The organism is Streptomyces sp. NPDC023157 (assembly GCF_055560575.1).
Map to the genome: position 1 here is coordinate 1 of NZ_JBVHIL010000010.1, position 56623 is coordinate 56623.

Annotated in this window: 46 protein-coding genes and 1 pseudogene (1 of these 47 cut by a window edge); 20 read left to right on the plus strand and 27 right to left on the minus strand. The window is 73.9% G+C overall.

What is annotated here, in order from left to right:
- Window positions 1–446: 446 nt before the first annotated feature.
- Together ACZ3ZE_RS30770 and ptsP are read left to right on the plus strand one after the other, a co-directional pair.
- Window positions 447–896 carry a PTS sugar transporter subunit IIA gene (locus tag ACZ3ZE_RS30770; RefSeq protein WP_361180215.1) on the plus strand — a complete coding sequence of 150 codons (450 nt, stop codon included), beginning with the start codon at window positions 447–449 and terminating at the stop codon, window positions 894–896.
- 82 nt (window positions 897–978) lie between these two features.
- On the plus strand, window positions 979–2649 hold the full coding sequence (gene ptsP, locus ACZ3ZE_RS30775) for a phosphoenolpyruvate--protein phosphotransferase (RefSeq protein ID WP_361180218.1): 1671 nt from the start codon (window positions 979–981) through the stop codon (window positions 2647–2649).
- A gap of 72 nt (window positions 2650–2721) precedes the next feature.
- On the opposite strand, the gene ACZ3ZE_RS30780 is transcribed toward ptsP, so the two are convergent.
- Together ACZ3ZE_RS30780 and ACZ3ZE_RS30785 are read right to left on the minus strand one after the other, a co-directional pair.
- On the minus strand, window positions 2722–3612 hold the full coding sequence (locus ACZ3ZE_RS30780) for a hypothetical protein (RefSeq protein WP_361631027.1): 891 nt from the start codon (window positions 3610–3612) through the stop codon (window positions 2722–2724).
- A 22-nt stretch (window positions 3613–3634) separates the two neighbouring features.
- Window positions 3635–4915, minus strand: a complete 1281-nt coding sequence (locus ACZ3ZE_RS30785) for an MFS transporter (protein WP_361180224.1) — start codon at window positions 4913–4915, stop codon at window positions 3635–3637.
- 47 nt (window positions 4916–4962) lie between these two features.
- On the opposite strand from ACZ3ZE_RS30785, the gene ACZ3ZE_RS30790 reads away from it, so the two are divergent.
- The gene (locus tag ACZ3ZE_RS30790; RefSeq protein ID WP_467261525.1) at window positions 4963–6282 is read left to right on the plus strand and encodes an aminotransferase class I/II-fold pyridoxal phosphate-dependent enzyme; all 1320 of its coding nucleotides are present in this window, start codon (window positions 4963–4965) and stop codon (window positions 6280–6282) included.
- A 59-nt stretch (window positions 6283–6341) separates the two neighbouring features.
- On the opposite strand, the gene ACZ3ZE_RS30795 is transcribed toward ACZ3ZE_RS30790, so the two are convergent.
- Window positions 6342–8315 carry an acetoacetate--CoA ligase gene (locus tag ACZ3ZE_RS30795; protein WP_361180228.1) on the minus strand — a complete coding sequence of 658 codons (1974 nt, stop codon included), beginning with the start codon at window positions 8313–8315 and terminating at the stop codon, window positions 6342–6344.
- A gap of 215 nt (window positions 8316–8530) precedes the next feature.
- Between ACZ3ZE_RS30795 and ACZ3ZE_RS30800 the strand changes: the two genes are divergently transcribed.
- Window positions 8531–10885, plus strand: coding sequence for a glycoside hydrolase family 31 protein (locus tag ACZ3ZE_RS30800; protein WP_467261527.1), 2355 nt, complete (start codon window positions 8531–8533; stop codon window positions 10883–10885).
- Window positions 10886–10991: 106 nt separating this feature from the next.
- Here the strand turns inward: ACZ3ZE_RS30800 and ACZ3ZE_RS30805 are convergent, their stop codons facing one another.
- On the minus strand, window positions 10992–11504 hold the full coding sequence (locus ACZ3ZE_RS30805; protein ID WP_467261529.1) for an NUDIX domain-containing protein: 513 nt from the start codon (window positions 11502–11504) through the stop codon (window positions 10992–10994).
- A gap of 67 nt (window positions 11505–11571) precedes the next feature.
- On the opposite strand from ACZ3ZE_RS30805, the gene ACZ3ZE_RS30810 reads away from it, so the two are divergent.
- From ACZ3ZE_RS30810 to ACZ3ZE_RS30820, 3 genes and pseudogenes are all read left to right on the plus strand, one after another.
- Window positions 11572–12381 (plus strand): M15 family metallopeptidase, encoded by an 810-nt coding sequence (locus tag ACZ3ZE_RS30810; protein ID WP_361170212.1) that lies wholly within the window; start codon window positions 11572–11574, stop codon window positions 12379–12381.
- A gap of 93 nt (window positions 12382–12474) precedes the next feature.
- Window positions 12475–12936: pseudogene (locus ACZ3ZE_RS30815) on the plus strand (Zn-ribbon domain-containing OB-fold protein); the annotation flags it as partial.
- Window positions 12937–13019: 83 nt separating this feature from the next.
- Window positions 13020–14207, plus strand: a complete 1188-nt coding sequence (locus tag ACZ3ZE_RS30820) for a lipid-transfer protein (protein WP_361169137.1) — start codon at window positions 13020–13022, stop codon at window positions 14205–14207.
- Window positions 14208–14238: 31 nt separating this feature from the next.
- Here ACZ3ZE_RS30820 and ACZ3ZE_RS30825 read toward each other — a convergent pair whose 3' ends face one another.
- Genes ACZ3ZE_RS30825 through ACZ3ZE_RS30840 form a run of 4 tightly spaced genes read right to left on the minus strand, consistent with a single transcriptional unit; the run spans window position 14239 to window position 18385 of the window.
- The gene (locus tag ACZ3ZE_RS30825) at window positions 14239–14844 is read right to left on the minus strand and encodes a GTP-binding protein (protein WP_361169140.1); all 606 of its coding nucleotides are present in this window, start codon (window positions 14842–14844) and stop codon (window positions 14239–14241) included.
- Complete coding sequence (locus tag ACZ3ZE_RS30830; RefSeq protein ID WP_361169143.1) at window positions 14825–15232, minus strand: DUF742 domain-containing protein; 408 nt, start codon at window positions 15230–15232, stop codon at window positions 14825–14827. Before ACZ3ZE_RS30830 ends, ACZ3ZE_RS30825 begins: the two co-directional genes overlap by 20 nt.
- A 16-nt stretch (window positions 15233–15248) precedes the next feature.
- On the minus strand, window positions 15249–15689 hold the full coding sequence (locus ACZ3ZE_RS30835) for a roadblock/LC7 domain-containing protein (RefSeq protein ID WP_361169146.1): 441 nt from the start codon (window positions 15687–15689) through the stop codon (window positions 15249–15251).
- Window positions 15686–18385 carry a sensor histidine kinase gene (locus ACZ3ZE_RS30840; protein ID WP_467261531.1) on the minus strand — a complete coding sequence of 900 codons (2700 nt, stop codon included), beginning with the start codon at window positions 18383–18385 and terminating at the stop codon, window positions 15686–15688. Before ACZ3ZE_RS30840 ends, ACZ3ZE_RS30835 begins: the two co-directional genes overlap by 4 nt.
- 523 nt (window positions 18386–18908) lie before the next feature.
- Here ACZ3ZE_RS30840 and ACZ3ZE_RS30845 point away from each other — a divergent pair.
- Window positions 18909–19259 carry a hypothetical protein gene (locus ACZ3ZE_RS30845; protein ID WP_361169152.1) on the plus strand — a complete coding sequence of 117 codons (351 nt, stop codon included), beginning with the start codon at window positions 18909–18911 and terminating at the stop codon, window positions 19257–19259.
- Between the two features lie 81 nt (window positions 19260–19340).
- Here the strand turns inward: ACZ3ZE_RS30845 and ACZ3ZE_RS30850 are convergent, their stop codons facing one another.
- The 5 genes from ACZ3ZE_RS30850 to ACZ3ZE_RS30870 form a co-directional block, all read right to left on the minus strand.
- A complete protein-coding gene (locus tag ACZ3ZE_RS30850; protein WP_467261533.1) occupies window positions 19341–24095 on the minus strand; it encodes a hypothetical protein in 4755 nt (1584 codons plus the stop codon).
- A gap of 84 nt (window positions 24096–24179) precedes the next feature.
- The gene (locus tag ACZ3ZE_RS30855) at window positions 24180–25076 is read right to left on the minus strand and encodes a hypothetical protein (protein ID WP_361626631.1); all 897 of its coding nucleotides are present in this window, start codon (window positions 25074–25076) and stop codon (window positions 24180–24182) included.
- Complete coding sequence (locus tag ACZ3ZE_RS30860) at window positions 25073–25663, minus strand: hypothetical protein (RefSeq protein ID WP_361626628.1); 591 nt, start codon at window positions 25661–25663, stop codon at window positions 25073–25075. Before ACZ3ZE_RS30860 ends, ACZ3ZE_RS30855 begins: the two co-directional genes overlap by 4 nt.
- Window positions 25660–27186, minus strand: coding sequence for a hypothetical protein (locus ACZ3ZE_RS30865; RefSeq protein ID WP_361626625.1), 1527 nt, complete (start codon window positions 27184–27186; stop codon window positions 25660–25662). Before ACZ3ZE_RS30865 ends, ACZ3ZE_RS30860 begins: the two co-directional genes overlap by 4 nt.
- An 86-nt stretch (window positions 27187–27272) precedes the next feature.
- A complete protein-coding gene (locus ACZ3ZE_RS30870; RefSeq protein WP_361169167.1) occupies window positions 27273–27968 on the minus strand; it encodes a GntR family transcriptional regulator in 696 nt (231 codons plus the stop codon).
- Between the two features lie 207 nt (window positions 27969–28175).
- Between ACZ3ZE_RS30870 and ACZ3ZE_RS30875 the strand changes: the two genes are divergently transcribed.
- From ACZ3ZE_RS30875 to ACZ3ZE_RS30890, 4 genes are all read left to right on the plus strand, one after another.
- On the plus strand, window positions 28176–29456 hold the full coding sequence (locus ACZ3ZE_RS30875; RefSeq protein ID WP_361169170.1) for an MFS transporter: 1281 nt from the start codon (window positions 28176–28178) through the stop codon (window positions 29454–29456).
- A 116-nt stretch (window positions 29457–29572) separates the two neighbouring features.
- Window positions 29573–30337 carry a LamB/YcsF family protein gene (locus tag ACZ3ZE_RS30880; RefSeq protein ID WP_361169174.1) on the plus strand — a complete coding sequence of 255 codons (765 nt, stop codon included), beginning with the start codon at window positions 29573–29575 and terminating at the stop codon, window positions 30335–30337.
- The gene (locus ACZ3ZE_RS30885; protein ID WP_361169177.1) at window positions 30334–30960 is read left to right on the plus strand and encodes a 5-oxoprolinase subunit B family protein; all 627 of its coding nucleotides are present in this window, start codon (window positions 30334–30336) and stop codon (window positions 30958–30960) included. Before ACZ3ZE_RS30880 ends, ACZ3ZE_RS30885 begins: the two co-directional genes overlap by 4 nt.
- Window positions 30957–31820: a 5-oxoprolinase subunit C family protein gene (locus ACZ3ZE_RS30890; RefSeq protein ID WP_361169180.1), complete on the plus strand. Its 864-nt coding sequence runs from the start codon at window positions 30957–30959 to the stop codon at window positions 31818–31820. Before ACZ3ZE_RS30885 ends, ACZ3ZE_RS30890 begins: the two co-directional genes overlap by 4 nt.
- Before the next feature lie 9 nt (window positions 31821–31829).
- Here ACZ3ZE_RS30890 and ACZ3ZE_RS30895 read toward each other — a convergent pair whose 3' ends face one another.
- The 6 genes from ACZ3ZE_RS30895 to ACZ3ZE_RS30920 form a co-directional block, all read right to left on the minus strand.
- Entirely contained in the window at window positions 31830–35423 is a 3594-nt protein-coding gene (locus tag ACZ3ZE_RS30895; RefSeq protein ID WP_361169183.1) for a hydantoinase B/oxoprolinase family protein, read from the minus strand.
- Between the two features lie 4 nt (window positions 35424–35427).
- On the minus strand, window positions 35428–36390 hold the full coding sequence (locus ACZ3ZE_RS30900) for an SGNH/GDSL hydrolase family protein (RefSeq protein WP_467261535.1): 963 nt from the start codon (window positions 36388–36390) through the stop codon (window positions 35428–35430).
- Window positions 36387–37541: a glycosyltransferase gene (locus ACZ3ZE_RS30905; RefSeq protein WP_467261537.1), complete on the minus strand. Its 1155-nt coding sequence runs from the start codon at window positions 37539–37541 to the stop codon at window positions 36387–36389. The genes ACZ3ZE_RS30900 and ACZ3ZE_RS30905 overlap by 4 nt, the downstream gene beginning before the upstream one ends.
- Window positions 37538–38668 (minus strand): glycosyltransferase family 4 protein, encoded by a 1131-nt coding sequence (locus ACZ3ZE_RS30910; RefSeq protein ID WP_467261539.1) that lies wholly within the window; start codon window positions 38666–38668, stop codon window positions 37538–37540. The genes ACZ3ZE_RS30905 and ACZ3ZE_RS30910 overlap by 4 nt, the downstream gene beginning before the upstream one ends.
- Before the next feature lie 137 nt (window positions 38669–38805).
- On the minus strand, window positions 38806–40227 hold the full coding sequence (locus ACZ3ZE_RS30915; protein WP_361169195.1) for a HEAT repeat domain-containing protein: 1422 nt from the start codon (window positions 40225–40227) through the stop codon (window positions 38806–38808).
- Between the two features lie 242 nt (window positions 40228–40469).
- Window positions 40470–40868, minus strand: coding sequence for an ankyrin repeat domain-containing protein (locus tag ACZ3ZE_RS30920; RefSeq protein WP_467261541.1), 399 nt, complete (start codon window positions 40866–40868; stop codon window positions 40470–40472).
- Window positions 40869–41162: 294 nt separating this feature from the next.
- Here ACZ3ZE_RS30920 and ACZ3ZE_RS30925 point away from each other — a divergent pair, with 294 nt between their 5' ends.
- Window positions 41163–41357, plus strand: coding sequence for a hypothetical protein (locus tag ACZ3ZE_RS30925; RefSeq protein ID WP_046907412.1), 195 nt, complete (start codon window positions 41163–41165; stop codon window positions 41355–41357).
- 37 nt (window positions 41358–41394) lie between these two features.
- Entirely contained in the window at window positions 41395–43032 is a 1638-nt protein-coding gene (locus tag ACZ3ZE_RS30930) for a hypothetical protein (RefSeq protein ID WP_467261543.1), read from the plus strand.
- Window positions 43033–43209: 177 nt separating this feature from the next.
- Here ACZ3ZE_RS30930 and ACZ3ZE_RS30935 read toward each other — a convergent pair whose 3' ends face one another.
- On the minus strand, window positions 43210–44709 hold the full coding sequence (locus ACZ3ZE_RS30935; RefSeq protein WP_361169204.1) for an SCO1417 family PLP biosynthesis transcription factor: 1500 nt from the start codon (window positions 44707–44709) through the stop codon (window positions 43210–43212).
- A gap of 114 nt (window positions 44710–44823) precedes the next feature.
- Between ACZ3ZE_RS30935 and yczE the strand changes: the two genes are divergently transcribed.
- The 4 genes from yczE (at window position 44824) to ACZ3ZE_RS30955 (ending at window position 48453) form a co-directional block, all read left to right on the plus strand.
- Window positions 44824–45576 carry a membrane protein YczE gene (yczE, locus tag ACZ3ZE_RS30940; protein WP_467261545.1) on the plus strand — a complete coding sequence of 251 codons (753 nt, stop codon included), beginning with the start codon at window positions 44824–44826 and terminating at the stop codon, window positions 45574–45576.
- Between the two features lie 17 nt (window positions 45577–45593).
- A complete protein-coding gene (locus tag ACZ3ZE_RS30945) occupies window positions 45594–46358 on the plus strand; it encodes a glycerophosphodiester phosphodiesterase family protein (protein ID WP_361169207.1) in 765 nt (254 codons plus the stop codon).
- Window positions 46359–46407: 49 nt separating this feature from the next.
- Window positions 46408–47823: an MFS transporter gene (locus ACZ3ZE_RS30950; protein WP_363292639.1), complete on the plus strand. Its 1416-nt coding sequence runs from the start codon at window positions 46408–46410 to the stop codon at window positions 47821–47823.
- A gap of 255 nt (window positions 47824–48078) precedes the next feature.
- Entirely contained in the window at window positions 48079–48453 is a 375-nt protein-coding gene (locus tag ACZ3ZE_RS30955; protein ID WP_015032218.1) for an RNA polymerase-binding protein RbpA, read from the plus strand.
- 138 nt (window positions 48454–48591) lie between these two features.
- Here the strand turns inward: ACZ3ZE_RS30955 and fxsA are convergent, their stop codons facing one another.
- The 4 genes from fxsA to ACZ3ZE_RS30975 all read right to left on the minus strand — a co-directional run bounded on the left by fxsA (window position 48592) and on the right by ACZ3ZE_RS30975 (window position 52533).
- Window positions 48592–49185, minus strand: coding sequence for an FxsA family membrane protein (gene fxsA, locus ACZ3ZE_RS30960; protein WP_467261547.1), 594 nt, complete (start codon window positions 49183–49185; stop codon window positions 48592–48594).
- A gap of 47 nt (window positions 49186–49232) precedes the next feature.
- Entirely contained in the window at window positions 49233–50012 is a 780-nt protein-coding gene (locus ACZ3ZE_RS30965) for a polyprenol monophosphomannose synthase (protein ID WP_361169216.1), read from the minus strand.
- A 402-nt stretch (window positions 50013–50414) separates the two neighbouring features.
- A complete protein-coding gene (locus ACZ3ZE_RS30970) occupies window positions 50415–52025 on the minus strand; it encodes an amidohydrolase (protein ID WP_361169219.1) in 1611 nt (536 codons plus the stop codon).
- 67 nt (window positions 52026–52092) lie between these two features.
- A complete protein-coding gene (locus ACZ3ZE_RS30975; protein ID WP_351667247.1) occupies window positions 52093–52533 on the minus strand; it encodes an Lrp/AsnC family transcriptional regulator in 441 nt (146 codons plus the stop codon).
- A gap of 223 nt (window positions 52534–52756) precedes the next feature.
- On the opposite strand from ACZ3ZE_RS30975, the gene ACZ3ZE_RS30980 reads away from it, so the two are divergent.
- A complete protein-coding gene (locus ACZ3ZE_RS30980) occupies window positions 52757–53125 on the plus strand; it encodes a hypothetical protein (RefSeq protein ID WP_467261549.1) in 369 nt (122 codons plus the stop codon).
- Between the two features lie 3 nt (window positions 53126–53128).
- Here ACZ3ZE_RS30980 and ACZ3ZE_RS30985 read toward each other — a convergent pair whose 3' ends face one another.
- Window positions 53129–54229, minus strand: coding sequence for a phosphotransferase family protein (locus tag ACZ3ZE_RS30985; protein ID WP_361169225.1), 1101 nt, complete (start codon window positions 54227–54229; stop codon window positions 53129–53131).
- A gap of 16 nt (window positions 54230–54245) precedes the next feature.
- Complete coding sequence (locus ACZ3ZE_RS30990) at window positions 54246–55367, minus strand: Rv3169 family protein (RefSeq protein ID WP_361169228.1); 1122 nt, start codon at window positions 55365–55367, stop codon at window positions 54246–54248.
- A 307-nt stretch (window positions 55368–55674) separates the two neighbouring features.
- Here ACZ3ZE_RS30990 and ACZ3ZE_RS30995 point away from each other — a divergent pair, with 307 nt between their 5' ends.
- Window positions 55675–55872 (plus strand): hypothetical protein, encoded by a 198-nt coding sequence (locus ACZ3ZE_RS30995; RefSeq protein WP_467261551.1) that lies wholly within the window; start codon window positions 55675–55677, stop codon window positions 55870–55872.
- Here the strand turns inward: ACZ3ZE_RS30995 and ACZ3ZE_RS31000 are convergent.
- A protein-coding gene (locus ACZ3ZE_RS31000; RefSeq protein ID WP_467261553.1) for an acyl-CoA dehydrogenase family protein crosses the window boundary here: on the minus strand, window positions 55835–56623 show its 3' portion. 384 nt of this gene lie beyond the right edge of the window; only the last 789 of its 1173 coding nucleotides appear in the window; its start codon lies beyond the right edge, outside the window; it ends in the stop codon at window positions 55835–55837. The two genes, ACZ3ZE_RS30995 and ACZ3ZE_RS31000, sit on opposite strands and share 38 nt — an antisense overlap.

Here is a 56623-nt window from a genome sequence, read left to right on the forward strand (position 1 = left end):
ACCCTCTCGGGCTTTCCTCCGGGCGCTTCCTTCGTTCTTGCGTTTCCGACTCTATCAGATCTTTCCGATCCGATTTCCTCGGTGCTTTCCGGTCCGAATTTCGCTTTCGCTTTTCGGCCCTTCCGGCGGGGTCAAACACTACCAGGCTTTTTCGCTCCCCCCGACCACTCCGTCTGCGAGCACGCAGAGGTGTAGACCACTGGGGTTAGGATCTGACTTGATAGGTGCTGCCGACCCACGACTCAAAGCCGCGTTGGGGTCAAGCAGGAGTACGACAGTACATCCCACCGCCACTAGAGGCAAATCGTTTCCGGGTAGTCCTAGGTCCACCAACTGGTACGTCTCGTGCGGAACTAGGACTTCTCATGACTTAGGCTTCTGAACAGTACGCCGTCCAGGACAGGTAGTGACGGCGCCACACAATCTCCGCCCCTGGGAGGCTTCCCATGACATCCGTGTCGTCGCCACTCGCTGGACGCGCCATCGGACTCGCCGCAGTACCCGACCCCGTCTTCTCCGGCGCGATGGTCGGTCCCGGCACCGCCATCGACCCCGTGCGTGAGCCCTCCGCGGCCGTCTCGCCCGTCGACGGTGTCGTCGTCTCGCTCCACCCCCATGCGTTCGTCGTCGTCGACGAGCAGGGTCACGGGGTGCTCACGCACCTCGGGATCGACACCGTCCAGCTCAACGGCGAGGGCTTCGAGCTCCTCGTGAACAAGGGCGACACGGTGACCCGCGGACAGGAAGTCGTCCGCTGGGACCCGGCCGCGGTCGAGGCCGCCGGCAAGTCCCCCATCTGTCCCATCGTGGCCCTGGAGGCCACCGCGGACTCCCTCTCCTCTCTCGTCGAAGACGGCGAAGTGAAGGCCGGCGACGCGCTCTTCGGCTGGAACTGACCGCCGGCTCGTCCCTGTGACGAGTCCGCGTACGACATTCAACGCGGCGGCCCTGGCCGCCGCTCTATCGGAGACGGGTGAGATGGAGACAACGCTGCGAGGCGTCGGTGTCAGCCACGGAGTGGCGATCGGCGAGGTCCGGCACATGGGCACGGCGGTTCTCGAGCCGCCGGCCAAGCAGATCCCGGCCGAGGAGGCGGAGCGCGAACAGGGGCGCGCCCGTCAGGCCGTGGAGGCTGTTGCTGCCGACCTGATTGCGCGCGGCAATCTGGCGGGCGGCGAGGCGCAGGCCGTGCTCGAGGCCCAGGCGATGATCGCCCAGGACCCGGAGCTCATCGCCGACGTCGACCGCCGGATCGTGGTGGGCAGCACGGCCGAGCGCGGCATCTACGACGCGTTCTCGCACTACCGGGAGCTCCTCGCGGGTGCCGGTGAGTACATGGCCGGCCGGGTGGCCGACCTGGACGACGTGCGGAACCGGATCGTGGCGCGCCTGCTCGGTGTGCCGATGCCCGGTGTGCCGGACAGCGACGAGCCGTACGTGTTGATCGCGCGGGATCTTGCCCCCGCCGACACCGCGCTGCTCGACCCGGCTCTGGTGCTCGGTTTCGTGACCGAGGAGGGCGGGCCTACCAGCCACAGCGCGATCCTCGCGCGGGCGCTCGGTGTGCCGGCCGTGGTCGCGCTGCCGGGTGCGGGTGAGCTGGCCGAGGGCACGGTCGTCGCGGTGGACGGTTCCACCGGTGAGATCTTCGTGGAGCCGAGCGAGGAGAAGAAGGCGGAGCTGACGAAGGCCGCCGAGGCGCGCAAGGCCGCGCTCTCCGCCTCCAGTGGTCCTGGTGCCACGTCGGACGGGCACAAGGTGCCGCTGCTCGCGAACGTGGGCGGTCCGGCTGACGTACCCGCGGCGGTCGACGCCGGTGCCGAGGGTGTCGGTCTGTTCCGTACGGAGTTCCTCTTCCTCGACGACAGCAAGCACGCGCCGTCGGAGGAGAAGCAGATCGAGGCGTACCGCAAGGTGCTCGAGGCGTTCCCCGAGGGCCGTGTGGTCGTGCGGGTGCTGGACGCCGGCGCGGACAAGCCGCTGGAGTTCCTGACTCCGGCGGACGAGCCGAACCCGGCTCTGGGTGTGCGGGGTCTGCGGACGCTGCTGGACCACCCGGAGGTGCTGCGGACCCAGCTGACGGCGCTGGCGAAGGCCGTCGAGGGTCTGCCGGTGTACCTCGAGGTCATGGCGCCGATGGTGGCCGACCGTACGGATGCGAAGGCGTTCGCCGACGCGTGCCGTGAGGCGGGGCTGCGGGCGAAGTTCGGCGCGATGGTGGAGATCCCGTCCGCCGCGCTGCGGGCTCGCTCGATCCTGCAGGAGGTCGAGTTCCTGTCGCTGGGCACGAACGACCTCGCGCAGTACACCTTCGCCGCCGACCGTCAGGTCGGTGCGGTGTCCCGGCTGCAGGACCCGTGGCAGCCGGCGCTGCTCGACCTGGTGGCGCTGTCCGCCGAGGCGGCCAAGGCCGAGGGCAAGAGCTGTGGTGTCTGTGGTGAGGCGGCGTCGGATCCGCTGCTGGCCTGTGTGCTGACGGGGCTCGGTGTGACCTCCCTGTCGATGGGTGCGGCGTCGATTCCGTATGTGCGGGCGACGCTGGCGAAGTACACGCTCGCGCAGTGCGAGCGCGCGGCGGCCGCGGCGCGTGCCGCGGACACCGCGCACGACGCGCGGATGGCCGCGCAGGCGGTGCTGTCCGGGGAGTGATCCCCGGCCTGCCGACGTAGGTCGTCGAAGGGGCTTCCCGTCACTCAGGTGTCGGGGAGCCCCTTTGGCGTGTCAGTGGGGATGGGTGTCGTCGTCGAGGGTGAGGGGGAATCCGGCGCGGTAGTCGACGTCGGGTTCCGGGGAGATGGGCTCCCCCGTGCGAGCGTCGGTGCAGTAGGCGTCGAAGACCTCGGCCTCGGTGAGGGGGTGGAGGCGGCCTTGGTGGAGGCGCCAGCCGTGGAGGCGGGCGGGGGCGTCGGGGGCGTGGGTGCGCAGGACGACTCCGCCGGGGGTGCCGAGGGCGATGCCGGTGGCGAGGACGGTGACGAACTCGGCGCCTTCGGAGCTGTCGAGGCGGGCGGGGCCTGTGGTGTCGCGGGTGGTGTGGAGGACGGCGAGGAGCTGTTCCTCTCCCGCGGGGATGCTGCAGACGAGGTGGTGGGTGCCGGGTCCCGCCGTGTCGAGGAGGTGTACGAGGAGGCGGGAGGCGCGCTCGAAGGAGGCGTGGCCGATGTCCTTGCCGCAGTCGGCGCAGGTGCCGGCGTCGGTGAGGAGCATCGTCGCGTACTCCCAGGTGGCTCGGCGCACGGCCGTGTCGACGAGGACGGGGACGAGTGTGGCGAGGGGCTGGCCCGTGTAGGTGAGGCGGGCGCCGGTCGCGGCGCGTTCGGCGGTGTAGCGGCTGCGGCTGGTGGGGTGGTCGGGGTCGAGGCCGGTGTCGGCGCAGTAGTCGGCGAACTCCTCGGGGTCGAAGAGGGCGAGGGTGGTGAGTCCGCCTTCGGCGGCGAGGGTGCGCAGGAGGTCCTCGACGTGGGCGAGGTAGCGGGTGTGGTCGTCGAAGGCGAAGGTCTCGTACTGGCGCATGGTGGTGAAGTCCTCCTCGTCGGCGAGGAGGGCGACGGTGCTGGGTACCTCGCTGCGCAGGGCGCGGCGCAGGGTCTCCGTGGTGCGGTGGTGGGTCATGTCTCCCCCTGAGCTCTGTCGATCAGTGCTCACTCACCGTAACCGTGGGCACTGACAGTGACGGTTGGGCCGGGGGTGTGACGCGGTCGCGGATCACGCGGTGCTGGGCGGCGCCGGCTCCGACCAGGGCGATTCCGAGGAGGGGCCAGGCGAGGGGGCCGGCCGACATGACGCCCGTGACGAGCAGGGGGCCGGCGAAGCGCTGGGTGGATTGTGCGAGTCCGTGGACGCCGAGGTAGGCGCCCTGGGCCTCGGCGGGGGCGAGGGCGACGGAGAGTTCCCAGGAGGCGGTCGCGTGGATGATCTCGGCGAAGGTGAGGGCGATGACGGCGACGGCCAGGGCCGTGATGGCGAGGGTGCGTCCGCCGGCCGCGGAGGCGGCGAGGGCGAGGGTGCCGACGACGAAGAGCCCGGACAGGGGGACGAGGAGGCTTCGGGCCGCCTGGGCGGTCGCGCCGAATCGGGAGAGGGGCACCTGGAAGAGGACGACGAGGACGGTGTTGAGGACCAGGAGCAGCGGGGCGAGGCCCACGGGGGCGGCGGTGGCGTGGACGATCCAGAGGGGTACGGCGACCTGGAGGATCGTGTCGTCGAGGAAGAGGGCGGCCTCGGTGGCGGTGTAGGCGAGGAAGGTGCGGTCGCGCCAGGGGCTGGTGGGTCGGTCCTTGGGGGTGTCGTCCGAGGTGGCGACGGTGCGGGAGGGGGCGGGGGGTTCGGTGCAGCGCAGGGTGAGGGCGGCGATCACCAGGTAGGTGAGGACGTTGCCGACGAGGAGGACTCCGTAGGCGCGCGGGCTGCCGGTGGCGAGGGCGGCGGCGGCGCCGAGGCCGCCGATGGACCAGCCGATGTTGACGGTGGTGCGTTGGATGGCCTGGTAGCGGACGCGGTCGGGTCCCGCGATGCGGGCCGCGTAGAGCTTGATGAGGACGCTGCCGGCGCGGTCGGGGAGGGCGCCGAGGGCGGAGTAGAGGGTGAGGAGGAGGAAGTTGTCGGTGGTGAGGAGGGCGAGCAGGGCCACGCCGCGCATGAGTTGGGCGCCGACGATGACGTGGACGAGGGGGAAGCGGTCGGCGAGGCGGCCCGCGAGGGGGGCGCCGGCGATGCCGACGCCGCCGGCGACGGTCATGAGGAGGCCGACCTGGCCGAGGCCGAGGCCGGAGACGTAGGTGAAGTAGAGCGCGGTGCAGCCTGCCCAGAGGCCTGTTCCGGTCTTGTCGATGACGCTGACCAGGAGCATGCGGCGGCCGTCGCGGCCTCCGGGTACGCGGTCGAGCGCGGCGCGGTGCCAGGTCGTGCGGTTCACTCGGTTCCCCCTTGACGCGAGTTATGTACTGATACATAGTTATGTACGTGGCAGCACAATATTCGATCCAGGGGACGACAGCCAAGGGCATTGCCGCGTCCGTCGAGCGCGGGGTGACCGAGGGCGAGCTCGCGCCGGGTGACGCGCTGCCTCCCGTACGGCGGCTGGCCGACGAGCTGGGCGTCAGTCCGGGGACGGTCGCGACGGCGTACAAGGAGCTGCGGCAGCGCGGCCTCGTGGTCACCCGCGGCCGTGGCGGCACGGTGGTCGCCGAGGCCCCCTCCGTCGCGTCCCGGCGTCCGCCGCGGGTACCGGAGGGCCTGGTGGACCTGGCCGGCGGCCACCCCGACCCCGCGTTCCTGCCGGTGCTCAGACCCCCCGCCGAGGTACGGCCGGTGTACGGCTCGCACCGCGCGGCGCCCCGGCTCGCGGCCCTGGAGGAGCTGACCCGGGCGTGGTTCGCCCGGGACGGCGTACCGGCGGAGCGGGTGACCTTCGCGCACGGGGCTCTCGACTGCGTGGCCCGGCTGCTCTCCACGGAGCTGCGGCCCGGGGACGCCGTGGCGGTGGAGGACCCCGGGTTCCACCATCTCCTCGACCTGGTACCGGCCCTGGGGCTGCGGATGGTGCCGGTCGCCGTGGACCCTGCCGGGATGGCACCCGACGCCCTGCGGGCCGCGCTGCGCGCCGGGGTGCGGGCCGTGCTGTGCAGCCCACGCGGCCAGTCCCCCACCGGGGCGTGCTTCACGCCGGAGCGGCGGGACGAACTCGTGGCACTGCTACGGGAGTTCCCCGAGGTGCTGGTGGTCGAGGACGACCACAACGCGGAGATCTCGGGCGCCTCCGCGGTCTCCCTGGCGGCGGCCGGCCTGGAGCGCTGGGCGCAGGTGCGGACGGTCTCCAAGCACCTGGGCATCGACCTGCGGTGGGCCGGAGTGGCCGGCGATCCGGTGACGCTCGCCCGGCACGACGGGCGGATGCTGATGACGTCCGGCTGGGTCAGCCATGTCCTTCAGGAGACGGTCGCCGGGCTGCTCACCGACCCCGGGGTCACCCGGCTCGTCGCGGCTGGCGAAGCCGCGTACACGGAGCGGCGGCGGGCCCTGATCGGCGCCCTCGACGCGTACGGTATCCGCTCGACCGGGCCCAGCGGGCTGAGCGTGTGGGTGCCGGTGCGGGACGAATCGGCGGTGGTGAACGGGCTGCGGACGCAGGGCTGGTGGGTGGCCGCCGGTGCCCGTTTCCGGATCACGGCGCCCACCGGCGTGCGGATCACGACGGCGACACTGCTCCCGGCCGACGCGCGGCGGCTCGCCGCGGACTTCGCCGCGGTGCTCGGCGACGCGCAGGCCACGTACGGGGGATGAACGAGGAGCGGGCGAAGGGCCCCGCGCGGGTGCGCGGGGCCCTTCGCCCGTCCTGCTCGCTACTTGCCGGTGCGGGTGCGGGACAGCTCCTCGTAGAAGCGCAGCAGGTCGAGGTTGTCGACCGAGCCGGCGTTGACGGCCCGTTCCATCGGGGTGCCCTGGAGGAGGCGCTTGACGGGGACCTCGATCCGCTTGCCGGTCAGGGTGTGCGGGACACCGGGGACCTCGATGATCTCGTCGGGGACGTGACGCGGGGAGAGTTCGGTGCGGATCGTGCTCTTGATGCGGCCGATCAGCTCCTCGTCGAGCGTGGCGCCCTCGGCGAGGTGGACGAAGAGCGGCATCCAGTAGCCGCCGTCCGGCTCCTCCAGGCCGATGACGAGGGACTCCCGGATCTCCGGGAGGCGCTCGACGGCCTCATAGATATCGGCGCTCCCCATCCGGACGCCCTGGCGGTTCAGGGTGGAGTCGGAGCGGCCGTGGATGACGACCGAGCCGTGGTCGGTGATCGTGATCCAGTCGCCGTGGCGCCACACCCCGGGGAACATCTCGAAGTAGCTGTCGCGGTAGCGGCTGCCGTCGGGGTCGTTCCAGAAGTGGATCGGCATCGACGGCATGGGGTTGGCGACGACCAGTTCGCCGACCTCGCCGATGAGCGGCTTGCCCGAGGGGTCCCAGGACTGCAGGTCGGTGCCGAGGCCGGCGGCCTGGAGCTCGCCGATGTGGACCGGGAGGGTGGGCACGGCGCCCGCGAAGCAGGAACAGACGTCCGTGCCGCCGCTGACGGAGGCGATCCACAAGTCCTCGCGGACCTCGTCGTGGAGCCAGCGGAAGCCGTCCGGGGGCAGCGGGGAGCCCGTGGTGGCCACGCACTTCACACGGGACAGGTCGAAGTCGCGGCCCGGGTGGACGTCGGCCTTCGCGCAGGCCATCACGTACGCGGCGGAGGTGCCGTACAGGGTGGCGCCGGTGCGCTCGGCGACGCGCCACTGGGCGCCCGTGTCGGGGTAGCCGGGGCTGCCGTCGTACAGGACGACGGTGGTGCCCGTGAGGAGGCCGGAGACGAGGAAGTTCCACATCATCCAGCCGGTGGAGGTGTACCAGAAGAACACATCGTCCGGGCCGAGGTCGCAGTGCAGCCCCAGCTGCTTGACGTGCTCGACGAGGATGCCGCCCTGGGACTGCACGATCGCCTTGGGCAGGCCGGTGGTGCCCGAGGAGTACAGCACCCACAGGGGGTGGGCGAACGGGACCTGCTCGAACTCGGGCTCGGTGTCGGCGGCGGTGAGCTCGGCCCAGGCCAGGGCGCCTTCGGGGGCGGGGGTGCCGAGCAGCGGGATGTGGACGACCGCGCGGAGCGAGGGCAGTTCGGCGCGCAGCTCGCGCACGGTGTCGCGGCGGTCGTGTTCCTTGCCGCCGTAGCGGTAGCCGTCGACGGTGAACAGGACGACGGGCTCGACCTGCTGGAAGCGGTCCAGGACGCTGCGGGCGCCGAAGTCGGGGGCGCAGGAGGTCCAGACGGCGCCGACGGCGGCGGTCGCGAGCAGCGCGACGACGGACTCGGGGATGTTGGGCAGGTAGCCGCTGACCCGGTCGCCGGGGCGGACGCCGAGCCCGCGCAGTTCGGCGGCGAGCGAGCCGACCTGGCGGCGGAGTTCGGCCCAGGTCACCGGCGTGGGGTCATGTGTCTCGTCCACATGGAGCAGCGCGGTGTCGTGGGGGCGCTCCTCGGCGGCGCGCAGCGCGTGCTCGGCATAGTTGAGGGTGGCGCCGGGGAACCAGTCGGCGCCGGGCATGTCACGGCTGCCGAGGACCCGCTCGTACGGGGTCGAGAAGCGGAGGTCGAACCACTCGGCGACGGCGGCCCAGAAGGTCTCCAGCTCGTCGACGGACCAGCGGTGCAGGGCCGGGTAGCCGCCCTCGGCGGGCGCGCCGTGGCGCTCCGCGGCCCAGGCTTGGAAGCGGGTGACGGCGGCCGCGGCGACGCGGTCCTCGTCAGGCTGCCAAAGCGGCTCGGTCTGCGCTGATGTCATGCTGTGGCTCCCTGGCTGTACGCGGGGTCTGCGTGTGTCCCGCGCACGTGCTGGGGTGTGCGCGTGACGCGGCTGACAGGGACGATGCCATGTGAGGGGCGATCGCACCAGGGTTCCCCGCCCATGGTCAGGCACCTGAATATGTGCTCCCACCACGGGTGAACGGCAGTTGAACGAAGCTCTCGCGCCGTGGTCCGGATGGCAGGGTGAGCGTCATGGACGGTCGTGAGCTGGTGCGCTCGGTGAAGGTGCTGGGTTCGGTGCAGGGACTGCGTGCGGCGCGGGCGGCGTGGCGGCAGCGCCGCACCGACGCGCGGGCGCTGCCGCCGAGGGGGGCGGAACGGGCCCGGGTGCCGGGTCCGATGGGTGCGGTGGAGCCGATGCCGGGCGGCGGGATCGTCCGCTTCGCCCGCTCCGAGCTGCACATCTCCGTGTCGGCGGGCGGCACCGTCTTCTGGGGCTGGGACGGGGCGGAGCCGCTCCCCTCGTACGCGCTGGCCGGTGAGCCGCCCGAGCCCGACCCGCGGGCCGTCCTGGAGCCGGACACCGAGGGCGGCTGGCGGGTGGTGTCGGAGCGGGTGACCGTGGCCGTGTCCCGGCACGGGGCGGTGGAGGTGCGCACGCCGGGCGGGGTGGTGCTGCGCCGGGACCTGCCGCCGCGCTGGTGGGAGCCGGTGGGCGGCGGTCAGGCGCGCTGGGTGCAGCGCAGCGAGGTGGCCGCGGACGCGCGGTTCTTCGGCCTCGGCGGGCGGGCGGCCGGGCCGCGCCTGCGGGACGGCTCGTACCGGCTGTGGAACACCGATCCCGGCGGCGGCTTCTCCCCCGGCGACGACCCGCTCTACATCACCATGCCGGTGCAGTTGGTGGTGGCGGACGCGGGGACGCATCTCGCCTTCCACGACAACTCCTGGGACGGACGGGTGCTGCTCGCGGAGGGCGAGGAGGGCGCCGGGTCGGGGCACGACCGTCCGGGGACGAGCGAGGTGCGGATGGACGGCGGGCCGCTGCGGTGCTGGGTGGTGGTCGGCACGCCCGCGCGCGTGCTGCACGGCTGGGCGACGCTGACCGGGGCGCCGGCGCTGCCGCCGTCCTGGGCGCTCGGGCCGCAGCACGCCCGTTGGGGCTTCGGCAGCGAGCGGGAGGTGCGGCGGGTGGTGGACGGCTACCGGGACCGGGGGCTGCCGCTGTCCGCGCTGCACCTGGACATCGACCACTACGACGGGCACCGGGTCTTCACGGTGGACCGGGAGCGGTTCCCGGACCTGCCCGGGCTCGCGAAGGAGCTGCGGGAGCGCGGGGTGCGGCTGGTGTCGATCGTGGACCCGGCGGTGAAGGCGGAGCCCGGCGACGCGGTGTACGACGGCGGGCGGGCCGCCGGGGCGTTCGTGCGGGACGACCGGGGCGAGGAGGTGCGCGGGGTGGTGTGGCCCGGCGAGTGCGCGTACCCGGACTTCACCGACCCGGGGGCGCGGGAGTGGTGGGGCGGTCTGTACGAGGAGCGGCTGCGGCAGGGCTTCTCCGGGGTGTGGCACGACATGAACGAGCCGGTGTCCTTCGCCCCCTTCGGCGACCGTACGCTCCCCCGCTCGGCCCGGCACAGCCTGGAGGGCCGGGGCGGGGACCATCGCGAGGCGCACAACGTGTACGGGCTCACCATGGCCCGCGCGGGGTACGAGGGGCTGCGGCGGCTGCGGCCCGAGGAGCGGCCCTTCCTGTTCTCGCGCTCGGGATGGGCGGGGATGCAGCGGTACGGCGGGACCTGGTCGGGCGACGTGTCGTCGGGGTGGCCGGGGCTGCGGGCCTCGCTGGCGCTGGTGCTGGGGCTCGGGCTGTGCGGGGTGCCGTACTCGGGGCCCGACGTGGGCGGTTTCGACGGGAGCCCGTCGCCGGAGCTGTTCCTGCGGTGGTACCAGCTGGGGGCGTGGCTGCCGCTCTTCCGTACCCATGCGGCGATCGACGCGGGGCGGCGCGAGCCCTGGGAGTTCGGGCCGGAGGTCCTGGAGCACGCGCGGGCGGCGCTCGCCGAACGGGAGCGGATGCGGCCGTACTTCGTGACCCTGTCCCGGCTCGCGCGGCTGACGGGCGCGCCGTACGTGCGCCCCGTCTGGTGGGGCACCCCGGAGGACCGGGCGCTGCGGGACTGCGAGGACGCGTTCCTGCTCGGCGACTCCCTGCTGGTGGCCCCGGTGCTGTCGGGGGGCACGGACCGGCGAGCCGTACGGCTGCCGCGCGGGCGCTGGTACGACACGGCGACCGGACGGGCGTACGACGGCCCGGGGCAGGTCCTGCTCGACGCGCCGCTGTCCCGGGTGCCGGTACTCGCCCGCGCGGGCGCGGTGATTCCGGTGCGGGACGAGCGCGGCGAACTGTCCCTGGAGGTGTGGGCCCCCGCCGCGGGCCGCACGGGCGGCGGCCTCGTCGTCCGCGACAACGGCGACGGCTGGGAGCCCGCGGAGGTCGACCGGTACCAGTCGCGGCTGGTGGACGGGCGGGTCGTGGTGGAGCGGGTGACGGAGCGGGGCCCGGAGGAGGCGGGGCTGCCGGTGCGGGTGCGGGGGCTGGAGGGCTGAGCGGGATGGGATCCGATATCCAATATCCGATAACCCGGATGTCGAATATCGGATGCCGGAATATGGATATCGGTTATTGGATCCAACCTGCGCCCCTCCCCCTCCCCTACGCGTACGCCCCCGCGAAGTACCTCCGCACCGCCTCCGTATGCAACGGAAAGGCGAGCTGCTCGGCGGCGTGGATCACATGGTGTCCGGACGTCTCGTCGGTCGGGGTCGAGGCCGGGAGGGTCGCGGCCGGGCGAGGCGGGAGGAGGCCGAAGACGAGGAGGTGGCCGGCCGGGGAGCTGAGGGCGTCGGCGAGACGGACGTCCGTGGCGGCGGCCTGGATGCCGGTCTCCTCGCGCAGTTCGCGGACGACGGCCTCGCGCCAGTCCTCGCCGAAGTCGACGAATCCGCCGGGCAGGGCGACCCGGCCGGCCTGGGGCTCGATGGTGCGGGTGATGACGACGAGCCCGGTGCCGTCGGGGCCGGTCACGGGGAGGAGGGCGACGGCCACGGGCAGCGGGTTGCGGTAGGCGGTGGTGCCGCAGACGGCGCAGGTGCGGGGCCAGGCGGCGTCGGCCGGGTAGCGGGCGCCGCAGCTGGAGCAGTGGGAGTGCGCGGAGGAGTCGGTCACGGGCCGACCGTATGCGATCTCCCTTTCCCGGCGCTGCCGTTACTGGTAGACGGTTGCCATGACTCGACTGACTGGACTTGCCTCCGCTTTCCGTGCCCTCGGCGTGCTGGCCGCCGCCGGTCTGCTCGCCGCCACCGCGGGTGTGCCCCCGGCCGGTGCCGTGCCGGAGCCCAAGGCGCCGCAGGAGTTCGTGGCGCTCGACCGGGTGGATCCGACGATCGTCCAGGAGATGCGCTACACCACGGAGCACGACTTCGTGGGCGAGCGGGTCGACGGCTACCGGCAGCCGGTGTGCATCCTGACCCGGCCGGCCGCGGAGGCCCTGCACCGCGCGCAGGTCCGGCTGCTCTCCCGGGGCTACACGCTGAAGGTGTACGACTGCTACCGGCCGCAGCGGGCCGTGGACCACTTCGTGCGCTGGGCGAAGGACCTGGCCGACGAGCGGATGAAGAAGGAGTTCTATCCGCTGGTCGACAAGTCGAGGCTGTTCGCGGACGGGTACATCGCCGAGAAGTCCGGGCACAGCAGGGGCTCGACGGTGGATCTGACGATCGTGCGCCTGCCGGCCGTGCCGACCCGCCCGTACGTGCCGGGTGAGCCGCAGGTGGAGTGCTTCCGGCCGCAGGCGGAGCGGTTCCCGGATAATTCGGTTGATATGGGGACGGGCTTCGACTGCTTCGACACCTTGTCGCACACCGACGACCCCAGGATCACCGGCGTCCAGCGCGCCAACCGGGATCTGCTCAGGGGCGCGCTGGCGGAGCAGGGGTTCGTGAACCTGCCGGAGGAGTGGTGGCACTACACCTTCAAGCCGGAGCCGTTCCCGGCGACGTTCTTCGACTTCCCCGTGGCGCGCCGGTCGGTGGCGGGCCACTGACGTCTTCCGTCGCCGGTCGGCACGTGCCACACTCCTGACGCACCGTCAGGTCATGGGACGGGATCGCGGTATCGGACAGCGGGAGGCCTTCACATGGCACGGACGCGCAGGCCGGTGGTGGCCGGCTGGTTCACCGACGACGCCGAGGGATCCGTCCCGGACGGGGGGTTCCGGCTGCTCGGGACCCGCTGCACGGCCTGCGCCTCGGTGTTCTTCCCCCGGGAGGACGACACCTGCCGCAACCCCGGCTGCCCCGGCGGCGGCGAGCTGACGGAGACCCCGCTCTCCCGGCGGGGCCGGATCTGGTCGTTCACCGACGGCCGCTACCGGCCGCCGGCCCCGTACGTCTCCGACCCGGAGGCGCCCTGGGAGCCGTACACCCTCGTCGCGGTGGAGCTGGCGGCCGAGGCCATGGTGGTCCTCGGCCAGGCCGCGCCGGGCGTGCGCACGGCCGATCTGGCGATCGGGGACGAGATGGAGCTCGTGCCGGGTGTCCTCAACGAGGACGACGAGCACATCTGGACCACCTGGCATTGGCGGCCGGTCACCGGGCGGTCCCCGTCTGCGGACGGGGACGAGGACCAGGCCCACGACCGGGACCAGGGCCAGGCCCAGGACCGGGACGAGGAGGGGACGGCGTGAACGACATCGCGGTGCTCGGCGCCGGAATGCACCCGTGGGGCAAGTGGGGACGCGGCTTCGTCGGCTACGGGACGGCCGCCGCACGCGCCGCGCTCGCCGACGCCGGCCTGCGGTGGCCGGACGTCGGCTCCATCGTCGGGGCCAACACCATGCGGAGCGGCTACCCGGGTCACGTGGCGGGGGCGACCTTCGCCCAGGCGCTCGGCTGGCAGGGGGCGCGGGTCACCAGCGTCTACGCGGCCTGCGCCTCGGGGGCGCAGGCCGTCAACACCGCCCGGTCGCAGATCCTCGGCGGGCTCGCGGACGTGGTCCTCGTGGTGGGCGCGGACTCGGCGCCCAAGGGCTTCTTCGCCCCGGCGGGCGGGGAGCGGCCCGACGATCCGGACTGGCTGCGGTTCCGAGTGCTCGGCGCGACCAACCCGGCGTACTTCGCGCTCTACGCCCGGCGCAGGATGGCCCTGTACGGGGACACGCCCGAGGACTTCGCGCAGGTCAAGGTGAAGAACGCGGCGGCCGGCGCGCTCAATCCGCTGGCCCGCTACCGCAAGCCGGTGAGCGCGGCGGAGGTGGCCGCCTCGGCGGTGGTCGCCGATCCGCTGCGGCTGCTCGACATCTGCGCGACCTCGGACGGGGGTGCGGCGCTCGTGCTGTCGAGCATGGAGTTCGCCCGGCGGCACGGGCACCCGGATCCGGTCCGTATCCGCGCGGTGTCCACGGTCACCCCGACGTATCCGAAGGCGGTCCTGGACCTGCCCGACATCGCGACCGACTCGGCCGCCGTGGTCTCCCCCGCTCCGCACTCCTTCCGCGCGTCGATCGCCAAGGCGGCGTACGAGGAGGCGGGGATCGGTCCCGAGGACCTGTCACTGGCGGAGGTGTACGACCTGTCCACGGCCCTGGAGCTGGAGTGGTACGAGGACATCGGCCTGTGCGGGGCGGGCGAGGGCGCCAAACTGCTCCGGGACGGGGTGACGGCGCTCGGCGGGCGCGTCCCGGTCAACACGAGCGGCGGCCTCGCCTCCTTCGGAGAGGCGGTACCGGCGCAGGCCATCGCGCAGGTCTGCGAGCTGACCTGGCAGCTGCGCGGCACGGCCGGCGCCCGGCAGGTGCCGGGGGCGCGGACCGGGATCACCGCCAACCAGGGCCTGTTCGGGCACGGTTCTGCGGTGGTCGCGGTCCGCTGAGGCCTGGGGGCCCACGGAGCCCGGCCGTGTCCTAGCCGCTGACCGCCGCCCGTCCCCGGTCCGCCAGGACCAGGGCGTGTTCGACGACGGCGACCAGGACGTTCTTGACGGACTCCCGGTCGCGGGCGTCGCACATCAGCAGTTCGACCTCGGGGTCGAGGTCGAGCGCGCCGCGGACGCTCTCGGCCGGGAACCGGCGGGAGCCCTCGAAGCAGTTGACGGCGACCGTGAAGGGGATGCCGCGCCGCTCGAAGTAGTCGATGGCGGCGAAGCTGTCCTCCAGGCGCCGGGTGTCGGCGAGGACGACCGCGCCGAGGGCACCCTGCGCCAGCTCGTCCCACAGGAACCAGAAGCGGTCCTGTCCGGGGGTGCCGAAGAGGTAGAGGACCAGGTCCTCGCGCAGCGTGATCCGGCCGAAGTCCATGGCGACGGTGGTGGTCGACTTGGTCTCGACGCCGTGCAGGTCGTCGACGGGCCGGCCGGCCTCGCTGAGGATCTCCTCCGTCCGCAGCGGCCGGATCTCGCTCACCGCGCCGACCAGCGTGGTCTTGCCGACCCCGAAGCCTCCCGCGACGAGAATCTTCAGCGTGACCGGCTCGACCGGCGGCTGCTTGCGGCTAGAGCGCCCGAAGGCCATTGATCACCTCGCGAAGGATGCTCACGTCCGGCAGTTCGGCCGGCGGAACGGGGCGGGTCACATGGACGAGCTCGTCGTCGACGAGATCGCCGACGAGGACCCGTACCACCCCGACGGGGAGGTCGAGTCCGGCGGCGAGTTCGGCGATCGACTGCGGCTGCTCCGAGCAGCGTTCGACGATCTCCACATGCTCGGGGGACAGCGTCTGGTCGCGGCCGGGGTCGTCGGCGGCCGGTTCGGGCACCACCACCGCGATCAGGTCGAGGCGGTGGCGGGTCGCGGCGCTCGTCCGGCCACGGGTCATGGCGTACGGGCGGACCACGGGGCCCGCGTCGGCGTCGAACCAGTGGCCGGGCGTGTCCTCGTGGGACTGCTCTGGGTCACTCATGCCGTCCCCCTCCACCTCATCCGCCGTTGGGCAGCCCGGTACGGGGCGCCGTGGCGAGGTGCACGCCGACCCGCTTGACCATCAGGGTCATCTCGTACGCGACCTGGCCGACATCGGAGTCGGCGTCGGCGAGCACGGCGAGGCAGCTGCCGTCGCCGGCGGCGGTGACGAAGAGGAAGGCGTCCTCCAGCTCGACGACGGTCTGCCGGACCCTGCCCGCCTCGAAGTGGCGGCCGACGCCCTTGGCGAGGCTGTGGAAGCCGGAGGCGACGGCGGCGAGGTGCTCGCCGTCCTCACGGGAGAGGTCCTGCGAGGCGCCGGTGGGCAGGCCGTCGCTGGAGAGCACCAGGGCCTTGCGGATGGAGCCGACGCGCTGGACCAGTTCGTCGAGGAGCCAGTTCAGCTCCCCGTTGCCGTGGGCGGAGCTGTGGGTTGCTGCGGCGTTCGGTGCGGTCATCGACCGTCCCCCTCGGGTGTCGTTCCTGGTGCTGTCGTTTCGGCGTTGTGCCGTCGTCCGCGCTGCCAGCCGCGCTGCATGGAGGCCATGCGGCTGCGCACCTCCTCGGCGTCGCGCTCGAAGGAGTCGGTCTCGGCGGCGGAGCCCGTCGCGGCCGGCTGGTCCTCGGCGCGGCCGCCGTCCTCGCGCAGCTGGGGCGCGAGGCTGGCCTGGCGGACCCGGCGGGGCAGCCCGCCGAACGGAGCGGGCCCTTCCTGCGGTACGGGGACGAGCGTGGGCCCGGTGCCCTGCGGCGGCACGGGCGCGGGGTGCGGCACGCGGGCCAGCTCCATCGTGTCACCGTCCTCCGGGGCGCTCGGGGCGGGGTGGGCGCGGCCCGGCTCGTCCAGGCGGCGGCCGCGGTCGACGACGAGGGTCGGCTGGCGGCGGCGGGGCAGCCGCACCGGGTCGGCCGGCGGCTCGTCGTCGGCGCGGGAGCCGCCGGCGCGGCCGCCGGTCTGGTCGGGGGTCTGCTGGTGCTGGTCGCCTCGGCGGCGGTGCTCGCGGGCCCGGAACAGGCCGCCGCGCTCGCTGTCGGTGTCGAGGAGGTCGGCCGCGCCGCCGAGCAGGTCGTCGAAACCGTCGGCGCCGAGCGGGGCTTCCAGTTCGACGGGGCCGTCGAGCAGCGGGACGGCGGGTTCGAGGGCCGGGTCGGGCACCTTGGTGAGAACCGGGCGGCGGATGGGCAGCCCCGCCACGCCGTCGGCGCCGTCGCGGTCGGTGGTCTTGCGGTCGAGGCGGAAGCCGGCGCCCTGGGTCTCGGGGGCGTCGGTGAGCAGTGCGGCGGGGATGAAGACGACCGCGGTGGTCCCGCCGTACGGGGAGGGCTGGAGCGACACGCGCACGTTCTGGCGCTGGGCGAGCCGGCTGACGACGAAGAGGCCGAGCCGGTCGGTGTCGGAGAGTTCGAAGTCGGGGGTCTCGGCGAGGCGCAGGTTGGCGTCGAGGAGGGCGTCGGGGTTCATGCCGAGGCCGCGGTCGTGGATCTCCAGGGTGAAGCCGTTGGCGACCCGCTCGCCGAGCACCTGCACGGCGGTGTGCGGGGGCGAGAACACCGTGGCGTTCTCCAGGAGTTCGGCGATGAGGTGGGTGAGGTCGGCGACGGCCGGGCCGCCGACACCGAGCCGGGGCAGCCGGCGGACCTCGATGCGCTCGTAGTCCTCGACCTCGGCGACGGCGGCGCGGACGACGTCCATGAGCTGGACGGGCTTGCGCCACTGGCGAGAGGGGGCGGCGCCGGAGAGGATCACCAGGCCCTCCGCGTGGCGGCGCATGCGCGTGGTCATGTGGTCCAGCCGGAAGAGGTCGGCGAGCTCCTCGGTGTCCTCGGTGCGGCGCTCCATGGTGTCGAGGAGGGTGAGCTGGCGGTGGAGCAGGACCTGGTTGCGGCGGGCGAGGTTGACGAACACCTCGGAGACCCCGCGGCGCATGTCGGCCTGCTTGACGGCGGCCTCGACGGCGGCGCGCTGGAGGGTGTTGAGGGCCTGGCCGACCTGGCCGACCTCGTCGTCGTCGTACCGCAGGTGGGGCACCTCGGTCTCGACGTCGACGTGTTCGCCGGCGGCGAGGCGGCGCATGACGCTGGGCAGGCGCACGCCGGAGACCTCCTGGGCCTCCTTGCGCAGCCGGCGCAGGTCGCGGACGAGTTCGCGGCCGATGCGGACGGAGACGATGACGGAGACGAGCAGGGCGACGAAGCCGAGGACGCCGGCGACGCCCGCCTTGAGGAGGACGCTGTACGCGGCGGGCTGGACGCGGTCCTGGTAGCGGTCGCCGGCGGCGGTGTTCTCGGTGGCGAGGTCGTCGAGGACCGAGGTCGCCTGCTCGGACCAGGCCTGCGGGGCGACGGCGCGGGGCCGGTCGGTGGGGCCGGCGGTGATGACCGCCTCCTCCGCCTTGCGCAGCGGGGCGGTCTCGGGGCTGCGCCAGTACTTCTCGAAGCGCTCGCGCTCGCTGCCGGGCAGGACTTCGAGGTTGAACTCGTAGAGGACTTCGCGGGCCGCGACGAGGTCGGAGATCGCGCGGATCTCCTCGGCCGTGACCCGCTCGGCTATGAGGGAGGAGAGGACCAGGGCGTCCTCGCGGGACAGGGCCTCGCGGGCCCGGACGATGCCGACGAGGGCGCGGCCCTGCTTGTCCATCTCCACGTTCTCCAGGGCATGGAGGGTGAGGAGGAGGCTGTAGCAGGGGTCGACGAGCCGGTTGTAGAAGTCGAGGGCCTGGAGGCGTCCGATGTCGCGGTTCTCGACGGAGCGGCGCAGTGAGGAGAGGCCGTCGAGGGCGTCGAGGAGCGAGGCGAGGCGCTGGGCGGTGACCGGGTTCATCTCGGAGCGGACGCCGGAGTCGGCGGCGTTGCGGCGGATGAGGGTGATCTGCCGGTCGGTGGCCTCGCGTTGCTCGCGCAGCTTGGTCAGCGCGTCGGAGGCGCGGGGGTCGGCGAGGTAGACGAGGGACTCGCGGCGTTCCTTCTGGATGACACGGACGGTGTCCTCCAGCGGGTAGCCGACCTTGTCGACGATGTAGCCGACGTCGAGGAGCTGGCGGGCCTCACGGCCGGTGAGGACCGTGGAGAAACCCCACAGTCCGGTGAGGGAGACGAGCGGCACCAGGAGCAACGCCACGATCTTCCTGCGGATGGACTTCCCGCGAAAGCGCATGGCCTCCCCCACCTCGGCCTCCGCGGCCACGGAGGTCACTCACGTCGTCACGCCCGGCGTCAACACGCGGCGTCAACCTTCAGTTTCAACAAACGGCGGCGCGAGCCTACTACTGCATCACAGCCATCTCGAAGACGCGTCCGGGCGATTTTCAGCCTGTCGAGTGAGTGTTGATCATGAGATGTCCTGGTATTCGGGGAGTTGGGTTCCGGCAGTGTGGCGCAGGACACCTGACAGGACGCCACATTCCCGACCCGAACAGATGGCTGGAATTGCTCGTTCCGGTCTCCAGGTCGAAGGCCTGACGGTGGCTCGACCTTGGATCGACAGCGGCTCGACCGTGGATCGACGGCGGCTCGACCGTCACTCGACCCTGGCTCGACGGAGATCTGAGGGGCACCCCGGCGAAACCTTTACCCTCCCCCGTACGTCATTCTGTACGGGGTGGATTGTGTCCGCGTAAAGCGGCTCAAGACGGGCAACAGCCACCTTGAAGACGTCGGTGGTGGGGAGTGACAGCGCTATGGAACACGAGGCGCGGCCGGTTCGGCAGTTGTGGGTGGAGGACAAGAAGGGGCGCGGGCGCATGCCCGACCCCGTGCGGACGGCCGCCGTCCGCGCGGTGATGCTGACCTCGGTGACGCTGATTCAGGCGATGGTCGCCTTCTTCTGCTCGGTCACCGGATCCTGGCTGGCCTTCCCGGTCACGGTCACCGCGGTGATCAGCACCGTGGCGGCGACCTGGAGCGTGCTCGACGTATGGATCACGCGACAGGTGTGGCGGCAGCGCAACGGGGTCGTGTCGGAGCCGAGCAGCACGGCACGGCAACGGCGCGGCGATCAGCCGGCGGAACGGCTGTCCGAGGCGGCCTGACGGACGGCCTGACGGTCGGATGGACGGCGAGTGGCCCGGTCCCCTTTCGGGGGCCGGGCCACTCGCCGTTCGTGCGCTCGGCTACTCCGTCGCGGCGGACACCGCGGCGTCGGGCGTACGGCGGAACATGCGGGTCGCGGTGATCTCGCCGTGGATCGCCTCGCCCTCCGCGCTCGGCTGCGGCAGCCCCGGGCGCAGGTGCTCCTCCACGCTGATGTACTTCAGGCCCGCGCGCAGGTCCGCGTCGTTGCGCAGCCGGATGACCAGCGGGAACTCGGCGAGCGCGGTCGTGTCGAACAGGCCGGTCGTGTACAGCAGCTGGACGCCCAGCGCGTCCGACACGGCCCGCTGGAGCTCCAGCAGGTACGTGGCGTTGGCGCGGCCGATCGGGTTGTCGAGGAAGAGCGTGCCCGCGTGGCGGTGCTTGTCGCGGCCCCGGTCGTTGGAGCGCAGCGCGGCCATCGTGCAGTAGAGGGCGATGGCGGCGGTGAGCAGCTGGCCGCCGGAGAACACGTCTCCCATCTGGCCGACGGGGACGCGCTCGGCGCGCAGCACCGCGTCCGGCTTGAGGATCTCGACCGCGATGCCGCGCGGTTCGAGCGCCGCCTGGACCCCGCGCAGCAGCAGGGACATGCCGTCCCGGCGCAGGTCGGAGTTCTTCCGGACGGCGGCGCGGGTCGCCTCGTCGACGACCTCGCCGAGGCGCTCGGTGAGCGTGGCCTGGTCGGGCTCCTCGAAGCGGATCCGCAGGAACTCCTGCCCGGACCACTCCCCCAGCCCCTCGGGCAGGCGGGAGAGCCGCTGGGCCGAACGCAGGGTGGTCAGCGAGGACTCGACGAGGCCCCGCAGGCGGTCCACGATCGAGTCGCGGTTGCGCTCCAGCTGCTCCAGCTCGTCGGTCAGCACCCGCAGCCGGGGCGCGAACGCCTCGGCCCACTTCGCGGCGTGCTCCGGCAGCGCGGCGGCGGGCAGTTCGCGGATCTGCTGCCGGGCCGGGGTGCGCACCTGCTCGAAGCGGGTCGCGTTGGCATGCCGTACGAGGATGTCGCCGGCCTCGCGGACGGCCGCGTCGGCGGCCGACAGGTCGGCGGCGCAGCCGCGCAGCGAACGGCGGGCCTCCGCAGCCGCGTCGCGGGCCTCGGCCAGCGGGCCCGGGTACGGCTCGGGGTCCTCCTGCTCCTCCTCCGCGTGGTCGCGCAGCAGGTCACGCAGGAGCGCCGCGGTCTCGTCGAAACCGCCGGTCGCGTCCTCGGCGGCCCGGTGGGCCTGGAGCAGACCGGTGTGGGCGGAGCGGGCCGCCTCCAGGGCGTCGGTGCGGACGCCCAGTTCGGTGGTGGCGGTGCGGAGCAGGCCCTGGGCGTGCTCCGCGTCGGCCGGGATCAGCTCCTCGGGCAGCTCGGTGTGCGCCTCGCCGTCCTCAGGGGCGAGCCGCTCGGCCTCGCCGCGGAGGCGGCCCAGCCTCTCGCTCGCCTCGGTGGCGCGCGTCTCCAGCTTCTGCACCAGGGCCTCGGCGCGGGCGGCGGCGGCCTGGCGGGACGGGCCGTCGGCGCCGTCCATGGACTCCAGGAGCTGTTCGGCGCGGGTGCGGACCTTGTTGGTGAGCCGGTCGAGCTCGGCGAGGGCGGCGGACTCGTCGCTCTCGGCACGGGCCTGTTCGGCGCGCAGGTCGGCGCCGACGCCGACCTTCTCGTAGACCTGGGAGGCGGCCCGGTACGCCTCGCGGAGGGTGGGGAGCGCGACGCGGGGGGCGTCGGCGTCCGCCTCCGGCAGGTTCTCGGGGGCACCGGCGATCTCGGCGCGCTCGGCGCGCAGGGCGCGGGCGGTGCGGTGGGCGTCGTCGGCGGTGCGCTGGGCGGCGCGCCGGTCCTCGTCGGCGGCGCGGGCGCGCTCCAGGCAGGTCTGGGCGCGGGCCTCCGACTCGGCGGCGTCGTCGGCGAGTTCGCGCAGCTTGGCCTGCCAGGCGGACCGCTCGCGCAGCCGGTAGGCGAGGCCCGCGAGCGCGTCGGCGGCGCGGCGGGCCCGCTGGGCGGCCTCCTGGCGCTCGTCGCGGACCCGGGCGGCGTCGGCGGCGGCCTCGTCGGCCTCCGCGCGGACCGTACGGGCCTCGGTGAGGACGGCGACCGCGGTCTCGGCGGCGGTGCGTGCGGACGCGGCGACGGCGGCCAGCTCGGCGAGCATGCCGGGCGGGCAGTCGGCGCGCCAGGAGCCGATCCGGGCGGCCAGGGAGCGGTCGCCGGTGAGCCGGGCGGCCAGCGAACGGATCTCCTCGTCGCGGGCGGTGGCGCGGCTGCGCAGCGCCTGGCGCTCCTCGTCGGCGGCGTGCTCGTCGTGCATGGCCGGGTTCGGCGGCACGAGGAAGACGTCCGTCTCCTGACCTGACGCCTGCGCCGGTACGGGGGCGAGCAGGGCGGCGGCGGTACCGACGGCGACGGTGGAGCGGGGCAGCAGGGCGGCGCCGCTCAGGACCTCGCGGGCGCGGCCGTACGAGACGGGGTCGGTGATCACGACGCCGTCGACGAGCTCGGGGCGGGCGGCGAGGACGGCGGCGTGGTCGGCCGGGTCGACGGCCTGGGCGAGGTAGCGCCAGCCGGGCAGGGCGGGGATGCCGTGCTCGCCGAGGAACTCCACGGTGGCGAGGACGTCGGGCCCGGGCGGCAGCAGGCCGCCGTCGCCGAGGGCGCCGAGGATGCGGTTGTCGTCGGCTGCGGCGGTGCGCAGGTCGAAGAGCTGGCGTTCGGCGGAGGCGATGGACCGGTCGAGCAGGGCGCGCAGCTCGTCGGCGTACCGGTCGAAGTCGGTGACGGTGAGCGGGCCGCCGTCGGGGGCCGCGCCGAGGCCGAAGGCGGCGCCGGGGGCGGTGCCGGGCGTCGTGCCGGAGGCGGTCGCGTCGGGGGCGGGGCTGGGGGCGTCGCCCGCGCGCTGGCCGGGGAGCGGGGAGCCGGTGCTCTGGCCCGTGTTCTGGACCGTACCGGGGCCGGTGCCCTGGCCCGTGCTCGGCAGGGAGAGGAGTTCGGCCAGGCGCGGGTCGGCGGCCAGGGACTCGGCGGCGCGGCGCTCGGCGTCGTAGGCGTTCTCGGCGGCCTCGGCCGCGTCCGAGGCGCGGGCGGCGGCGAGTTCGGCGCGGGACTCGGCGGCGGCGGTCTCCCGGGCGCGCTCCGAGGCCGAGCGGGCGGCGTCACGGGCCACGTCCCAGGCGGCGACCGTGGTCTTCTCGGCGTCGCTCGCCGCGAGGGCGGCGCGCGCCGGGTCGGCGTCGGGGGCGGAGTCGTCGAGCCAGCCGGCCCGGACGGCCTCGGCGGTCTCCTGCTCGACCTCGGCGAGACGCTGGCGCAGGTGGCCCGCCTCGCTGCGGGCACGCTGGGCCTCGGTGGCGGCGGCGGTGGCGTCGCGGTGGGCGGTCTCGCCTGCCTCCTGGAGGGCGGCGGAACGCTCCTCCTCCTCGACGGCCTGCCGCTCGCCCTCCTCGGCGGCCGAGGCGAGGGCGCGGACCAGATCGGCGGCGGCCTTGGCGCGGGCGGCGAGCGCCGGGGCGGCATCGCGCTCGGCCTCGCGGATGGCGGCGGCGACACGGGTCGAGCGGTCGCTCGCGGCGCGGTGCCGGAGCACGGACTCGGCGGCCTGCCAGGCGGAGTGCAGGGTGCGGGCGTCGGTGAGCTCGCGGCGCTGGGACGCGGCACCCTTCTCGGCGGCGGTCAGGGCCAGCGAGGCGTGTCGGTAGGCGAGTTCGGCGGCGATGAGGGCGCTGCGGCCGCGGGCGTCCTCGGCCTCGGAGACGGCGTGGGCGGCGGAGGTGACCTGCTCGGCGAGCTCGGCGACCCGGCCGCGCTCCAGGGCGGCGCGGGCGGAGAGCCGGCGGGCCAGAGTGCGGGTGCGGCGTTCGGCCCCGGCGTGCACGTCGCGCGCGCGGGCACGGGTCTCGGCGGCCTCGACGATGCGGGTGAGCAGGTCGACGGAGCCGGCCGTGAAGTCCCGCTCGGCGGTGAGTTCGGCGCGGCGGCCCAACTTGTTGCCGAAGCCGCCGACGAGGTCGGCGAGGCCGTCCGTGTCGCGGGTGTCGGTGACGGCGCGGAGCAGGAGGTCGGTGAAGTCGGAGTCCTTCTTGACCGCGAAGAGGCCGGCGGCCTCGCCCTCGTCGGCGTTCATCTCCCGCTGGTAGCGGAAGAGTTCGGGGTCGAGCCCGAGGTCGCCGAGGTGCTCGTTCCAGCGGTCGTGGATCTCCTCCCAGTAGACCTCCAGGTGCGGATAGGCCTTGCCCGCCTCGGTGATCGCGTCGCGGAAGCCCTTCATGGTGCGACGGCGGCCGGAGGCGCCGGAGGCGCCCTCGACCGGCGGGCGCACGGAAGTGGCCTCGGCGACGGGGAGGTTGTCGAGGCTGAGCCCCGGACCGGGGCGGAAGGAGTACCAGGCCTCGGCGAACTTGCGCGGGTCGTTGGAGACCTGGCGGCCACGCCACTCGCTGGCCTTGCCGACGACGACCAGGTCACCCGTGAGGGTGTGCTGCCACTCCAGGGCGACGTGGCCGCAGTCGTCGGCGAGGAGGAACTTGCGCAGCACGCCGGAGCTCGCGCCGCCGAGGGTGTTGCGGTGGCCGGGGAGCATGACCGAGAAGATCAGCTTGAGGAGGACGGACTTGCCTCCGCCGTTCTCCAGGAAGAGCACGCCCGCGGGGGCGGGGCGGCGCGGCGGGCCGACCGGCTCGTCCTCGAAGAACTCCGCCTGGGTGGGAGCGGGATGCGGCACGGGCGCGCCGACTCCACGCAGGTCCAGGACGGTGTCGGCGTAGCGGGCACCTGCCGGACCGATGGAGTAGAGACGGACCCGGGACAGCTCGTACATGCGGCGGACTCTCGTGCTTCTCGTACGCGGGATGGGCGGTTACGTGCGGGGGGCGGTCACGCGTCGGCGGTCACGCGCAGGCGGTCAGGCATGGAAGGGCAGGCCGGCGTCGGCGGCGAGCTCCAGGTCGTCGCCCTCGGGCGGCGGCAGGAGGGTCGCGGATCCGTCGCTGACCGGAACGACGCCGAGTTCGAGGAGCTCGGCCATGGCGGCGCTGCCGGCCATGTCGCGGACCTGGAGCTGGTAGCGGGCGGTGGTGCGGTAGGAGCCGCCGGACTCGTCGCCGGTCCGCTGGAGGAAGCCGGAGTCGGTGAGGAAGCCGACGGCCTTGCCGACGATGCCGGTGGTGGAGCCGGCGAGGCGGCGGGCGTCCTTGGTGGCGCCGGTGGCGCTGCGGCGGGCGTAGATCCGCCAGGCGGCCTCCAGGCCGGGGGCGTCGGAGGCGGGGTCGGTGTTCTCGCCGTCCTGCTCGGCGCGCTCTTCGAGGCGGCGGCAGGCCTGGCGGACGAAGGCGTCGACGCCGTTGACGGTGAGGCGGCCGATGTAGCCGTCGTCGGCCAGGTCCTCCGGGCGGGGGAAGGCCATGGTCGCGACGGCGAGGTGCGCGAGGCCGTGCAGGAAGCGGTCGGCGGAGTCCGTGGAGGCGCGGCGGGCGTAGTCGCCCATGCGGACGGCGAAGACCGAGTCCTCGCCCGCGGTGACGGCCATCCCCGCGCGCGGGGAGACCTCCAGGACGACCAGGCCGAGGCCGGTGGCGACGGCGTCCGCGAGGCGCGCGAAGGCGGGGTTCTCGCGGTAGCGGCGCAGCAGCTCGGCGTACTCGGCGTCACGGGCGGGCAGCAGCTTGGGCTGCAGGCCGAACGAGACGAGCCGCGCCGCGTCGGCGGCGTCCGCCGGGGTGACGCCCATGGGCGCGGCGGCGCTCTGCGGGGCCTCCGGCTCGCTCCACGCGTCGGTGTGCTCGACGTGGTGTTCGCTCACGGCTGGGGCTCCTCGGTACGGCGGGGGTGCGAAGGGGCGGGACGCCCTGAGGGGACGGGGACGACGACGGGGGCGGGGACGACCACGGCGGGGGCCTGCTCCAGCGGGGCGGCCTGCTCCGATGGAGTCTGCTCGGGTGCCGGGGCGGGCGCGGGCAGAGTCAGGGGCAGGCGTACGGGGGTGACGGCGACGGGCGTGGGCGCCGGGGCAGCCCCGGTGTCGGGCCCGCCCTCAGCCACGGCCGGTGTCCCGGCGTCTGCCGCGGCCACGGGAGCGGCGTCCGGCCGGCGCTTGCGCGGCAGCGGCACGGCGCGCACGAAGGGACGGCGCACGGGCGCGGGCGCCGTCCCGGCGGGGACGGCGCGCACGCGCGGGCCGTCCGTCGGCACGTCGCCGAGGGGCCGGCCGGCGCCGGGGCGGGTCAGGGGCACGGCGGCGACGCGGGGGCCGGGGGCGCGGTCGGCGGCCGTAGTGGTGGCGCCTCCGGCGCGTGGAGTACCTGCCGGATCTGAGCCAGGGGTCCCAGCCGCCTTCGGGCCACCGTGCCCCGCGGCCTCCAGCTCCTCCGGCGTGTCGTCCGCCGTCATGTCGCCTCCGAGCGGTCCGCGGCCATGCCGACGGCGTCGAGGAGGGCCGTGCCGACGATGAGGTCGGCGCCGCCGAACTCGGGGTCGTCGAGGGTGGTGCCGTCGTCGACGGCGAACAGCAGGCGTTGCTCGCCCTGGCGGTAGGCGGTGCCGACCGGGGGGCTCGCCGCGTGCACGGCGAGGAGGGCGACCAGGTAGGGGAGGTCGGTGTCGCGGCGTCGGGCGTCGGCGAGCAGGCCGGAGAGTCGGCGCGGGGCGTCGTGCTCCAGGTCGAGGAGCTCCATGGCGCTCGCCAGCTGCTCCTCGCTGAAGCGGCTGTCGTCCGGGGTGGCGATCAGGTCCGGCTCGGGCATCTCCGCGCCGAGGTGCTGACGCTCCACGGGCGGGGTGAGGAGCAGGTCGACGAGGTCGCCGACGCGGACGGAGGAGGGGGTACGCAGGCCGGTGCCGTGGGCGAAGAAGGCGTCGGTGACCCGGGTGGCCTGCTCGACGGGGAGCGGGAGCAGCGGGGCGACCAGCTGCCCGTACAGGTCGAGGCCCGTGTAGGCGGTGGGCGCGGCGAAGGCCTGGCGGTCCTGCTCGGCGCGGAAGAGCGGGCCGGCCTCCAGGAGGCGGGACTGGAGCTGGGTGTGGCGCCGGATGCAGTCCTTGACTATGTCGACGAGCTCGGCGGCGCGGCGCTTGTGCTCCTGGTCCTCGGCCTCGTCGCGGGCCTTGCGGATGTTGGTGAGGATCGCGTTCTCGTGGCGGTAGCGGTCGGCGACGTGGTCGAGCGCTTCGGCGATCATGTCGGGCACGGCGTTGAGCCAGTCGACCGCGCGGACGTTGCGCCGGGTGGCCTCCAAGGTCCTGCGGAGGGTCTCGGCGTACTGCACGGTCCGGTAGCGGGCCTGCTCGGCGGCGAGCTGGGCGTCGGCCAGGCGGCCCCGGCTGATGAGGACCTCCAGCTTCACCTCGGCGGCGATCTGGGCACTGGTGACGTCGGTGTCGAGGGCGCCGACGAGCACGTTGACGGCCTCGTCGGTGGTGCGCAGGCAGACTCCGCCGCCGTAGCCGGGGACCTCTTCGACCAGCTTGAAGTCGTAGTCGCGGCGGGTGTAGACGCCGTCGGCGCCGAACGTGCCGTACACGGCGCGGAAGCCGCGGTCGACGCTGCCGACGTTGATCAGGTTCTCCAGGACCCAGCGGGCCACCCGCTCGTGCTCGGCGGTGGGGCGCTCGGGGGCCTGGGCGGCGACGCGGGGCAGCAGCCGGGCGACGACCTGGTCGTGGTCGGCGCCGGTGTCGAAGTCCATGTTGAGCGTGACCAGGTCGATCGCGGAGAGGGCGACCTCGGCCATCGCGTAGACCGAGTACTCGCCGGCCAGGTTCGCCTTGCGCACGTCCAGGTCGTGCAGCGGGGCCGTGCACGCGAGCGCGCGGAGCCGCCGCGCGAGCCCTTCGTCGGCGGCCGGGCCCTGCGCGGGGCGCGGCCCCGCGCTGAGCTGGGGCGGAGCGAGGTCCGTCGAGGCAGGCGAAGTCACGGTGCACAGAGTAGGTCCTCGCACTGACAACGGTCGAAACGGCGCTTATACGACCGGGTGTGCGGCCCGGTCGCGCGGGGCCGGGTTCAGGGCTCCGGGTCGTCGACCGCCTTCGCGTACACGTCGGTGATCCGGGTGCGGGAGTCGTCGAGGTAGCGGGCGAGGAGCTGTTCGGCCCGGTCTCGTTCACCGGCCCGCAGGGCGTCCAGAATCTCCCGGTTTCGCAGGAGATACGGCTCGTGGAGTCCGCGTGGGTCGTCCACGATGTGGAAGGCGAGGCGGAGTTCGGCGAGGACGCCGCGCATGAGTTCGTCGGTGCGGGCACTGCCGGCGAGGGCGACGAGTTCGCGGTGGAAGTGGATGTTGGCCGTGGAGACGCGCTTCCAGTCCCCGCTGCGGGCGGCCCGCTCGCCCTCGGCGACGGCGGCGGTGAGGCCGTCGACGGTGAACGGCGGTTCCCCCAGGGCGTGGACGACGGCGCACTCGACGAGCCGGCGGGTGCGGTAGATGTCGTCGATGTCGTCGACGGCGAGGACCCGGACGAAGACGCCCCGGTTGAGCCGGTGGACGAGCAGCCGCTCGTGGGTGAGCAGCCGGAACGCCTCGCGCAGTGTGTTGCGGGACACACCGAGGGCGCCGCCGATGCCGTCCTCGGAGAGGCGGGTGCCGGGCGGGAAGAAGCCTTCGGCGATCCGGGTGCGCAGGATGTCCGCGACCCGCTCCGCCGTGCTCGTGCGCCCCAGGAGGGCGCGGTCGTCCGCCAGGTCCCCGATCGAGTCCATCGCTTTCCGTTCCCTCCGTCGTTCGCGGCCGAGTCAATCGCAGGACCGGCTCCGGAGACAAGGACGGGAGGCTCCGACGATACGACTCTTGTCGGATCGTTGAACGATCCCTACATTGAACGACACCGCACGGTACGTCAGCACGGTCTCAGCACGGTTCTCAGCACGTCTCTCCCGCACTCTCCTCCTCCTTACTGCGAGGTGCAGATGAGCACGACCCAGACCCGGCAGCCCTCCCGGGGCGAACGCCCCGACGACACCGGCGCGTTCGCCTGGCTGCGCGCCCTCGGACCGCGCGGCAGGCGCGCGTTCGGCGGCGCCTTCGGCGGTTACGCCCTCGATTCGTACGACTTCTTCACCCTGCCCCTGTCGATGGTGGCCATCGCCGCCTCCTTCGGTCTGGACAAGGGCCAGACCGGCCTCCTCACCACGGTCACGCTCGTGGTCTCCGCCGTCGGCGGCGCGCTGGCCGGCGTCCTCGCCGACCGGATCGGCCGGGTGAAGGCGCTCCTCGTCACGGTGATCGCGTTCGCGCTCTTCACCGTCCTGTGCGGCTTCGCGCCCAACTACGAGACCCTGATGGTCTTCCGCGCCCTCCAGGGGCTCGGTTTCGGCGGCGAGTGGGCGGTCGGCGCCATCCTGGTCGCCGAGTACGCCTCTTCGCGGCACCGTGGGCGCACCCTGGGCGGCGTCCAGAGCGCGTGGGCGGCCGGCTGGGCGCTCGCCGTGATCGTCTACACGCTGGTCTTCCGGTTCGTCGACGCCGACACCGCCTGGCGCGTCATGTTCTGGACCGGTGCCCTGCCCGCCCTCCTCGTCGTCTACGTACGGCGCAACGTCGAGGACGCGCCGCAGGCGGCCGAGGCGCGCCGCGCGAACGCCGGCCGCGGTTCCTTCACCGCCGTCTTCAAGCGCCCGCTGCTCGGCACGACGTTCTTCGCCGTGCTCTTGTCGACGGGCGTCCAGGGCGGCTACTACACGCTCGCCACCTGGGTGCCGACCTTCCTGAAGACCGAACGCGGGCTCACCGTCGTCGGCACCGGCGGCTATCTCGCCTTCCTCATCTCGGGGGCCTTCACCGGCTATCTGACCGGCGGGTACCTCACGGACCGGCTCGGCAGGAAGCGGAACATCGCGCTCTTCGCGGTGCTGTCCGCGGTGGCCGTCCTCGCCTACACCCACATCCCCGACGGCGCCAACACGCTCCTCCTGGTGCTCGGTTTCCCGCTCGGCTTCTGCATGTCGGCCATCTTCAGCGGCTTCGGCTCCTTCCTCGCCGAGCTGTATCCGACCGCCGTGCGCGGCACGGGGCAGGGCTTCACGTACAACACCGGGCGCGCGGTCGGCGCCGTCTTCCCGGCCCTGGTCGGGTTCCTCGCCGAGAGCTGGGGCGTGGGCGGGGCGCTCGTCTTCGGCGCGGCTGGCTACGGCCTGGCCCTGCTGGCCCTGCTCGGCCTGCCGGAGACCCGGGGGAGGGAGCTCGCATGACCCGCGCCGCCGTCATCGACCCGCGGACCGCCCGCGCGCTGGCCCGCGGCGGGGCCTGACCGGGGAACGTGCCCCGTTCCCCCGCTCTTCTGCGCACGAAAGGAAGGAAACCCACCATGACCCCGGTCTCGATCGACCTCAACGCCGACCTCGGCGAGGGCTTCGGCCGCTGGACGCTGACCGACGACGAGGAGTTGCTCTCGGTGGTCACCAGCGCCAATGTCGCCTGCGGCTTCCATGCCGGGGACGCGGCGACGATGCGGCGCGTCTGCGAGCTGGCGGCGGCGAGAGGGGTGCGGATCGGGGCCCAGGTCTCCTACCGGGACCTGGCGGGGTTCGGCCGGCGCTCCATGGACGTGCCGGCGGCGGAGCTGGCGGCCGAGGTCGCGTACCAGATCGGCGCCCTGGAGGTGTTCGCGCGGGCGGCCGGCTCCCGCGTGGCGTACGTCAAGCCGCACGGGGCGCTCTACAACCGGGTCGTCCGTGACGAGGAGCAGGCGGCGGCGGTCGTCGAGGGGGTCCTGCTCGCCTCGGCGGAGCTGCCTGTGCTCGGGCTGCCGGGCTCGCGGCTGCACGAGGCGGCGGCGCTGGCCGGGCTGCCCGTCGTCGGCGAGGCCTTCGGCGACCGCGCGTACCGGGCGGACGGCACCCTGCTGCCACGGGGGCAGGAGGGTGCCGTGGTGACCGATCCGGGCGAGGTCGTCGAACGGGCCGTGTCCATGGCCCGGTTCGGGGTGGTCACCGCGCACTGCGGGCAGGCGGTCGCCGTCCGGGCGCGCTCGCTGTGCCTGCACGGCGACACTCCCGGCGCGGTCGGGCTCGCCCGGCTGGTGCGTGAGCGGCTGGAGTCCTCGGGCGTCCGGGTGGAGGCCTTCGCGTGAGGGCGCGCAAGGTGTACCGGGTGGGTGACCGGGGGCTGCTCGTCGAGCTGGTGAGCGGGGAGGCGGCCGAGGCCTTCCACGCCGAGCTGCTGCGGCGGCGGGAGGCGGGCGCGCTGCCCTCCGTACGGGAGATCGTGCCGGCGGCGCGGACCGTGCTCCTCGAAGGGGTGACGGCGCCGGACCGGCTCGCGGCCGAGCTGCGTTCCTGGGACGTGCCCGCGCGGTGCGCGCCCGAGGGGGCCGCCGTGACGGTGCCGGTGCGGTACGACGGGCCGGACCTGGCAGAGGTCGCCGCCCTGTGGGGGGTGTCGGCCGAGGCGGCGGTGCGGATCCACACCGAGACAGTGTTCCGGGTCGCGTTCTGCGGCTTCGCGCCGGGCTTCGGCTATCTGACGGGGCTCGGGCCGCGGTACGAGGTGCCGCGCCGGGCCACGCCGCGGACCGCCGTCCCGGCCGGGTCGGTGGCGCTGGCCGGGCCGTACACGGGCGTGTATCCGCGCTCCTCGCCGGGCGGCTGGCAGCTGATCGGCACCACGGACGCGGTGCTGTGGGACACGGCGCGCGAGCCGGCGGCGCTGCTCTCCCCGGGTGCCCGGGTGCGTTTCACGGTGGCGGGCCGATGAGCGATCGTGCCGTGGCCGTCGTACGGGCCGGGGCGCTGACCACCGTGCAGGACCTGGGCAGGGCGGGGTACGCGCATCTGGGCGTGCCGCGGTCGGGGGCGCTGGACCCGGGCGCGGTGCGGCTCGTCAACCGGCTGCTCGGCAACGAGGAGGGCGCGGCCGTCCTGGAGACCACGGTCACCGGGTGCGCGGTGCGCCCGAGGGGCGCGGTGACGGTGGTGGTCGGCGGGGCGCCGTGCCCGGTGTCCGTGGACGGCCGGCCCGTCGCCTGGGGCACGGTCGTACGGGTCGGTCCGGGGCGGCTCCTGGAGGTGGGGGCGGCCGTGCGCGGGCTGCGCTCGTACGTGGGATTCGGCGGCGGTGTCGCCGTGGACCCGGTGCTCGGCAGCCGCTCGACCGATCTGCTGTCCGGGCTCGGCCCGGCGCCGCTGTCGGACGGGGAGGTGCTGCCGCTGGGAGCGGTCACGGCCGTACGGGGGTCGGTCGACGCTCCGCCCTGGCCGGGCCCGCGGGACGAGCTCGTCCTGCGGGTCCGGCTGGGTCCGCGCGACGACTGGTTCACGCCGGACGCACTGCGGACGCTCGCGACGGGCGGGTGGCGGGTGTCCTCGGCGAGCAACCGGATCGGGCTGCGCACGGAGGGGCCTTCCCTGGAGCGGGCGGTCGCGCGGGAGCTGCCCAGCGAGGGCATGGCCCTGGGTGCGGTGCAGGTGCCGCCGGACGGGCGTCCGGTGGTGTTCCTGGCCGATCATCCGACGACGGGCGGTTACCCGGTGGTGGGGGTGGTCCGGGAGGCGGATCTGGCGGGCGCGGCGCAGGCCGTGCCGGGGACGGTGGTGCGTTTCGTCCCGTACCGCTGAAAACCCTGTTCACAGGGGCGGCGGGCCGTAGCCGCCGCCTCCGGGGGTGCGGACGACGAGGACGTCTCCGGGGCCGACCTCGGTGGTGTCGACGCCGTCGAGGTGGTCGACGGTGCCGTCGGCGCGTTCGACGGTGTTGGCGCCGAGGGCGCCGGGCTCGCCGCCCGCCATGCCGTAGGGCGGGACGTGGCGGTGTCCGGTGAGCAGGGCGACCGTCATGGGTTCCAGGAAGCGGATGCGGCGCTCGACGCCGTCGCCGCCGGGCCAGCGGCCCCGGCCGCCGCTGCCGTCGCGGACGGCGAAGGCGTCGACCCGGACGGGATGGCGCCACTCCAGGATCTCGGGGTCGGTGAGCCGGGAGTTGGTCATGTGGGTCTGCACGGCGTCGGCTCCGGCGAAGCCCTCGCCCGCGCCGGATCCGCTGGCGACGGTCTCGTAGTACTGCACGCGGTCGTTGCCGAAGGTGACGTTGTTCATGGTGCCGGAGCCCTCGGCCTGCACGCCGAGGGCCGCGTAGAGGGCGCCGGTGACGGCCTGGGAGGTCTCGACGTTCCCGGCGACGGTGGCGGCGGGGTGGACGGGGGCCAGCATGGAGCCGGGCGGGACGCGGACGTCGAGCGGTTCCAGGCAGCCGCTGTTGAGCGGGATGTCCTCGTCGACGAGCGTGCGGAAGACGTAGAGCACGGCCGCCATGACCACGGAGGTGGGGGCGTTGGCGTTGCCGGGCAGCTGGGGCGAGGTGCCGGTGAAGTCGAGGACGGCGCCGCGGTGTTCGCGGTCGACGCGGACGGCGACCTGGACGACGGCGCCGGCGTCGGTCTCGTAACGGCAGCTTCCGTCGCGCAGCCGGGCGACGATCCGGCGGACGGACTCCTCGGCGTTGGCGCGGACGTGCCGCATGTACGCGTGGACGACGTCGAGGCCGAACTCGGCGACGGTCCGGCGGAGTTCCTCGATGCCCTTCTCGTTGGCGGCGATCTGGGCCCGCAGGTCGGCGAGGTTGGTGTCGGGGTCGCGCGAGGGGTGGCGGGCGCCGGTGAGCAGGGCCCTGGTCTCGGCCTCGCGCAGTCTCCCGTCGCGCACGAGCAGCCAGTTGTCGAAGAGGACGCCCTCCTCGTCGACGGTGCGGCTGAAGGCGGGCATGGAGCCGGGGGTGATGCCGCCGATCTCGGCGTGGTGGCCCCGGGAGGCGACGAGGAAGCGCAGGGCGGTGCCGGTGTCGTCGAAGACGGGCGTGACGACGGTGATGTCGGGGAGGTGGGTGCCGCCGTGGTACGGGTCGTTGATCGCGTACGCGTCGCCGGGGCGCAGGGAGTCCCGGTTGCGGCGCAGGACCTCCTTGATGGACTCGCCCATGGAACCGAGGTGGACCGGGATGTGGGGGGCGTTGGCGATGAGGTTGCCCTCGGGGTCGAAGAGGGCGCAGGAGAAGTCGAGCCGTTCCTTGATGTTGACGGAGTGGGCGGTGTTCTCCAGGCGCACGCCCATCTGCTCGGCGATCGCCATGAAGTGGTTGTTGAACACCTCCAGGAGGACGGGGTCGACGTCGGTGCCGGCGGCCACCCGCGCGGGGCGCGGGGTGACTCGGTGCAGGAGGAGGTGTCCGCCGTCGGCGGCGGTGGCGCGCCAGCCGGCGTCGACGACAGTGGTGGCGTCGGCCTCGGCGAGGATCGCGGGGCCGGTGACGGTGTCGCCGGGGCGCAGGTCCTCGCGGCGGTGCAGCGGGGTGGGGACGGGCTCCCCCGCGCTGTGGGTGGTGACCGTGGCGCGCGGGGTGAGCCGCCCTTGTCGTGCTCCTTCGGGGACGACGACGGGGCCGTGGGGTCCCGCGGCGCCGACGGCCTCGACGGAGACGGCCTCGACGACGAGCGGCTTGTCCATGGTGAAGGCGTACCGCGCGCGATGGATGGCTGTGAACGCGGTTTTCATCGATTCGGCGGGTGCCAGGGGTACGGGGAGAGCGGCGTCGGTGCCGGCGTACCGCAGCAGGACGCGCGCACGGGTGGTGATGGCCTCGTCGGTGAGTCCGTCGGCGCGGAGTTCGGCGCGGGTGCGGTCGGCGAGGGCGGCGCAGAGCTCGGTGAGGCGTGCGGCGGTGCCGGGGGCGTCGAGTTCGGCCTCGACGGACTGCTCGCGCATGGCGGTGGCGTCGGCGAGGCCGATGCCGTACGCGGACAGGACGCCGGCCAGGGGCGGTACGAGGACGGTGTCGATGCCGAGCGCGTCGGCGACGGCGCAGGCGTGCTGGCCGCCGGCGCCGCCGAAGCAGGTGAGGGCGTAGCGGGTGACGTCGTGGCCGCGCTGGACGGAGATCTTCTTGACGGCGTTGGCCATGTCGAGGACGGCGATCTCCAGGAAGCCCGCGGCGACCTCCTCGGGGGTGCGTCCGCCGCCCACCTCGGCGGCGAGGGCCGTGAACCGTTCGCGGACGACCTGGGCGTCGAGCGGCTCGTCGCCGTTCTCGCCGAACACGGCCGGGAAGTGGCCGGGCTGGATCCGGCCCAGCATGACGTTGGCGTCGGTCACGGTCAGCGGGCCGCCGCGCCGGTAGCAGGCGGGGCCGGGCACGGCGCCCGCCGAGTCGGGGCCGACGCGGTAGCGGCGCCCGTCGTAGTGGAGGACGGAGCCGCCGCCGGCGGCGACGGTGTGGATGCTCATCATCGGGGCGCGCATCCGGACGCCGGCGACCTGGGTGCCGAGTTCGCGCTCGAACTCGCCCGCGTAGTGGGACACGTCGGTGGAGGTGCCGCCCATGTCGAAGCCGATGACCCGGTCGAGTCCGGCCTGGGCCGAGGTGCGGGCCATGCCGACGACGCCGCCGGCCGGGCCGGACAGGACGGCGTCCTTGCCGCGGAAGTTCGCGGCCTCGCGCAGGCCTCCGTTGGACTGCATGAACATCAGGCGGATTCCGGCGAGTTCGGCGGCGACCTCGTCGACGTACCGGCGCAGGATCGGCGAGAGGTAGGCGTCGACGACGGTGGTGTCGCCCCGGGGGACGAGTTTGATGAGTGGACTGACCTCGTGGGAGACGCTGACCTGGGTGAATCCGGCGGCGCGGGCGAGGGCGGCGACGCGGGTCTCGTGCTCGGGGTACCGGTAGCCGTGGACGAGGACGACGGCGGCGGAGCGCAGTCCGGCGTCGTGGGCGGCGGCGAGCCGCTCGCGGACGGCGTCCTCGTCGAGCGGGCTGACGACCCCGCCGTGGGCGTCGACCCGCTCGGGGACCTCGACGACCCGCGCGTAGACCGCCTCGGGGAGCACGATGTGCCGGTCGAAGAGGCGGGGGCGGTTCTGGTAGGCGATGCGCAAGGCGTCGCGGAAGCCGGCCGTGATCAGGAGGACGGTGGGCTCGCCGCGCCGCTCCAGGAGGGCGTTGGTGGCGACCGTGGTGCCCATCTTGACGACGTCGATCCGGTCGGCGGGGACGGGCTCCCCGGGGCCGAGGCCGAGGAGGAGCCGGATGCCCGCGACGGCGGCGTCCTGGGTGCGGGCCGGGTCGTGCGAGAGCAGCTTGCGGGTGACGATCCGGCCGTCCGGGCGGCGGCCCACGACATCGGTGAAGGTGCCGCCCCGGTCGATCCAGAACTCCCAGCCTCCGGTCATGTCCTCATTGTGGCGGGAAGGCGGCTCCGAGGGCGCCCGACGCCGTCGGGCGCGCGGCGGACAGGGCGGCCGCCAGGGCGTGCTCGGCGCGGGCGTCGAGCCGGGCGCGGGTCCCGGTGGCGGTGTGGCGCAGTTCGGCGGCGGCGAGCAGGAGCAGCTGCGGCAGCAGGTCGTGGCAGCGGCGCAGGATCCAGGCGGTCCCGGCGGTGGCGAGCCAGAGCGCCGCGTCCGTACGGCCGGGCGGCGGCCGCTCCGGCTCGGGCGACGGGGGCGGGCCGTCGGCGAGGCCCCGGTCGCGCAGGAGTCGGTGGAAGGCGCCCGCGATGGCACGGTGTCCGCGCTCCCCGGGGTGCAGCCGGTCGGCGCTCCACAGGGTCCGGTCCGCGGTCCAGGCGGGTGCGTCCAGGTGCAGGTGGACGGCGTCGTATCGGGCGGAGAGGGCGTGGACGACGCCGTTGACGGACCTCTGGCGCCGGGCCAGGGGGCCGGCGAGCGGCGCGGGAAGGCCGAGCATGAGGCCGGGGTCCGGCAGGCAGGCGGTGAGCAGGACGGCCCCGGCAGCGGTGAGCTCGGCGCAGACCCGGTCGAGGCGGCGGGCGAGGTGCCCGATGTCGAAGGTGTGGCGGAGGGTGTCGTTGACGCCCGCGACGACGGAGGCGAGCTGCGGTTCCAGGGCGAGCGCCGCGGGCAGCTGCCGCTCGGCGACCTCGCGGCTCTGCGCCCCGCTCTCCGCCAGGTTCGTGAACGCGGTGGTCCCGGCGTCGGCCCGCAGGCCTTCGGCGAGCAGCGCGGCCCAGCCCCGCCACCGCCCGTCGGCCCGGTCGCCGACGCCCTCGCTGAGGGAGTCCCCGAGGACGACGAAGCGGACCGGTCCCCGCGCGGTGCCGGATGCCGGGGCTTCGCCCGCGCGGGGGCTGGTTACGGGGCCGTGGCCAGCTCCGGCGTCGGTGCCCGCGAGCGCGGTCATCTCGGGGTCTCCTGGCGGGTGGCGGCGTCGTGGGCGGCCAGGAAGGCGGCGGTGGCGCGGTCCCAGGAGAAGAGCTCCGCGCGGGCGCGGGCCGTCGCCCGCCGCGGCCCCTCGGGGAGGGCGAGGACGGTGCGCACCGCGCGGGCGAAGGCGGCGGGCTCGTCGGCGGCGCAGGCGCCCGCGTCGGCGACGACCTCGGGGAGGGCCGAGGAGGCGCTGCAGACGACGGGGGTGCCGCAGGCGAGTGCCTCCAGGGCGGAGAGCCCGAAGGTCTCGGCGGGTCCGGGGGCCAGGCACACGTCCGCCGCGGCCTGGAGGTCGGCGAGGGCCTCGCGGTCGGCGACGTGGCCGAGGAACCGGACCGGGAGGCGCTGTTCCCGGGCGCGGCGCTCCAGGGCGCCCCGCAGGGGCCCGTCACCCGCCACGACGAGGAGGGCCGGCACCCCTTGGGCGCGCAGTTCGGCGAGGGCGTCGAGGGCCGTGCCGGGGCGCTTCTCGACGGAGAGCCGCGAGCACAGCAGGAGCAGCACCCGCTCGCCGGCCGCGTACCGGGCCCGCAGGACGCTACTGCGGCGCCCGGGCCGGCAGCGGTCCAGGTCGACGCCCAGCGGGGCGCGGACGACGTTGCGGGCCCCGATCCGTACGAACTCCCGCTCGGCCCACTCCGTGGTGCACACGATCCGGGAGTAGGCCCAGGCGGTGCGGCGGTTGAGCCGGTCGGCGGCGCGGGCGGCGGCCGCCTCGGGGACGCCCCAGGTACGGAGCACCCCGTCGGCCGTCTCGTGGGAGACCATCACGGACGGCACCCTGGCCCGGCGGGCCCACTCCCCCGTCCAGCGCAGGGTGGTCCGGTCGGAGACCTCCAGTCGGTCCGGGGCGAGCCCGTCGAGGACGCGGCGCAGGCGGCGCCGGTCGGCGAGCACCCGGTAGCCGCCGGTGCCGGGGATAACGGGCCCCGGCAGGGTGATGACCCTTCCCTGGGCGGTCTCCTCGTCGCTCGCCGCGTCGCCGGGGACGACGAGGACGGGTTCGTGCCCGGCGGCACGGTAGCCCCGGCCCAACTGGTCGAGCGCGGTGCGCAGGCCGCCGGAGGTCGGGGTGACGAAGTTGGCGACCCGCACGATCCGCAGCGCCCGCCCCGTCCCGCTCACGCCGCCACCGCCGTCCGCTCGCGCAGCACCTCCTGGTAGTGGCCGATCAGCTCGTCGCCGACCGCCTCCCAGGTGCGCTGCTCGACGGCGGCCCGTCCGGCTCTGCCGTAGACGGCGCGCAGGGCCGGGGCGGCGACGAGGGCGGCGACGGCCTCGCGCAGGGCCCCGGGGGCGTCGGGCGGTACCAGGAAGCCGGTGCGGCGGTGGTCGACGAGGTCGAGGGGGCCGCCCGCGGCGGGGGCGACGACCGGGATGCCGGAGGCCATGGCCTCCTGGACGGTCTGGCAGAAGGTCTCGTACAGGCCGGTGTGCGCGAACACGTCGAGCGAGGCGAAGATCCGGGCCAGGTCGGCGCCGGTGCGGCGGCCGAGGAAGACGGCGCCGGGGAGCGCGGCGCGCAGCGACGGCTCGCTGGGCCCGTCGCCGACGACCACGACCCGGACGTCGGGCAGCGCGCAGACCCCGGCGAGGAGGTCGACGCGCTTCTCGGGGGCGAGGCGGCCGACGTAGCCGACGAGCGTCTCGCCGCCGGGCGCGAGCGAGCGCCGCAGCGACTCGTCGCGAAGATCCGGCCGGAAGCGCTCGGTGTCGACCCCGCGCCGCCACAGCCGGATCCGGGCGACGCCGTGCGCCTCCAGGTCCCGTACGGCGGCGGTGGAGGGCGCGAGGGTGCGGTCGGCGGCGCCGTGCACCGCGCGGAGCCGGCGCCAGGCGGTGGACTCGCCCGCGCCCACGTACGTACGGGCGTATCCGGCGAGGTCGGTCTGGTAGACGGCGACGGCCGGCAGGCCGAGGCGGGCGGCGGCCGACATGCCGCGCACGCCGAGGACGAAGGGGCTGGCCAGGTGCACGATCTCGGCCCGGTGCTCGGCGATGGCGGCGGCGACCCGGCGGCTGGGGAGGGCGACCCGTACCTGCGGATAGCCGGGCAGCGGCAGGGACGGCACGCGGACGACGGGGCAGGGCGCGTCGGCGTCCGGGCCGGTGGCCGCGAGGGCGCCGAGGGCGGGGGCGACGACCAGGGGGGTGTGGCTGCGGCGGACGAGGTGGAGCGCGGTCTGCTGGGCGCAGTGCGCCACACCGTTGACGTCGGGCGGGAAGGACTCGGTGACGATGACGACACGCATACGGGTGTTGTCGTCGCGCTCGGCGTGTCCCCGTCAAAGTGGATCTGGACGGGCGGGGAACGTCCCATGAGCGTTTGCCCCGGGCGGTGCCAAGAGCGGCGGGGGTGGCCGGACCGGCCACCCCCGGGAGACGGCGCTCAGACCTGGAGGTCGAGATCCGGCCCTATCCGGTTGCGCACGGCCGTCTGGACCTCGGCCTCCTCGGCGGGGTCGGCGGCGAGCCGGCGCAGGCGTTCGGCGACGCGTACGTCACCGGTCTCCGCGTGGAGCGCGGCGAGCTCGCGGGTGGTCTCCTCGCAGTCCCACAGGCATTCGACGGCGAAGCCGTTGGCGAAGGTGGGGTCGGTGGCGGCCAGCGCGCGGGCGGTGCGGCCGCGCAGCTGGGAGGAGGCCGTCTCGCGGTAGATGTGGCGCAGCACGGGGGCCGCGCACCCGATGCCGAGGCGTCCGGCGCCGTCGACGAGGGGGTAGAGGGCGGCCGCGTCGGGGCCCTGGGCACGCACGGTCTCGCGGAGGGCACCGAGGACGAGGGGGGAGTCCTGGGTGCCGCCACGGAAGGCGAGCATGCCGGCGGCGGCCGTGCCGAGTGCGTCGGGGCGGTGGATCCAGCCGCGGGCCCGGTCCACGGCGGCTTCGCCGCACATCCGCTCGAAGGCGGCGACGGCCGCGTCGGCGACGGTGCGGGAGGCCTCGCCGGCGGCGAGTTCGACGAGGTCGAGGACGGCGGGGTCCTGCGCCTCGGCGAGGTAGTGCAGCGCGGCGCAGCGGGCGCCGTCGGGGCCGCGGCGGGCGGTGGCGAGGATCAGCTCGCGGTCCTCGGGGGCGGCGACGGCGACCAGGCAGCGGGCGGCGGGCCCGTGCAGTTCGGCGCCGCGCTCCAGGCCCTCCTGGGCCCAGTCGAGGACGGCTTGGACGCTCCAGCCGGGCCGGGGCCCGGTGGGGCGGAGCTGGCGCTGCCAGCGGTCGAAGGAGCCCTGTTCGCCGGCGGCCTTGATCCGGGCGCCGACGGCGGGACGCGGGTCCTCGGCCCACAGCCGCCAGGGCCGCGGTTCGAACGCGTCGCGGACGGCTGCCGCGAGCTCGGCCTCGCCCTCGGCGTCGGCCGGGAAGCGGGCGAGGACGGGCAGGGCGAGGGAGCGCAGGCCGGCGTCGTCGTCGCGGAGCGCGAGCTCGTCCAGGGCCCAGGCCCAGTTGGTCCCGGTGGCGGCGTACCGCCGCAGGAGCAGCAGGGCGTCGCGGCGTCCGTAGGAGGCGAGGTGGCCGAGGACGGCGAGCGCGAGCCCGGTCCTGCCCTCCTCGGCGTCGAGGTGGTCCTCGGTGCCGAAGAGGTGCGCCTCGATCTCCTCCAGACCTCCGTGAAGGTCCAGGTAGAGCCGTGCGTAGTAGAGGGAGCGGTTCTCGACCTGCCAGTCGTGGCGGGGGTCGTCGAGAACGCAGCCGTTGAGGGCCGCGAGGGCCTCGGCACGTGGCGCGGCGAGCGCGTGCAGGGTGCCGTCGCCGCGGCCCCTCTGCAACAGGCCGAGCAGGGTGCCGCTCGGCGCTATGACTGGATCGAACATGGAAGACGCCTCACATCAAGCTGTCGACACGACCGGGGGGAATCCGGGATGAACCGGGTCAGGCTGTTCGCCTAGGCCGTGCGGCAACACGTCGGGCCGCCCGTCGTCCTGCGCTTGCCAGTGACCATCTTCCTCTGCCTCTCGTCGGTGGCCCCCTGCGGGCCCGACGTCATGATGACCCACCCATTTCGCCACCGCGACCACATTTACGACGCTGCTCTCACCTGGGGTTCAGCCGGTGTTCACCGGGTTCCGAAGAGCTCGAGGAGTTCGGCCTTGCCGAACATCCGCGCCGTGTCCACGGCGGACGGAGTCCCTGCCTCCGGATTCGCCCCGCCGGCCAGGAGCGCGCGGACGACGGCGCCCTCGCCCTTGAAGACGGCGCCGGCGAGCGGGGTCTGGCCGCGGTCGTTGGCGCGGTCGGCGTCGGCGCCGCGCTCCAGGAGGGCGGCGACCGCGTCGGCGTGCCCGTGGTAGGCGGCGAGCATGACGAGCGAGTCGCCCTTCTCGTTGGTGAGGTTCGCCGGGACGCCGGCGTCGACGTAGGCGGCGAGAGCCGCGGCGTCGCCGGTGCGGGCCAGGTCGAAGACCTTGGAAGCCAGCTCGACGACCTCGGGGTCCGGGGTCGGACTCTCGCTCATGGTGGCGCCTACCTCTCATGCTTGACCTGCGCACGGCAAGTGAGGCCGTACGAGTGAATCGACAGGGTACTGCCCGGTCGACGACATGACCGCGCACGATCGAGGCAAAGATCACTCGCGACGCGCTCCCTTTTAGCGCGATCCGGACGTTTCGCCACCCGAAGAAGGACCGGTTCTACGCCGGTCAAGTGAAAACATCAGCAATTCACCCATATGCACCTTTAGTCACATAGATACTTGCTGTGAACCTGGAAGGACTGATGGTGACTGTCCCCTCAACCAGGAGAACACCTCATGATCCTGTCCATCTCAGGCGTCGTCCTGCTCGGCATCATCTGCTTCCTGTTCTTCAAGAAGGACGGCATGAAGGCCTCGCACGCCCTGGTCAGCGCCCTCTTCGGGTTCTACCTCGCGGGCACCGCCATCGCCCCCAGCATCACCGCGGGCGGACAGAGCCTCGCCAGCCTTCTGGGCGGGATCAAGTTCTGACGCCCCCCAGTCCCTTCCACCCCTCCAGGAGTACGACGTGGCCCGGCGACCACTCCCCCGCATTCTGAGCAGCGGCAGCGCCCAGATCGCTCGCAGCCGAGAGATCGCGCGCACGGCCGCCGACAGCGCCACCGACGTGCTCCACCCGCTGATCACCATCTCGCGTGGTCTGCGGAAGCTGGCCGCGACCGCGCGCGCCAAGTGGGCCGCGACCCCCAAGGAGCGGCGCGGTCCCACGCTGTTCCTGGTCGCGGCCTGCATCCTCGTCGTCGCCTTCATGCCCTACGGCCCGCTGCTCGCCCTCGTCGGGGTGATGGGCGCCGCCGCCTGGCAGGGACGGGAGCGCCCGGTCGTCAAGACCGGGCCCGACGACGCCGAGGTCGCCCGCCTCAAGGGCCTCTACGAGGCCCTGGTGCCGTATCTCTCGCTCCCCGACGACCCGGAGCCGCTCTTCGCGCACGGCGGGGACTGGAGCGAGGCCTTCGCGGACTACGCCTTCGACGAGGACGGCCGGCTGACCCGGCTCCGCATCTCCTACCCCCCGTACTTCACCGACGGCGAGCCCGCCGCCCGCGCCCGCATCGAGCAGCTGCTGCACGCCAAATCGGGCCGCGGCCGCGAGTACCTCTTCGCGTGGGACGAGGAGGGCAACCAGCTGACCATGCAGGTGCTCGACGCGCTCCCCACCACCATCGCCGCCCAGCACTTCGTCACGGTGCCCGGCGAGACCGTGCTCGGCTTCACCGACGCCGACGCCGTGCAGCGGACCGTCCCCGTCCAGGCCGCCGACGGCACCGAGGACGCCCCCGCCGTCGTCTGGCGCACCGGGCCGCGCTCCACCGAGCCGCATCTGCTGGCCGTCGGGCAGCCCGGCAGCGGCACCACCTCCCTGCTGCGTTCGATCGCGCTCCAGGCCCTCCCCCATGGCGACGTGCTGGTCATCGAGGGCGGCGGCACCGGAGAGTTCGCCTGCCTGGTCGGCCGGGCCGGGGTGCTCGCCGTCGAGTGCGGGCTCTCGGGCGCCCTGGCGAGCCTGGAATGGGCGGCGCACGAGACCGAGCGGCGCCTCATCGCCGCGAACCGCGCCCGCCAGGCGGGCCACGCGGCCCCCGACGACACCCGGCGCCCGCTGTGGATCCTGCTCGACCGGCCGAGCGTGCTGGGCCACCTGGCCGCCGCCGACGGCCGCCCCGACCCGCAGGACCTGCTCCAGGTGCCGCTGCGGCACGGGCGCGCCGCGCAGGTCACCGTCGTGGTGGCCGAGCAGTTCGACAGCCTGGACGCGCTGGGCGACACGGTACGGACCCACACCCGGGCCCGGGTCGTGCTCGGCCCGGCCGCCCCGGAGCAGATCGCCTCGGTCCTGGGCAGCCGGCCGCACACCACGCCGGTCCCCGACGTGCCGCCGGGCCGCGGCTACGCCCGCCTCGGCACGGCACCCGTGCTGCGCCTCCAGGTGCCCGCCACGCCCGACCCCTTCGACGAGGCGACCAGCGAGGCGCACCGCCAGGCGGTCCTGGAGCTGCTCCCGGAGCGGCAGACGGCCACGACGGCCACGATCGAGGTGGCCCCGGGTTCGGCCCCGGACCCGGACGCCGACGCCGACACGGCACCGACCCTCCGCAAGAACCCCGGCACCACCGCGCTGCCGTCCCCGGTGCCCGCGGAGGGCTGAGCCCCGTATCCCGTACGCGGAAGAGGGCGGCCGCACCGGTGAAGGTGCGGCCGCCCTCTTCGTACGTACACGGGAGACCGGGCCCAGGCCCTACGTACACGGGAGACCGGGCCCAGGCCCTACGTACACGGGAGACCGGGCCCAGGCCCTACGTACACGGGAGACCGGGCCCGTGCCCTACGCCACGAAGGACCTCGGCGCCTCGACACCCGCCCCGGCGCCCGCCTCCACCAGGCGGGCCGCGGCGGCCAGGCGGGCGGCGGCCTCGTCGGCGACCGGGCCGCCGACCGTGAAGGGGAGCCGGACGTACCCCTCGAAGGCGCCGTCCACCCCGAAGCGCGGCCCCGACGGCACCCGGACGCCGACCCGCTCCCCGACCTCCGCGAGGCGCGAGCCCGACAGGCCGCCGGTGCGCACCCACAGCGTCAGGCCGCCCTTGGGCACCTCGAACTCCCAGTCCGGCAGTTCCCTGCGCACGGCCGTCACCAGGGCGTCCCGGTTCTCGCGGGCCTGGGCCCGGCGCAGGCCGACGGCCTCCTCCCAGCCGCCGGTGCGCATGAGCCAGTTGACGCCGAGCTGCTCCAGGACGGGGGTGCCGAGGTCCGCGTAGGCGCGGGCGGCGACGAGCGAGCGGATCACGTCCGGCGCGGCCCGCACCCAGCCGATCCGCATGCCCGCCCAGAACGCCTTGCTCGCCGAGCCGACGGTGAGGACGGTGGCGCCGGCCGGGTCGAAGGCGCAGACCCGCCGCGGCATCGTCACGTCGTCGTCCAGGAAGAGCTCGGTCATCGTCTCGTCGACCACCAGGACGGTGCCGGCCGAGCGGGCCGCCTCCACCAGCTGCCGGCGCTGGTCCTCGTCGGCGAGGGCTCCGGTGGGGTTGTGGAAGTCGGCGACGACGTACGCGAGGCGGGGCGCCGCGTCCCGCAGCACCTGGCGCCAGCGGCCGAGGTCCCAGCCGTCGAGCCCCTCGGCCATGGCGACGGGAACCAGCCGGGCGCCCGCCTCCCGCATCAGCTGGAGGATGTTGGCGTACGAGGGCGACTCCACGGCGATCCGCTCGCCGCGGCCGGCGAAGAGATGGCAGATGGCGTCGATGGCGCCCATGGCGCCGGTGGTGACCATGATCTGCTCGGGCATGGTCGGGATGCCCCGCTCGGTGTACCGGTCGGCGAGCATCTGCCGCAGCGCGGGCAGTCCCGCCGGGTAGTCGCCGTGAGTGTGCGCGTACGGCGGCAGCTCCTCCAGGGCGCCCTGGATGCCGCGGGTGAGCCAGGGCTCGGGCGCGGGCAGCGCCGCGCAGCCCAGGTCGATCATGGAGCCGAGCGACTCCGGGGGCAGCGGTTCGAGCCCGCGGGCCGGGAGCGGGTTGCCGGCCGGGACGGCCGTCCAGCTTCCGGCACCGCGCCGGGACTCCAGGAAGCCCTCGGAGCGCAGCGCCTCGTACGCGGCGGCGACAGTGGTGCGGCTGACGGTGAGCGCGACGGCCAGTTCCCGCTCGGCGGGCAGCCGGGCGGCGACCGGGACCCGGCCCTCCAGGACGAGGAGCCGGATGCCGTCGGCGAGGGCACGGTAGGCGGGCGGCTTGCGGACGCCGGGCACGGAAGGCCGGGCCTGCTGGGCCTGGAGCTGCCGGGCGAGCTGCGCGGGCCCCACCGCTGAAGTCCACTGGGCCATGGAAATCAGTCCACCTTCCGCGAATTGGCCATGGTTGGCTCATGTTCTCCCGCCACAGAGTGTCATGAGCCAGTCCACCACGACCACCCAGGTCACCACTCAGGGGGCAATCCCGTGTCCATCGCCTCCGGCCTCCGCGGCCGGCATCTGACCCGCCGGCTCGTCCAGCTCTACGTCGGTCTCGCGCTCTACGGGATCAGCTCGGCGCTGCTCGTGCGCGGCGGGCTCGGCCTGGAGCCCTGGGGCGTCCTCCACCAGGGTCTCGCCGAGAAGACCGGTCTGACCATCGGCGTCGTGTCCATCGGCGTCGGGGCGGTCGTCCTGCTGCTGTGGATCCCGATCCGGCAGAAGCCGGGGCTCGGTACGGTCTCCAACGTCTTCGCCGTCGGCCTCGCCATGGACGGCACCCTCGCCCTCGTGCCCGACGTGGACGGCCTGCCCGCCGGGATCGCCCTGCTGGTCCTCGGCATCGTCGTCAACGGCGCGGCGACCGGCCTCTACATCGCGGCGCGGCTCGGCCCCGGCCCGCGCGACGGCCTGATGACGGGCCTGCACCGGCTGACCGGACGGTCCATCCGCCTGGTCCGCACGGCGATCGAGATCGCCGTCGTCGCCACCGGCTTCGTCCTCGGCGGCTCGGTCGGCGTCGGCACGGTCCTCTACGCCCTGTGCATCGGCCCGCTGGCGCAGTTCTTCCTGCGGCGCTTCGCGATACCCGAGGCGGATGCCGGATCCCGTATCCAAGATGCCGGATCCCCTGACCAGGAGATCGGATCCCATATCCAGCAGACCGGATCCGACATCCAGGACATCGCATCCCACCCGCGGACCGCCGACCCCGCTCCCGTCACCACCCCGGCACCCTGACAGGCCATACTGCGGCGGTGACTCGCGTACGCCACCCCTACCTCGACCACCCGGCCCCCCTCCCCTTCGCCCACCGCGGCGGCACGGCGGACGGCCTGGAGAACACCGCGGAGGCGTTCCGGCGCGCGACCGCGGCCGGATACCGCTACTTCGAGACCGATGTGCACACCACGGCGGACGGCGTCCTCGTGGCCTTCCACGACTCGACGCTGGACCGTGTGACGGACGGCGGGGGCCGGATCAAGGACCTGCCGTGGGCGGCGGTCCGGGAGGCCCGGGTGGCCGGCAAGGAGCCGTTGCCCCTCTTCGAGGAGCTCCTGGAGGAGTTCCCCGACGCGCGCTGGAACGTGGACCTGAAGGCGGAGTCCGCCCTCGGACCGCTCGTGGACCTGATCGCGAGGACCGGCGCCTGGGACCGCATCTGCGTGGGCTCGTTCACCGAGGGCCGGGTCGCGCGGGCCCAGCGGCTCGCCGGACCTCGGCTGGCCACCTCGTTCGGGGTGAAGGGCGTCCTGGGGCTCCGGCTGCGTTCGCTGGGCATCCCGGCGGCGCTGCGCGCGGGCGTGGTGGCCGCGCAGGTTCCGGAGCGGCAGGCCGGCGTCCCGGTGGTGGACCGCCGCTTCGTGCGCGAGGCGCACGCGCGGGGGATCCAGGTGCACGTGTGGACGGTGAACGAGGCCGACCGGATGCACGCCCTCCTGGACCTTGGCGTGGATGGCATCATGACCGATCATCTGGAGACGCTGCGCGGTGTCCTGACGGACCGCGGCCTGTGGGTCTGAGCGCGCGTACCACCACGGGGACCACGGGGACGAACGAGGGGGCGCGGCCTTGACCGACGTCGACAACACCGGCGGACCGGACGGCCACGCCGCCGATCCCGCCGATCCGGCCACGCTCACCGGCCCGGCCGCTCCGCCGAGCGCGGCCGAGCGCAAGCGCGAACAGCGCGGCTGGTACTTCTACGACTTCGCCTGCTCGGTCTACTCGACGAGTGTCCTGACGGTGTTCCTGGGGCCGTACCTGACCTCGGTCGCCAAGGCGGCGGCGGACCCGGACGGGTTCGTGCACCCGCTGGGCATACCCGTGCGTGCCGGCTCGCTCTTCGCGTACGCCGTGTCCGCCTCGATCGTCGTCGCGGTGTTCGCGATGCCGCTGGTGGGCGCGGTGGCGGACCGCACGGGGCGGAAGAAGCCGCTGCTGGCGGCGTCGGCGTACGTGGGCGCGACGGCCACGACGGGGATGTTCTTCCTGGACGGCGACCGCTATCTGCTGGGCGCGTTCCTGCTGATCGTGGCGAACGCCTCGCTGTCGGTGTCGATGGTGCTCTACAACGCCTATCTGCCGCAGATCGCCGAGCCCGACGAGCGGGACACGGTCTCCTCGCGCGGCTGGGCCTTCGGCTACACCTCGGGCGCGCTGGTCCTGGTGCTCAACCTGGTCGTGTACTCGGGCCACGAGTCCTTCGGCCTGACGGAGGGCGCCGCCGTGCGGATCTGCCTCGCCTCGGCGGGGCTCTGGTGGGGCGCCTTCACCCTGGTGCCGCTACGGCGTCTGCGCGACCGGCGTACGGAACCGGACGCCCGCGCGGCGGAGGGAGCCGTCGGCAGTGGCTGGAAGCAGTTGCGGGCGACCCTGCGGGACATGCGCCGCCATCCGCTGACGCTCTCCTTCCTGCTCGCCTACCTCATCTACAACGACGGCGTGCAGACGGTGATCTCGCAGGCCTCGGTGTACGGCTCGGAGGAGCTGGGCCTCGACCAGACGACGCTGATCACGGCGGTGCTGCTCGTGCAGGTGCTGGCCGTCGCGGGCGCGCTCGGCATGGGCCGGATGGCACGCTCGTACGGGGCGAAGCGGACGATCCTGGGGTCGCTGGCCGTGTGGACGGCGATCCTGGCGGCGGGATACTTCCTGCCCGCCGACGCGCCGGTCTTCTTCTACTGCCTGGCGGCGGCGATCGGCCTGGTCCTGGGCGGCAGCCAGGCGCTGTCCCGCTCGCTCTTCTCCCATCTGGTGCCGCGCGGCAAGGAGGCGGAGTACTTCTCGGCGTACGAGATGAGCGACCGCGGGCTGAGCTGGCTGGGGCCGTTGGTGTTCGGTCTCGCGTATCAGCTGACCGGAAGCTATCGGGATGCCATCATCTCCCTGGTGATCTTCTTCGCTGTCGGTTTCGTGCTCCTCGCGAGGGTGCCGGTCCGGCAGGCCGTAGCCGCCGCGGGGAACCCCGTGCCGGACCGAATTTAGACGCGGAAGTCAAAGGCCGGTAGTGTACGCCTTTGGCCTGCCAGGCGGACCGTTACTGCGTGCTGACTTGGTGAAGACGTTGAGTGACATCTACTGCCAGATGTGACAAAACGGGCACTGGTGGGTAGAACAAGGGGCGGCACGACGGGCGACGCATGACCCGGAACGGGAATCTTTACCGCCGACCGGACGTTGACCGGATGACGACGACAGCGACACCTGTCCTGTGGGCGACAAGCCCGGGAGGCACGATTCATGAGTGAGCGAGCTCTTCGCGGCACGCGCCTCGTGGTGACCAGCTACGAGACCGACCGCGGCATCGATCTGGCCCCGCGCCAGGCGGTGGAGTACGCATGCGAGAAGGGGCATCGTTTTGAGATGCCCTTCTCGGTCGAGGCGGAAATTCCGCCGGAGTGGGAATGCAAGGTCTGCGGAATCCAGGCTCTCCTGGTGGACGGGGACGGCCCCGAGGAAAAGAAGGGCAAGCCGGCGCGTACGCACTGGGACATGCTCATGGAACGGCGTACACGCGAGGAGCTGGAGGAGGTGCTGGCCGAGAGGCTGGCGGTCCTGCGCTCCGGCGCCATGAACATCGCCGTGCATCCGCGCGACAGCCGGAAGTCCGCCTGACGGACGGCCGCACGGCCTGAGAGAAACGCCGAGGGGCCCGGTACACGAAGTGTGTACCGGGCCCCTCGGCGTTTTCGTTTCGAGTGTTTCGAGTGTCGGGCACCGCCCGCACGCTCAAGGCGTTCGGGCACCGCCCGCTCAGGGCATCAGCGGCGGCCGGGGTGCGTGGGTGTCCCGCGGCCCCTGGGGGGCGTCCTCGCGGATGACCTCGCCCTGCACGACCTTCCCGTCCGGCCGGTGGATGCGGGCCTGCTGGAAGGCGTCCTGGAGGCTTCCCTGGGGAGCGGCGCTCATCCGGCGCTCCACGGCCTTCTCCGCGTACCGCCCGAGGGCCGAGCGCACCGGCGGGATCAGCAGCAGCAGTCCGGCCGCGTCCGAGAGCAGCCCGGGGATCATCAGGAGGAGTCCGCCGAGCATCAGGAAGCCGTTGCGGTCCTCCGCGCCCGTCCGGTCGGCCTCCGTGGGCACCGCGCCCGTCCGGGCCGCCTCCTGGGCCTTCTGGAAGGTCCCGGTGAGGTTGGCGAAGGCGCGCCGGCCCGCCCGCTTGATCACGGTGGCACCGAGCACGGCGCCGCCGACGAGCAGCAGGAGGACGGTGAGCCCGCCGGCCGCGTTCGCGACCACCGTGAGCAGCCAGATATCCAGGACCAGCCAGGCGGCGATGGCCAGCGGGAGGAACGTACGCGCGCGGGAGCGCTTGGGGGCGAGGGGAGGCGTTGCGCCGGTCGTCATGCCCCCCAGTGTGCCTGGCGGCCCGCCGGAACGTCGTAAAGGAAAGATCAGCTCGCGGACCTGCGGCCGAGCAGCTTGCCGACCTTCTGCGCGCGGGCGCTCAGACCCCAGCCGGTGACCCGCCACAGCGCCTCGACGAGGATGTCGCGGCTCATCTTGGAGTCGCCGACCTCGCGCTCGACGAAGGTGATGGGGACCTCCACCACATGGAAGCCGGCGGCGACCGCGCGGCGGGCGAGGTCGACCTGGAAGCAGTAGCCCGCCGAGGCCACGTCGTCGAGGCCGAGGCCCTCCAGGGTCTCCTTGCGGAAGGCCCGGTAGCCGCCGGTGACGTCGCGGATCGGCACGTCGAGCATGACGCGGGAGTAGAGGCTGCCGCCGCGGGAGATGAACTCGCGGGACTTCGGCCAGTTCACGATCCGGCCGCCGGGCACCCAGCGGGAGCCGAGCACCAGGTCCGCGCCCTTGAGCGCGGTGAGCAGCCGGGGCAGCTCCTCGGGCTGGTGGGAGCCGTCGGCGTCCATCTCGACGAGGACGTCGTAGCCGTGCTCGATGCCCCAGCGGAAGCCCGCGAGATAGGCCGCGCCGAGCCCCTCCTTGCCCTTGCGGTGCAGGACGTGGACATGATCGTCCTCGGAGGCGATCTCGTCGGCGAACTTACCCGTGCCGTCAGGGCTGTTGTCGTCGGCGACGAGGACGTACGCCTCGGGCACGGCCTCCCGTACCCGCGCCACGATCGGCTTGATGTTCTCCGCCTCGTTATAGGTCGGAATGATCACCAAGGCCTTGCCGAGCGGGCCGTAACGCCTCTGGCCACCGTCGTTCACTACTGCCCCTTCGGATACATACGCGAGCCACCACCATAGCGAGCCCCGCGTACCGGGTGCGGGATCGGGGCCCGGCGTCCTTCGGGCCGACCCGGGCCCCGCTGGCTGCGGGTCGACCGAGGCCGTTGTCTACTGAACGCCGGGGCCCCACCCGGGTCGCACCCTCCGCCGGAAAAACCTTCCCTCGCCCCCGAGGCGCGGGCGGCGTTCGGTGCCTGCGTGGAGGTTTGAAACCGGTCGGACGTCCTTGGTGGACGTGCCGAACCTACCGGCCCCGGCCCGTCGGCTGTCAACACCCGTTTGACCTGCGGTGATGAACCGTTCAGGCGCGGGGTCCCCGAAGATCCGCAGGTCGAGGGCGAACCCGGACGTTTTCGAGCGGCGGCTCGAAATGTCCTTACGTCACTCGTTCGGGCGTACGAACACCGTTTGTCCGAACACGACCGTCCGCAGGCAGACGGGAAGATCGCGCCCCGGGGACAGATCGGGCAGACCGGGCGTCCCGGAGCGCGGATCGGTCGACCAGCGGGCCACCCGGTCGTCGGGCGCCTGGACCACCAGCTCGCCGGTGCGCCAGATCGCGTAGTCGGCGGGAGCGCCCGGCACCAGGGTGCCCGCGTCGTCCCGGCCGACCGCGCGCCAGCCGCCGCGGGTGTGCGCGGTGAAGGCGGCCCGGACCGAGATCCGGTGCTCGGGGGTCCGGTGGAAGGCGGCCGCGCGGACGGTCCCCCACGGGTCGAGCGGGGTGACGGGGCTGTCCGAGCCGAACGCGAGCGGCACGCCCGCGCGCAGCAGGGCGGCGTACGGGTTGAGGGTGCGGGCCCGCTCCACGCCGAGGCGGTCGGCGTACATGCCCTCGTCGCCGCCCCAGTACGCGTCGAAGGCCGGCTGCACCGAGGCGGTCAGGCCCAGTTCGGCGAAGGCCGCGATCGACTCGGGGGTGAGCATCTCGGCGTGCTCGACGCGGTGCCGGGCGGACCGGATGCGGGCGAGGCCCAGCTTCTCCGAGGCGGCCCGGACGCCCTCCACCACGGCGTCGACGGCGGCGTCGCCGATGGCGTGGAAACCGGCCTGGAGTCCGGCCTCGGTGCAGGCCACCACGTGGGCGGTGACGGCCGCCGCGTCCAGGTGGGCGACGCCGGCGCCGGACCGGTCCGCGTAGGGCTCGTGGAGGCAGGCGGTGTGCGAGCCGAGGGAGCCGTCGGCGAAGAGGTCGCCCGCCGCGCCGAGGGCGCCGAGGGCGCGGGCGCGCTCGATGTCGAGATCGGCCCAGTAGCCGACGATCCGGGGGCCGGGCTCGCTGCGGGCGAGGTCCAGCAGGCCGGTGAAGTCGTCCTCGGAGGAGATCTCGGGGCCGCCGCACTCGTGCAGCGTGCCGATGCCGAGCGAGGCCGCGTGCCGGCGGGCGGCGCGCTGGGCCTCGGTGCGCTGCTGCGGGGAGAGCGCGGCGTAGGCGGCGGCGCGGACGGCGTGGTGGGCGTCGCCGGTGAGCGGCTGCCCGTCGTGGAAGCCGGTCAGCTCGCGGACACGGGGCACGAGGTCGAGCAGGGCGGTGGTGACGACGGCCGAGTGGACGTCGATCCGGGTGAGGTACAGGGGGCGGCCGCCGGTGAGCTCGTCGAGCTCGGCGCGGGTGAGCGGGCGGCGCTCCGGCCAGCGGGCGGCGTCCCAGCCGTGCCCGATGAGGATGCGGTCGGCCGGGCGGGCGGCGGCGTAGGAGCGGATCCGCTCCGCGGCGTCGGCGAGCGAGGCGGCGGCGGACAGGTCGAGGCCGGTGAGGGCGAGACCGGTGGCCGTGGTGTGCACATGCGCGTCGACGAACGCCGGGGTGACGAGCGCGCCTTCGAGGTCGACCACCTCGTCCACACCCGAGGCGAAGGCGTCGGCGGCGCCCTCCGAGCCCACCCAGGCGACGTGCCCGCGCTCCACCACCATGGCGGTGGCGAAGGGGTCTGCGGGGCTGTGGACTTCTCCACCGCGCAACAGCACGGTGCGGTGTTCGTACGCACTCATGCGACCAGGCTAGGCCGTCGCGGACGCCTTCCTTACCAGCGGGTTCGGGTCCGCCGGGTGTCCCGGCTCAGACGCGCGGCGGCCTGGACTCGTACGGGGTGGAGAGGACCACGGTGGTGCGGCTGGAGACGTGCGCCTGGGAGCGGATGCGGCTGAGCAGGTGCTCAAGCTCCAGCGGGGTGGCGACGCGCACCTTGAGGATGTAGTTCTCGTCCCCCGCGACGCTGTGGCAGGCCTCGATCTCGGGGATGTCGGCGAGCCGGTCGGGGGTGTCGTCGGGGGCGCTGGGGTCGAAGGGTTTCACCGAGATGAAGGCGGTGAGCGGCAGGCCGACGGCCTCCGGGTCGACGACGGCGGCATAGCCGCGGATGACTCCGCGCTGCTCCAGGCGCCGGACGCGCTGATGTACGGCCGAGGTGGACAGGCCCGTGGCCTTGCCCAGGTCGGTGTAGCTCATGCGCCCGTCCTTGACGAGCAACTCGACGATCTGACGATCCAGCTCCTCCATGCGGTGACCCTATTGCCCCGAAGGGGCGGGGGCACAGCCGGGGGCTGCCCTTATGCCTGACTATGGGCATCCACGGGGCACCTGCGACAGGCATGTGACGAACACCACAGGTTTTGACGGGGCTCGGGCGTGACCTCACGGTTATGCGGCGGGCCGTATGGGAATTGCTTGCTGTGGTCGAGGCCACTCAGATCCGGCCGACCCGTCCGAGGGGGAGATCTCCATGCAGGAGCCTGTTGATTCCGTCGACACGTCCGACGAGCTCGACGCGTACGACACCTTTGAGATGTTCCGGGTGATCTGCCCGGACTGCGTCCAGCCCATCGCGCTGCTCGCCGACGAGGACGTGCTCCCGGAGCACGCGCTGTGCCCGAGCCCGTGGAACCCCTTCGTGCTCACGGTCTGCTCCGGCACGGGTCTGCCCGCCGCCGAGGCCCGCCCCGCGGACGAGACGCTGGAGGTGCAGGAGCAGGACACCGCCCTGCTCCTGACGCTCCCCCAGGGCCTCGACTGGCGGACGCAGCCCTTCTCGCACGTCGGCGGTCCGGGCTCGCGTCCGATCAAGCCCTCGCAGCTGCGCCGCGCCGCCTGAGCCTCACCAGTAGCGTCCCCGCACCATCGCCGCGAGGGTGGCGTGGTGCAGGATCAGGCTGTCCGTGCCCTGGCCGTCGGCGGGCACGGCCACCTCTCCGAAGTACGCCTGCCGGTACGCGATCCTGAGCATCACGATCGCGTGCCGCAGCGCCGCGTAGAGCGTGTGGAACTCCATGTCGCGCGGGGTGTGCCCGGTGAGCCGCGCATAGCGCCGCTCGATGTCCTCGCGGCGCAGGAAGCCGGGGAGCCCCGGCTGCCCGAAGCTCACCGTCAGGTCCTGGAAGAAGCGGTGCAGATAGACCGTCCAGCCGAGGTCGACCTCGCGCGGGGCGCAGGCCGCCATCTCCCAGTCGAGGACCGCGGCGGGCGTGAACCCGTCGTAGACGATGTTGCCGATGCGCGCGTCGCCCCAGTTGAGGACGGCGGGCCCCTCGTCGGCGGGCCAGTGCGCCTCCAGCCAGTCGAAGGCCGACTCGATGAGCGGTGAGGGGGCCAGGCCCTTCACCACCCACGCGTAGTACGCCCGTTGGGCGTCGACGTGGCGGCGCAGCGGGCTGCCGGTGCCGTCCGGGAGCAGGAACGCGGCCTCCTTCGCGGGGAACTGCTCGTGCAGCCGGGCGATGACGCCGACCGACTCGGCCTCCAGGAGCTCCCGTTCGGCGTCGTCGGCCGCGTGCAGCCAGTTCCCCTCGTACGTGTAGGGCATGACGTCCGGCGGGACGCGGCCCTCGGCGCGGGCCATCACGAAGAAGGGCGCGCCGAGCGGGCCGGGGTCCTCCTCCAGCCAGAGCACGCGCGGCACGGGGACGTCGGTGTGCTCGCCGACCAGGCGCATCACCCGGTGCTGGCGGGCCATGTCGTAGACGGGGAAGACCGTGTACGCGGCGGGGTCGGCGGCGAGCCGCAGGGCGCAGCCGCGGACCGGGGCGTCGGGGTGGTCGAGGTCGAAGAGCAGGGTCTCGCTGGACATGCCGTTGGAGCCGGGCACGGCCAGGCCGTGGACGCGGGCGCCGGGGAGCCGCTCGTCGAGCCAGGCGGTCAGCCGCCGGCCCAGCTCCTCGGGGTCCCGGGTGGTGGTGCGGGGGCGGGGCGCGGTGCCCATGGGACTCCTCGGGGGCTCAGGGGGCGGTGGCGGTGTGGTCGGCGAAGCCGCTGGGGTCGTGGCGGCCGAAGGAGCCGTGCTCGAAGATGCCGTAGCCGGTGCGGCCGTCGAGGGTGAAGCGGGCGGCGTGGTCGGTGACGCCGTAGGCGGCCATGGGGTGCGCGGCCGGGTCGGAGAGGTCGTAGACGCGCCGGTCGGTCCACTCTCGGCCCTGCCAGCTGCCGTGCTGCCAGTCGGTGGCGGGCGGGTATCCGGCGCCGACGGCGAGGGGTGAGGAGGCGAGGATCTCGACGCCGATCTCCAGCGGCTTGCCCGCCGGGTCGGTGACGTGGACGACGGCCCGCTCGGGGTCGCGGGTGCCCGGGCGGTACGTGATGTCGGTGCGGGGCCAGCCGAGTTGGGTGTCGCGCCGCCCGTTCCGTACCAGCAGGGCCTCGTTCAGGGTGCGGTAGCCGTCGGCGTCCTCCTGGGCGACGATCATGAGGAAGCGGTCCTCGAAGCGCATGGGTATCCAGAGCCAGTGGAAACCCTCGGGACGGAACTCGTCGGCGCGGCCGGGCTCCTCGCCGGGCAGCGGGCGCACGCCCCAGCTGCGGTCGCGGGTGCCGGTCCACTCCCCCTCGGTGACGGCGTACTCCTCGCCGCCCGCGCGCAGGGTGCCGGTGACGTGGCCGGCCTGGACGAAGCGGCGGCCCTCCAGGGTGAGGCGGTCGCCGCGGCGCTGGGTGTGGTGCGGCTCCCAGACGGCGGGGAAGTCCCCGGTCCAGGTGAGGTCGAAGGAGAGGCCCTCGGGGTCCTCGGGGTCGGGCGCGCAGTGCAGGGTCAGCCGGCGCAGCGGCTCGTCGACGGTGATCCGCAGGGGGCCGACGGAGAGGTTCATCCGGTCGTCGCCGAGGGCGTCGGAGGCGCGGACCGCGTGCAGCCGGTCGCCGGTGCGCAGGGTGGCGTAGGCGTCGACGACCCCGGTGTTGGGGTAGACGCCGAGGCCGGCGATGAGCAGGGCGCGGCCCTGGTGGTCGAAGACGTGGAAGATGCACCGGTCGTAGACGTTCCGGTCACCGCTGACGTGGTGCTTCATCGAGAGCGGCGCCTGGTGCACGGGGTACTCGTCGAGCGCGACGGGCCGGTCGTCTGACACGTGTTACCTCCTGGGCGGCGAGCGGGAATTGACGGTACGTCAGAAACCGCGCCGGGGACCAGAGCCGTGCACCCCCGAGGCCCCGGCGGACACCGCGCCCCGCGCGCCCGGGGACGAGTCGAACTCCCGCTCGGCACGGCCCGGCGGTGACCGCCGGCACGGTGGGGGCGTTGGTCCCGGTATGACCACGCTGTATACGACACCCAGCGGATACGGCCGGCACCGCCAGTCCGAGCCGCCCTTTGAAGAATCGGTTCCGCACCAGCTCCCCGGGGCGGCTACCGCGCCCGCGCCCCAGCCGGCACCCGTGCCCGTGCCCGTACCCCAGCCGGTCCCCGCGGACCCGCCGATCTACCAGGCGGTGCTCAGCCTCTGGGCCAGCCACGGCAGGACCCTGCCCGGCCACCGCGACCAGGAGTGGACCCGGCTCGCCGCGGGGCCGGTCTGGGCGGACCGCACCGTACGCGTCAGCGGGACTCTGGTCCGGCGAGGTGACGCGCGATGACCATGCGCTGGATCTGGTTGGTGCCCTCGACGATCTGGAGCACCTTCGCCTCGCGCATGAACCGCTCGACGGGGAAGTCCGCGGTGTAGCCGTAGCCGCCGAGCACCTGCACCGCGTCCGTGGTGACCCGCATCGCCGCGTCCGAGCAGAACAGCTTCGCCATCGCCGCCCGCTGCGAGAAGGGCCGGCCCTCGTCGCGCAGCCGCGCCGCCTCCAGATAGAGGGCGCGGCCCGCCTCGACGTGGGTGGCCATGTCCGCGAGCAGGAAGCGCAGCCCCTGGAAGTCGGCGATCGGGTGCCCGAACTGGCGTCGCTCGCGCGCGTACGCGACGGCCGTGTCCAGCGCGGCCTGCGCCAGGCCCACCGCGCAGGCCGCGATGCCGAGCCGTCCCGAGTCCAGTGCGGCCAGCGCGATCGTGAAGCCCTGCCCCTCCGCGCCGACGCGCCGGGCGTCGGGGACGCGGACGCCGTCGAGGTGCACCTGGGCGGTGGGCGAGCCCTTCATGCCCATCTTCCGCTCGGGCGCGGCGGCGCTCAGCCCCGCCGCGTCGCCCGGCACCAGGAACGCGGTGATCCCCTTCGGCCCGTCCGCGCCGGTCCGGGCGAGCACCGTATAGAAGTCGGCGATCCCGCCGTGGGTGATCCACGCCTTGGTCCCGTCGAGCACCCACTCCTCGCCGTTCCGGACGGCCCGGGTGCGCAGCGAGGCCGCGTCCGAGCCGGAGGCCGGTTCGGAGAGGCAGTAGGCGCC

Bases quoted from the DNA above. Each gene is read 5' to 3' on its own strand.
- ACZ3ZE_RS30850 (WP_467261533.1), bottom strand. From the start codon at position 24,095: ATGTACGAGCTGTCCCGGGTCCGTCTCTACTCCATCGGTCCGGCAGGT.
- ACZ3ZE_RS30845 (WP_361169152.1), top strand. From the start codon at position 18,909: ATGGAACACGAGGCGCGGCCGGTTCGGCAGTTGTGGGTGGAGGACAAG.
- ACZ3ZE_RS30835 (WP_361169146.1), bottom strand. From the start codon at position 15,689: ATGACCGCACCGAACGCCGCAGCAACCCACAGCTCCGCCCACGGCAAC.
- ACZ3ZE_RS30870 (WP_361169167.1), bottom strand. From the start codon at position 27,968: ATGGACTCGATCGGGGACCTGGCGGACGACCGCGCCCTCCTGGGGCGC.
- ACZ3ZE_RS30795 (WP_361180228.1), bottom strand. From the start codon at position 8,315: ATGACATCAGCGCAGACCGAGCCGCTTTGGCAGCCTGACGAGGACCGC.
- ACZ3ZE_RS30970 (WP_361169219.1), bottom strand. From the start codon at position 52,025: ATGAGTGCGTACGAACACCGCACCGTGCTGTTGCGCGGTGGAGAAGTC.
- ACZ3ZE_RS30780 (WP_361631027.1), bottom strand. From the start codon at position 3,612: ATGACCCACCACCGCACCACGGAGACCCTGCGCCGCGCCCTGCGCAGC.
- ACZ3ZE_RS30935 (WP_361169204.1), bottom strand. From the start codon at position 44,709: ATGGCCCAGTGGACTTCAGCGGTGGGGCCCGCGCAGCTCGCCCGGCAG.
- ptsP (WP_361180218.1), top strand. From the start codon at position 979: ATGGAGACAACGCTGCGAGGCGTCGGTGTCAGCCACGGAGTGGCGATC.
- ACZ3ZE_RS30915 (WP_361169195.1), bottom strand. From the start codon at position 40,227: ATGTTCGATCCAGTCATAGCGCCGAGCGGCACCCTGCTCGGCCTGTTG.
- ACZ3ZE_RS30830 (WP_361169143.1), bottom strand. From the start codon at position 15,232: ATGAGTGACCCAGAGCAGTCCCACGAGGACACGCCCGGCCACTGGTTC.
- ACZ3ZE_RS30920 (WP_467261541.1), bottom strand. From the start codon at position 40,868: ATGAGCGAGAGTCCGACCCCGGACCCCGAGGTCGTCGAGCTGGCTTCC.
- ACZ3ZE_RS30985 (WP_361169225.1), bottom strand. From the start codon at position 54,229: ATGGGCACCGCGCCCCGCCCCCGCACCACCACCCGGGACCCCGAGGAG.
- ACZ3ZE_RS30880 (WP_361169174.1), top strand. From the start codon at position 29,573: ATGACCCCGGTCTCGATCGACCTCAACGCCGACCTCGGCGAGGGCTTC.
- ACZ3ZE_RS30980 (WP_467261549.1), top strand. From the start codon at position 52,757: ATGCAGGAGCCTGTTGATTCCGTCGACACGTCCGACGAGCTCGACGCG.
- ACZ3ZE_RS30825 (WP_361169140.1), bottom strand. From the start codon at position 14,844: ATGGCCTTCGGGCGCTCTAGCCGCAAGCAGCCGCCGGTCGAGCCGGTC.
- fxsA (WP_467261547.1), bottom strand. From the start codon at position 49,185: ATGACGACCGGCGCAACGCCTCCCCTCGCCCCCAAGCGCTCCCGCGCG.
- ACZ3ZE_RS30910 (WP_467261539.1), bottom strand. From the start codon at position 38,668: ATGCGTGTCGTCATCGTCACCGAGTCCTTCCCGCCCGACGTCAACGGT.
- ACZ3ZE_RS30890 (WP_361169180.1), top strand. From the start codon at position 30,957: ATGAGCGATCGTGCCGTGGCCGTCGTACGGGCCGGGGCGCTGACCACC.
- ACZ3ZE_RS30770 (WP_361180215.1), top strand. From the start codon at position 447: ATGACATCCGTGTCGTCGCCACTCGCTGGACGCGCCATCGGACTCGCC.
- ACZ3ZE_RS30895 (WP_361169183.1), bottom strand. From the start codon at position 35,423: ATGACCGGAGGCTGGGAGTTCTGGATCGACCGGGGCGGCACCTTCACC.
- ACZ3ZE_RS30875 (WP_361169170.1), top strand. From the start codon at position 28,176: ATGAGCACGACCCAGACCCGGCAGCCCTCCCGGGGCGAACGCCCCGAC.
- ACZ3ZE_RS30975 (WP_351667247.1), bottom strand. From the start codon at position 52,533: ATGGAGGAGCTGGATCGTCAGATCGTCGAGTTGCTCGTCAAGGACGGG.
- ACZ3ZE_RS30900 (WP_467261535.1), bottom strand. From the start codon at position 36,390: ATGACCGCGCTCGCGGGCACCGACGCCGGAGCTGGCCACGGCCCCGTA.
- ACZ3ZE_RS30925 (WP_046907412.1), top strand. From the start codon at position 41,163: ATGATCCTGTCCATCTCAGGCGTCGTCCTGCTCGGCATCATCTGCTTC.
- ACZ3ZE_RS30860 (WP_361626628.1), bottom strand. From the start codon at position 25,663: ATGACGGCGGACGACACGCCGGAGGAGCTGGAGGCCGCGGGGCACGGT.
- ACZ3ZE_RS30840 (WP_467261531.1), bottom strand. From the start codon at position 18,385: ATGCGCTTTCGCGGGAAGTCCATCCGCAGGAAGATCGTGGCGTTGCTC.
- ACZ3ZE_RS30800 (WP_467261527.1), top strand. From the start codon at position 8,531: ATGGACGGTCGTGAGCTGGTGCGCTCGGTGAAGGTGCTGGGTTCGGTG.
- ACZ3ZE_RS30955 (WP_015032218.1), top strand. From the start codon at position 48,079: ATGAGTGAGCGAGCTCTTCGCGGCACGCGCCTCGTGGTGACCAGCTAC.